This window comes from Aeromonas sp. R7-4 (genome assembly GCF_040908055.1).
Taxonomy (GTDB): domain Bacteria; phylum Pseudomonadota; class Gammaproteobacteria; order Enterobacterales; family Aeromonadaceae; genus Aeromonas; species Aeromonas sanarellii.
On sequence record NZ_JBFODA010000064.1, the window covers coordinates 56,168 to 102,829 of the forward strand.

General features: G+C 62.0%; 54 protein-coding genes (1 of these 54 running past the window's edge). 16 read left to right on the forward strand and 38 right to left on the reverse strand.

What is annotated here, in order from left to right; genetic code table 11:
* A protein-coding gene (gene ptsP / locus AB5Y72_RS17900; RefSeq protein WP_325783228.1) for a phosphoenolpyruvate--protein phosphotransferase crosses the window boundary here: on the reverse strand, positions 1–1,230 show its 5' portion. Its footprint begins 1,050 nt before the window's first position; 1,230 of the gene's 2,280 nt are visible here — the first part of the coding sequence; the start codon lies at positions 1,228–1,230; its stop codon lies off the left edge, out of view.
* Positions 1,231–1,242: 12 nt separating this feature from the next.
* On the reverse strand, positions 1,243–1,770 hold the full coding sequence (gene rppH, locus AB5Y72_RS17905) for an RNA pyrophosphohydrolase (protein WP_082035008.1): 528 nt from the start codon (positions 1,768–1,770) through the stop codon (positions 1,243–1,245).
* Between the two features lie 731 nt (positions 1,771–2,501).
* Here rppH and mutH point away from each other — a divergent pair.
* Both mutH and AB5Y72_RS17915 read left to right on the forward strand, forming a co-directional pair.
* Positions 2,502–3,176 carry a DNA mismatch repair endonuclease MutH gene (gene mutH, locus AB5Y72_RS17910; RefSeq protein WP_042079293.1) on the forward strand — a complete coding sequence of 225 codons (675 nt, stop codon included), beginning with the start codon at positions 2,502–2,504 and terminating at the stop codon, positions 3,174–3,176.
* Between the two features lie 83 nt (positions 3,177–3,259).
* Complete coding sequence (locus tag AB5Y72_RS17915; protein ID WP_042079294.1) at positions 3,260–3,589, forward strand: isoamylase early set domain-containing protein; 330 nt, start codon at positions 3,260–3,262, stop codon at positions 3,587–3,589.
* Positions 3,590–3,694: 105 nt separating this feature from the next.
* Here the strand turns inward: AB5Y72_RS17915 and rplS are convergent, their stop codons facing one another.
* From rplS to ffh, 5 genes are all read right to left on the reverse strand, one after another.
* Positions 3,695–4,042, reverse strand: coding sequence for a 50S ribosomal protein L19 (gene rplS, locus AB5Y72_RS17920; RefSeq protein ID WP_005313505.1), 348 nt, complete (start codon positions 4,040–4,042; stop codon positions 3,695–3,697).
* Between the two features lie 35 nt (positions 4,043–4,077).
* A complete protein-coding gene (trmD, locus tag AB5Y72_RS17925) occupies positions 4,078–4,824 on the reverse strand; it encodes a tRNA (guanosine(37)-N1)-methyltransferase TrmD (protein WP_216991625.1) in 747 nt (248 codons plus the stop codon).
* A 34-nt stretch (positions 4,825–4,858) separates the two neighbouring features.
* Positions 4,859–5,380 (reverse strand): ribosome maturation factor RimM, encoded by a 522-nt coding sequence (gene rimM, locus AB5Y72_RS17930; RefSeq protein WP_040096753.1) that lies wholly within the window; start codon positions 5,378–5,380, stop codon positions 4,859–4,861.
* Positions 5,381–5,404: 24 nt separating this feature from the next.
* Entirely contained in the window at positions 5,405–5,653 is a 249-nt protein-coding gene (gene rpsP, locus AB5Y72_RS17935) for a 30S ribosomal protein S16 (protein ID WP_010673084.1), read from the reverse strand.
* 179 nt (positions 5,654–5,832) lie between these two features.
* A complete protein-coding gene (gene ffh / locus AB5Y72_RS17940; protein ID WP_042079296.1) occupies positions 5,833–7,209 on the reverse strand; it encodes a signal recognition particle protein in 1,377 nt (458 codons plus the stop codon).
* A 364-nt stretch (positions 7,210–7,573) separates the two neighbouring features.
* Here ffh and ccsA point away from each other — a divergent pair, with 364 nt between their 5' ends.
* Both ccsA and AB5Y72_RS17950 read left to right on the forward strand, forming a co-directional pair.
* Complete coding sequence (gene ccsA / locus AB5Y72_RS17945) at positions 7,574–8,365, forward strand: inner membrane protein YpjD (protein WP_042079404.1); 792 nt, start codon at positions 7,574–7,576, stop codon at positions 8,363–8,365.
* 40 nt (positions 8,366–8,405) lie between these two features.
* Positions 8,406–9,686 carry a CNNM domain-containing protein gene (locus tag AB5Y72_RS17950; RefSeq protein WP_325783229.1) on the forward strand — a complete coding sequence of 427 codons (1,281 nt, stop codon included), beginning with the start codon at positions 8,406–8,408 and terminating at the stop codon, positions 9,684–9,686.
* A gap of 30 nt (positions 9,687–9,716) precedes the next feature.
* Here the strand turns inward: AB5Y72_RS17950 and AB5Y72_RS17955 are convergent, their stop codons facing one another.
* Positions 9,717–10,184: an Rrf2 family transcriptional regulator gene (locus AB5Y72_RS17955; protein ID WP_041206413.1), complete on the reverse strand. Its 468-nt coding sequence runs from the start codon at positions 10,182–10,184 to the stop codon at positions 9,717–9,719.
* A gap of 111 nt (positions 10,185–10,295) precedes the next feature.
* Between AB5Y72_RS17955 and hmpA the strand changes: the two genes are divergently transcribed.
* Positions 10,296–11,489, forward strand: coding sequence for an NO-inducible flavohemoprotein (gene hmpA, locus AB5Y72_RS17960; protein WP_318162056.1), 1,194 nt, complete (start codon positions 10,296–10,298; stop codon positions 11,487–11,489).
* A gap of 83 nt (positions 11,490–11,572) precedes the next feature.
* On the opposite strand, the gene AB5Y72_RS17965 is transcribed toward hmpA, so the two are convergent.
* The 7 genes from AB5Y72_RS17965 to AB5Y72_RS17995 form a co-directional block, all read right to left on the reverse strand.
* Complete coding sequence (locus tag AB5Y72_RS17965; protein ID WP_219144409.1) at positions 11,573–12,163, reverse strand: tetratricopeptide repeat protein; 591 nt, start codon at positions 12,161–12,163, stop codon at positions 11,573–11,575.
* 322 nt (positions 12,164–12,485) lie between these two features.
* Positions 12,486–13,421 (reverse strand): malate dehydrogenase, encoded by a 936-nt coding sequence (mdh, locus tag AB5Y72_RS17970; RefSeq protein ID WP_042079301.1) that lies wholly within the window; start codon positions 13,419–13,421, stop codon positions 12,486–12,488.
* 242 nt (positions 13,422–13,663) lie between these two features.
* The gene (gene artM, locus AB5Y72_RS17975) at positions 13,664–14,326 is read right to left on the reverse strand and encodes an arginine ABC transporter permease ArtM (RefSeq protein ID WP_368199366.1); all 663 of its coding nucleotides are present in this window, start codon (positions 14,324–14,326) and stop codon (positions 13,664–13,666) included.
* Between the two features lie 2 nt (positions 14,327–14,328).
* On the reverse strand, positions 14,329–14,454 hold the full coding sequence (locus AB5Y72_RS17980) for a hypothetical protein (RefSeq protein ID WP_302055617.1): 126 nt from the start codon (positions 14,452–14,454) through the stop codon (positions 14,329–14,331).
* 2 nt (positions 14,455–14,456) lie between these two features.
* A complete protein-coding gene (gene artQ / locus AB5Y72_RS17985) occupies positions 14,457–15,107 on the reverse strand; it encodes an arginine ABC transporter permease ArtQ (protein WP_368199368.1) in 651 nt (216 codons plus the stop codon).
* Positions 15,108–15,110: 3 nt separating this feature from the next.
* A complete protein-coding gene (locus AB5Y72_RS17990) occupies positions 15,111–15,848 on the reverse strand; it encodes a lysine/arginine/ornithine ABC transporter substrate-binding protein (protein WP_042079304.1) in 738 nt (245 codons plus the stop codon).
* Between the two features lie 24 nt (positions 15,849–15,872).
* Positions 15,873–16,613: an ATP-binding cassette domain-containing protein gene (locus AB5Y72_RS17995; RefSeq protein WP_042079305.1), complete on the reverse strand. Its 741-nt coding sequence runs from the start codon at positions 16,611–16,613 to the stop codon at positions 15,873–15,875.
* 200 nt (positions 16,614–16,813) lie between these two features.
* Here AB5Y72_RS17995 and argR point away from each other — a divergent pair, with 200 nt between their 5' ends.
* Positions 16,814–17,284, forward strand: a complete 471-nt coding sequence (argR, locus tag AB5Y72_RS18000) for a transcriptional regulator ArgR (RefSeq protein ID WP_005308670.1) — start codon at positions 16,814–16,816, stop codon at positions 17,282–17,284.
* Positions 17,285–17,368: 84 nt separating this feature from the next.
* On the opposite strand, the gene AB5Y72_RS18005 is transcribed toward argR, so the two are convergent.
* The 5 genes from AB5Y72_RS18005 to glnK form a co-directional block, all read right to left on the reverse strand.
* Positions 17,369–18,274, reverse strand: a complete 906-nt coding sequence (locus tag AB5Y72_RS18005; protein ID WP_368199370.1) for a Dyp-type peroxidase — start codon at positions 18,272–18,274, stop codon at positions 17,369–17,371.
* Positions 18,275–18,363: 89 nt separating this feature from the next.
* Positions 18,364–19,398 (reverse strand): ABC transporter ATP-binding protein, encoded by a 1,035-nt coding sequence (locus tag AB5Y72_RS18010; protein WP_368199372.1) that lies wholly within the window; start codon positions 19,396–19,398, stop codon positions 18,364–18,366.
* Positions 19,399–19,442: 44 nt separating this feature from the next.
* A complete protein-coding gene (locus AB5Y72_RS18015; protein WP_368199374.1) occupies positions 19,443–21,068 on the reverse strand; it encodes an ABC transporter permease in 1,626 nt (541 codons plus the stop codon).
* A gap of 39 nt (positions 21,069–21,107) precedes the next feature.
* Positions 21,108–22,112, reverse strand: a complete 1,005-nt coding sequence (locus AB5Y72_RS18020; RefSeq protein ID WP_209793633.1) for a Fe(3+) ABC transporter substrate-binding protein — start codon at positions 22,110–22,112, stop codon at positions 21,108–21,110.
* Between the two features lie 218 nt (positions 22,113–22,330).
* On the reverse strand, positions 22,331–22,669 hold the full coding sequence (glnK, locus tag AB5Y72_RS18025) for a P-II family nitrogen regulator (RefSeq protein ID WP_005332325.1): 339 nt from the start codon (positions 22,667–22,669) through the stop codon (positions 22,331–22,333).
* A gap of 201 nt (positions 22,670–22,870) precedes the next feature.
* Between glnK and arfB the strand changes: the two genes are divergently transcribed.
* Positions 22,871–23,287 carry an alternative ribosome rescue aminoacyl-tRNA hydrolase ArfB gene (gene arfB, locus AB5Y72_RS18030; RefSeq protein ID WP_042079310.1) on the forward strand — a complete coding sequence of 139 codons (417 nt, stop codon included), beginning with the start codon at positions 22,871–22,873 and terminating at the stop codon, positions 23,285–23,287.
* A gap of 31 nt (positions 23,288–23,318) precedes the next feature.
* On the forward strand, positions 23,319–23,813 hold the full coding sequence (locus AB5Y72_RS18035) for a methylated-DNA--[protein]-cysteine S-methyltransferase (RefSeq protein ID WP_042079311.1): 495 nt from the start codon (positions 23,319–23,321) through the stop codon (positions 23,811–23,813).
* A 368-nt stretch (positions 23,814–24,181) separates the two neighbouring features.
* Here the strand turns inward: AB5Y72_RS18035 and AB5Y72_RS18040 are convergent, their stop codons facing one another.
* From AB5Y72_RS18040 to AB5Y72_RS18070, 7 genes are all read right to left on the reverse strand, one after another.
* On the reverse strand, positions 24,182–25,378 hold the full coding sequence (locus AB5Y72_RS18040) for a NupC/NupG family nucleoside CNT transporter (RefSeq protein ID WP_042079312.1): 1,197 nt from the start codon (positions 25,376–25,378) through the stop codon (positions 24,182–24,184).
* A gap of 182 nt (positions 25,379–25,560) precedes the next feature.
* On the reverse strand, positions 25,561–26,496 hold the full coding sequence (locus AB5Y72_RS18045) for a LysR family transcriptional regulator (RefSeq protein WP_325783267.1): 936 nt from the start codon (positions 26,494–26,496) through the stop codon (positions 25,561–25,563).
* Between the two features lie 82 nt (positions 26,497–26,578).
* Positions 26,579–27,115: a glutathione peroxidase gene (locus tag AB5Y72_RS18050; RefSeq protein WP_042079314.1), complete on the reverse strand. Its 537-nt coding sequence runs from the start codon at positions 27,113–27,115 to the stop codon at positions 26,579–26,581.
* Positions 27,116–27,174: 59 nt separating this feature from the next.
* Positions 27,175–27,738 (reverse strand): NnrU family protein, encoded by a 564-nt coding sequence (locus tag AB5Y72_RS18055; RefSeq protein ID WP_325783235.1) that lies wholly within the window; start codon positions 27,736–27,738, stop codon positions 27,175–27,177.
* 212 nt (positions 27,739–27,950) lie between these two features.
* Positions 27,951–29,084 (reverse strand): glycerate kinase, encoded by a 1,134-nt coding sequence (locus AB5Y72_RS18060; RefSeq protein ID WP_325783236.1) that lies wholly within the window; start codon positions 29,082–29,084, stop codon positions 27,951–27,953.
* A gap of 9 nt (positions 29,085–29,093) precedes the next feature.
* The gene (locus AB5Y72_RS18065) at positions 29,094–30,356 is read right to left on the reverse strand and encodes a GntP family permease (RefSeq protein ID WP_318162064.1); all 1,263 of its coding nucleotides are present in this window, start codon (positions 30,354–30,356) and stop codon (positions 29,094–29,096) included.
* A gap of 119 nt (positions 30,357–30,475) precedes the next feature.
* Positions 30,476–31,591 (reverse strand): sugar diacid recognition domain-containing protein, encoded by a 1,116-nt coding sequence (locus AB5Y72_RS18070; protein ID WP_325783238.1) that lies wholly within the window; start codon positions 31,589–31,591, stop codon positions 30,476–30,478.
* A gap of 196 nt (positions 31,592–31,787) precedes the next feature.
* On the opposite strand from AB5Y72_RS18070, the gene AB5Y72_RS18075 reads away from it, so the two are divergent.
* The 3 genes from AB5Y72_RS18075 to AB5Y72_RS18085 all read left to right on the forward strand — a co-directional run bounded on the left by AB5Y72_RS18075 (position 31,788) and on the right by AB5Y72_RS18085 (position 33,518).
* A complete protein-coding gene (locus tag AB5Y72_RS18075; protein WP_325783239.1) occupies positions 31,788–32,162 on the forward strand; it encodes a YacL family protein in 375 nt (124 codons plus the stop codon).
* Between the two features lie 50 nt (positions 32,163–32,212).
* Positions 32,213–32,503, forward strand: a complete 291-nt coding sequence (locus tag AB5Y72_RS18080; RefSeq protein WP_042079320.1) for a hypothetical protein — start codon at positions 32,213–32,215, stop codon at positions 32,501–32,503.
* Between the two features lie 184 nt (positions 32,504–32,687).
* Positions 32,688–33,518 carry a CPBP family intramembrane glutamic endopeptidase gene (locus tag AB5Y72_RS18085; protein ID WP_325783241.1) on the forward strand — a complete coding sequence of 277 codons (831 nt, stop codon included), beginning with the start codon at positions 32,688–32,690 and terminating at the stop codon, positions 33,516–33,518.
* Between the two features lie 77 nt (positions 33,519–33,595).
* On the opposite strand, the gene AB5Y72_RS18090 is transcribed toward AB5Y72_RS18085, so the two are convergent.
* From AB5Y72_RS18090 to AB5Y72_RS18110, 5 genes are all read right to left on the reverse strand, one after another.
* Positions 33,596–34,015, reverse strand: coding sequence for a DUF4426 domain-containing protein (locus tag AB5Y72_RS18090; RefSeq protein ID WP_042079322.1), 420 nt, complete (start codon positions 34,013–34,015; stop codon positions 33,596–33,598).
* Between the two features lie 4 nt (positions 34,016–34,019).
* The gene (gene yggU, locus AB5Y72_RS18095) at positions 34,020–34,328 is read right to left on the reverse strand and encodes a DUF167 family protein YggU (RefSeq protein ID WP_209793642.1); all 309 of its coding nucleotides are present in this window, start codon (positions 34,326–34,328) and stop codon (positions 34,020–34,022) included.
* Positions 34,328–34,879 carry a YggT family protein gene (locus AB5Y72_RS18100; protein ID WP_209793643.1) on the reverse strand — a complete coding sequence of 184 codons (552 nt, stop codon included), beginning with the start codon at positions 34,877–34,879 and terminating at the stop codon, positions 34,328–34,330. Before AB5Y72_RS18100 ends, yggU begins: the two co-directional genes overlap by 1 nt.
* A gap of 24 nt (positions 34,880–34,903) precedes the next feature.
* Positions 34,904–35,728: a pyrroline-5-carboxylate reductase gene (gene proC / locus AB5Y72_RS18105; RefSeq protein WP_209793644.1), complete on the reverse strand. Its 825-nt coding sequence runs from the start codon at positions 35,726–35,728 to the stop codon at positions 34,904–34,906.
* Between the two features lie 200 nt (positions 35,729–35,928).
* Complete coding sequence (locus AB5Y72_RS18110) at positions 35,929–36,630, reverse strand: YggS family pyridoxal phosphate-dependent enzyme (RefSeq protein ID WP_209793645.1); 702 nt, start codon at positions 36,628–36,630, stop codon at positions 35,929–35,931.
* Between the two features lie 39 nt (positions 36,631–36,669).
* On the opposite strand from AB5Y72_RS18110, the gene tapT reads away from it, so the two are divergent.
* The 3 genes from tapT to yaaA are packed head-to-tail and all read left to right on the forward strand — an operon-like array spanning position 36,670 to position 39,642.
* Positions 36,670–37,704 (forward strand): type IVa pilus ATPase TapT, encoded by a 1,035-nt coding sequence (tapT, locus tag AB5Y72_RS18115; RefSeq protein ID WP_042079327.1) that lies wholly within the window; start codon positions 36,670–36,672, stop codon positions 37,702–37,704.
* 23 nt (positions 37,705–37,727) lie between these two features.
* Entirely contained in the window at positions 37,728–38,837 is a 1,110-nt protein-coding gene (locus AB5Y72_RS18120; protein ID WP_209793646.1) for a PilT/PilU family type 4a pilus ATPase, read from the forward strand.
* 31 nt (positions 38,838–38,868) lie between these two features.
* Positions 38,869–39,642 (forward strand): peroxide stress protein YaaA, encoded by a 774-nt coding sequence (gene yaaA, locus AB5Y72_RS18125; protein ID WP_209793647.1) that lies wholly within the window; start codon positions 38,869–38,871, stop codon positions 39,640–39,642.
* 173 nt (positions 39,643–39,815) lie between these two features.
* Here the strand turns inward: yaaA and srmB are convergent, their stop codons facing one another.
* Complete coding sequence (gene srmB, locus AB5Y72_RS18130) at positions 39,816–41,036, reverse strand: ATP-dependent RNA helicase SrmB (RefSeq protein ID WP_325783242.1); 1,221 nt, start codon at positions 41,034–41,036, stop codon at positions 39,816–39,818.
* Positions 41,037–41,163: 127 nt separating this feature from the next.
* Between srmB and AB5Y72_RS18135 the strand changes: the two genes are divergently transcribed.
* Together AB5Y72_RS18135 and brnQ are read left to right on the forward strand one after the other, a co-directional pair.
* Positions 41,164–41,874: a methyltransferase gene (locus tag AB5Y72_RS18135; RefSeq protein WP_325783243.1), complete on the forward strand. Its 711-nt coding sequence runs from the start codon at positions 41,164–41,166 to the stop codon at positions 41,872–41,874.
* Positions 41,875–42,109: 235 nt separating this feature from the next.
* On the forward strand, positions 42,110–43,372 hold the full coding sequence (brnQ, locus tag AB5Y72_RS18140) for a branched-chain amino acid transport system II carrier protein (protein WP_325783268.1): 1,263 nt from the start codon (positions 42,110–42,112) through the stop codon (positions 43,370–43,372).
* 91 nt (positions 43,373–43,463) lie between these two features.
* Here the strand turns inward: brnQ and AB5Y72_RS18145 are convergent, their stop codons facing one another.
* The 5 genes from AB5Y72_RS18145 to AB5Y72_RS18165 all read right to left on the reverse strand — a co-directional run bounded on the left by AB5Y72_RS18145 (position 43,464) and on the right by AB5Y72_RS18165 (position 46,599).
* Positions 43,464–43,691, reverse strand: coding sequence for a hypothetical protein (locus AB5Y72_RS18145; RefSeq protein WP_042079332.1), 228 nt, complete (start codon positions 43,689–43,691; stop codon positions 43,464–43,466).
* A 5-nt stretch (positions 43,692–43,696) separates the two neighbouring features.
* Positions 43,697–44,158: a chemotaxis protein CheX gene (locus AB5Y72_RS18150; RefSeq protein ID WP_042079333.1), complete on the reverse strand. Its 462-nt coding sequence runs from the start codon at positions 44,156–44,158 to the stop codon at positions 43,697–43,699.
* Positions 44,148–44,606: a zinc uptake transcriptional repressor Zur gene (gene zur / locus AB5Y72_RS18155; RefSeq protein ID WP_209793651.1), complete on the reverse strand. Its 459-nt coding sequence runs from the start codon at positions 44,604–44,606 to the stop codon at positions 44,148–44,150. The genes AB5Y72_RS18150 and zur overlap by 11 nt, the downstream gene beginning before the upstream one ends.
* A 580-nt stretch (positions 44,607–45,186) precedes the next feature.
* Positions 45,187–45,456 (reverse strand): pyocin activator PrtN family protein, encoded by a 270-nt coding sequence (locus tag AB5Y72_RS18160; protein WP_368199380.1) that lies wholly within the window; start codon positions 45,454–45,456, stop codon positions 45,187–45,189.
* Positions 45,449–46,599, reverse strand: a protein-coding gene (locus AB5Y72_RS18165) for an IS3 family transposase (RefSeq protein ID WP_325783120.1) whose coding sequence is annotated in 2 segments (ribosomal slippage) — positions 45,449–46,362 and positions 46,362–46,599 — 1,152 coding nt in all. Because the reading frame shifts where the segments join, the coding sequence is not laid out codon by codon here. Before AB5Y72_RS18165 ends, AB5Y72_RS18160 begins: the two co-directional genes overlap by 8 nt.
* Positions 46,600–46,662: the final 63 nt, after the last annotated feature.

The window sequence follows — 46,662 nt, forward strand, 5'->3', positions numbered from 1 at the left end:
CAGTTGTCGGTACTCGGTCAGGATCACCTGGTTGGGTTCGATGAAGAGATCGCCGCTGTAGCCATCGATGACCAGGGTGCGCCCGCCGATGTCGCCGAGGGGCAGATCCACCCCCATGATGGCAGCCACCCCCATGGCACGGGCCAGGATGGCGGCGTGGGAGTTGGTCCCCCCCTTGAGCGACACCACCCCGCTCAGGAATTCCCGCGGGATCTCGGCGAGTATGGTGGCGGTCACCTCGTCGGCCACCAGTACCACGGGCTCCCCTATGGTGAGCTGCTCGGGCTCGTCCTGCACCAGGCGGCTGATGAGCCGCTGGGCGATGTCCTTCACATCGGTGGAGCGCTCTCTCAGGTAGGGATCCTTCATCCCCTTGAACTGTTCGATCAGGCGATCGCTGATGAGCTTGACCGCGGAGATCGCGGTCCAGTGCTCCTTGCTGACCTTGTTGCGGATCGGCTTGATGTAGCCAGGGTCGTCCAGCAGGTGCAGATAGATGTCGAAGATCGCGACCGAGTCCTGGCTGTAACTCTCGCGAAAGCGCAGCGCTAGGCTCTCCAGATCGTGGCGCACCTCCTCCACCGCCAGCTCGAGGCGGGCCAGCTGCTTGCCGTGGTCCTCGTCCTTGCGCGGCGTGATGGTGTTGAGCGCCTTGCGCGGGCGCCACACCCAGGCCTTGGCGATGGCGATGCCGCTGGCCCCGGCGATGCCGCGCAGGGGCTTGCTCCAGTCGGTCTTCTGCAACCACCCCTTGGCCTGGGCCTGGGCGATGCGAGCCGCCAGCTGGGCCGCCAGGGTGACCATGAAGGACTCTTCCCCTTCATCGAACAACCGACTCTCTTTCTGCTGCACCACCAGAATGCCCACCACCTGGCGCTGATGCATGATGGGGGCACCGAGGAAGGAGCGAAACGCCTCCTCGGCCACGTCGGGCAGGAACTTGAAACTGGGGTGGGCCGGGGCATCGGCCAGGTTGATCAGCTCTTCACGCTGACCCACCAGACCGACGATGCCCTGTTCGAAGGGCAGGGTCGCCTTGCCCACAGCCGACTCGGCCAGGCCATCGGTCGCCGCCAGACGGTAGCGGCGCATCTCTGGCTCGGCGACATAGACGGAGCAGCAGTCCACCGTCATGGCGAGCCGGGTCTGGCTCACCAATGCATGCAGGGCTTGTTCGAGGGTGTTGGCCTCGGCCATGCTTTCCACGATGCGTCTGAGTTCCGTCAGCAACTAGTGTGCTCCTTAGCGCGAGCGGTTGCGCCGCCCATCCTTTCGATTAGCCTGCACCACGGGCACTGGCATGGCCAGCGGGGCAAACTCCTTCATCACCCGGCGGTAAACCTCCCGCTTGAAGGAGACGACCTGACGCACCGGGTACCAGAAGCTGACCCAACGCCAATCATCAAATTCCGGGTGACCATGGCAGCCAAACTGGATCCTGGACTCTTTGCCGGGATCGAGCTGCAACAAAAACCACTTCTGCTTCTGGCCAATACAGACCGGTGAACTGTCCCAGCGAACGAGCCGTTTGGGTAAGCGATATTTCAACCAGTTGCGACTGGTCGCCAAGATGGTCACATCGTCCGGCTTGAGGCCTATCTCCTCATACAGCTCACGATACATGGCCTGTTCCGGCGATTCACCATCATCAACCCCCCCCTGCGGAAACTGCCAGGAGTGCTGCCCATAGCGCTTAGCCCACAATACTTGTCCGTCACGGTTACAGATCACGATGCCGACATTGGGACGAAATCCGTCGCCATCTATCACGTGATCACCTTATAAAGGCTGAATCTATAACGAGATTGTTCCACATTCACCCCGTGGCGGCAAACAGGGACTGTCATCTTCCATTCATGAATAACTTGGCTTTTCAAGCAAAGTTATAAACAAATTGGACATTCTAGCTGCCCAAGTTGCCCACCCAGACTGTGCATAAGCCTGTGATCAAGCAGGTATATACAGTAGTTTTATACTGTGGTGTCTCACGGCACCACATCATACCCGATTCACCACTAAATATAATATTCATTTAAATACATAAAGTTACACTTTAAGTGCTGGATCAAGATCCATGTCTTTTGCGCCCAAGGATCCTCACCGTCAATTGTGAACAAGTTCGGCTGTTCAAAGATCCACCAAGGCTTATTTATCCACAGATATGGCGCATTATCTGCACCGAAATGGCGAGAAAAATCGGCGGGCTCTCACATTTATTTCTGATGCGGGGGGCTGCATCACCACTTTATCTCAGTTATCCAAGATTTCTGTGGATAACTATGTGAAACAGCTCGTCCAAACCCTTGGACAACTCGCTTCAGCGGGGATCCTTCTCCTCTCCGGGCTGGAGAAAAACACCAAAACTCTTTAAAATCATTACGATAGATAATAACCGGCAATCTTGCCCCCCCTGTGTATAGCCGGGCAAGGATCGGTTATAAAATCAGCGATCCCTTCGAGGATCCACCATACCCAACCCATTCACTCTCACAGGAGCCCTCATGCCCGCCAATCCCCAGTCAGAACAGGAGCTGCTGACCCGCGCCTATGCCATGGCGGGCCTCACCCTGGCCCAGCTCGCCGCCACCGCCGGGATCCCGGTGCCACGGGATCTCAGGCGTGACAAGGGCTGGACGGGGCAATTGATCGAATGGCATCTGGGGGCCAGCGCCGGCAGCCGGCCCGAGCAGGATTTCCCGGATCTCGGCATCGAGCTCAAGACGATCCCCGTCGATCCTCAAGGCCGACCGCTCGAGACCACCTTCGTCTGCGTGGCCCCCCTCATCGGGATCAGCGGCCAGCGCTGGGAAGAGTCGAACGTGCGCAACAAGCTGTCGCGGGTGCTCTGGATCCCGGTGGAGGGGAGCCGCGATATCCCGGTCGGTGAACGCCGGGTCGGCATGCCGCTGCTGTGGAGCCCGAGTGAGGAGGAGGATGAGCTGCTGCGTCAGGACTGGGAGGAGCTGATGGACATGATAGTGCTGGGGGAAGTGGAGCAGATCAGTGCCCGCCACGGCCAGGTGATGCAACTGCGCCCCAAGGCGGCCAACAGCAAGGCCCTGACCCGCGCCATCGGTCGCAACGGCCAGCCGATCCAGACCCTGCCACGGGGGTTCTACCTCAAGATCCCGTTCACCCACCAGTTGCTGCAGCGCCACTTTGCCCTGCCCCTTTGATCTGTGTTATCAACATCCTTGTCATAGAGTGATATAAAAATGACCAGAAGTGCTTTCTTCGCAGCCAGTGACAAGGAGTCCATATGCCGATCAACAAGCAATTTCTCAAGTCCCGTCCCGAGGTCAAGGTGACCTTTGCAGTGGAAAAGGAGGCCGCCGGCGACGCCGAACAGGTCTTGCTGCTGGGTGAATTCAGCCAGTGGCAACCCATCGAACTGAAAAGGATGAAGAGCGGGGAGTTCAAGGCGACGCTCAACCTTCCCACCGACGGCCCCGCCCATTTCGAGTATTGCTACCAGCTGGTGCAACCGAATGGCGAGACCTTCTACGACAACGACTGGGAAGCGGATGACTATGTGCCCGGTCCCTTCGGGCGGGACAACTCGGTGGTGAGGGTCAGCCAGCCGGGCTGAGTGCCGGCCTGCCGAATCGCGGACACAAAAAAGGCTCGCCATTGGCGAGCCTTTTCACTACCTGTCGAGCTTTTCGCCGACATACCGACACCAATTCGAATCGAATTAGTTGAGCTTCTCTTTGATACGAGCAGCTTTGCCGGACAGGTTGCGCAGGTAGTACAGTTTGGCGCGGCGAACATCACCACGACGCTTCAGTTCTACGCTGTGGATCAGCGGAGAGTGAGTCTGGAATACACGCTCAACACCTTCGCCGTTGGAGATCTTGCGAACGGTGAAAGCAGAGTGCAGACCGCGGTTACGCTTGGCAATCACGATGCCTTCGAAAGCCTGCAGACGCTCTTTACCACCTTCTTTAACACGAACTTGAACACGTACGGTGTCGCCCTGGGCAAAAGCCGGGATGTCGGTACGCAGTTGCTCTTGTTCAAGCTGCTGAATAATCTTGCTCATTGTCTTTCCTTACCTAGGATAAACTGAAAACTCTACTAAACGTTGTCACGCACTTCGCGGACATACTCGGCAAGAAGTGATTCTTGCTCGTCAGTCAGAGCTAGGTTGTTAATAAGTTCCGGCCTTCTCTGCCAGGTTCGTCCGAGCGATTGCTTGAGACGCCAGCGCCGAATCACTTCGTGATTGCCGCTTGTCAGCGCCTCGGGCACCGTCAGCCCATCCAACACCTCCGGCCGAGTATAGTGGGGATGATCCAGCAGGCCATCCGTGAAGGAGTCCTGCTCGGCACTGGCCTGATCGCCCAAAACCCCCGGGACCAGACGCGAAACCGCATCGATCAGGGTCATGGCAGGCAGTTCGCCACCACTTAACACGTAATCCCCGATAGACCACTCTTCGTCGACTTCGGTTTGTATCACGCGTTCATCGATACCTTCGTATCGACCGGCTACCAGAATCAGTTTCTGATTCGTCGCCAGCTCGGTTACGCCCGCTTGAGTCAGCTTGCGTCCCTGAGGGGAGAGATAGATGACTTTCGCCCCGTCTCCCGCCGCTTGCTTGGCTGCATGAATGGCATCACGCAGCGGCTGAACCATCATCAACATGCCGGGCCCACCACCATAAGGACGATCATCGACCGTACGGTGTTTGTCATGGGTAAAGTCCCGGGGGTTCCAGCACTCAATCTGCAGCAGGCCACTCTTGACGGCCCGACCCGTTACCCCGTGCTCGGTAATGGCTCGGAACATTTCAGGGAAGAGGCTGATCACCCCAATCCACATAAGAAACCTCCGGCACCCATATCAGCGCGGGAAACTAGAAACCAGGATCCCAATCAACTTCGATTGTTCGAGCAGTCAGATCAATGTTCTTGATCACCTGCTCTTCCAGGAACGGAATCAACCGCTCCTTTGCACCAAAGGCATCTTTTACATTGGCCTCAACCACCAACACATCGTTGGAGCCGGTTTCCATCAATTCGGTCACCTTGCCCAGGTCGTATCCCTTGGTGGTCACTACGGTGCAACCGATGAGGTCACGCCAGTAGAACTCCCCTTCGGGCAACGCGGGCAACAGATCGGCGGGGACGCCAATCTCGACATTGGTCAATGCCAGGGCATCCTCGCGCACATCGATACCATCGAGTTTGCAGATCAGACCCTTGTTGTGACGCTTCCAGGCCGAAACCCGAATCTCACGCCACGCCCCGTTCTGATTGATCAGCCAGGGGTTGTAATCGAAAATCGCTTCGGCAACATCGGTGAAGGAGTTCACTTTAAGCCAGCCCTTGATCCCGTACACGGTGCCCAGGGTGCCCAGAACTACAGGTTTTTCCACCTTAACTCCCTACCGTTTGGCTGATTAAGCAGCTTTGGCAGCGTCTTTGATCAGCTTGGCAACGCGGTCAGAAACAGCGGCACCAGTAGCAACCCAATGCTCGATACGAGCCAGGTCCAGGTTCAGCTTTTCAGCGTTACCAGCAGCAACCGGGTTGAAGAAACCGACGCGCTCGATGAAACGACCGTCACGGGCGTTACGGCTGTCAGCAACTACTACCTGGTAGAACGGACGCTTTTTCGCGCCACCACGTTGTAAACGAATGGTTACCATATCGTCCTCATTAACATCTAATGAACAAGGCCCGCAAACACGCGGACCCTAGCTTAAAATAAGCCGCGTAATTCTACTTGGATTCGTAATAATTGCAACCAAGCCAGCCATTTTTTGCGCAGAGCGGCAATGAAAAGGGCCTGCCATGGGCAGACCCTCGATCAGCGATCCGGGTCGGATCAGAAGGGGCCGCGGCCGCCACCGAAGCCGGGGGGCAGCATGTTTTTCATCTGGCCCATCATCTTGCGCATGCCGCCCTTGCCGGACATCTTCTTCATCATGCGCTGCATCTCGGTGAACTGCTTGAGCAGCTTGTTCACGTCCTGCACCTGCATGCCTGAGCCCGCGGCGATGCGGCGCTTGCGGGAGCCCTTGATCAGATCGGGGTGGGCGCGCTCCTTGGGCGTCATGGAGCTGATGATGGCCTCCATCCGCACGGTGAGTTTGTCATCCATCTGATCCTTGATGTTGTCCGGTAGGCCGGACATGCCTGGCAGCTTGTCGAGCATGCCCATCATGCCGCCCATGTTGCGCATCTGGGCCAGCTGCTCGCGGAAGTCTTCCAGATCGAAGCCCTTGCCGCTCTTGACCTTGCTGGCCAGCTTGGCCGCCTTCTCCTTGTCGACGTTGCGCTCCACCTCTTCGATGAGCGACAGCACGTCACCCATGCCGAGGATGCGGGAGGCGAGGCGATCCGGATGGAAGGGCTCCAGCGCGTCTGTCTTCTCGCCCATGCCGATGAACTTGACCGGCTTGCCGGTGATGTGGCGCACCGACAGGGCGGCACCACCGCGGGCATCGCCATCCGCCTTAGTGAGGATCACGCCGGTGAGCGGCAGCGCCTCGTTGAACGCCTTGGCGGTGTTGGCGGCATCCTGACCCGTCATGGCATCCACCACGAACAGGGTCTCCACCGGCTTGATGGTGGCATGCAGATCCTGGATCTCCGCCATCATCTCGCCATCGACGTGCAGACGACCGGCGGTATCGACGATCACCACGTCATAGAACTTTTTGCGCGCCTGATCGATGGCCGCGGTGGCGATGGCGACGGGTTTCTGGCTGGCATCGCTCGGGAAGAAGTCGACGCCGATGTCGCCGGCCAGGGTCTCAAGCTGTTTGATGGCCGCCGGACGATAGACGTCGGCACTGACTACCAGCACCTTCTTCTTGCTTCGCTCCTTGAGCAGCTTGGCCAGCTTGCCGACCGTGGTGGTCTTACCGGCCCCCTGCAGACCCGCCATCAGGATGATGGCCGGCGGCTGGGCCGCCAGGTTGAGCTGCTCGTTGGCCTCCCCCATCACGGTGACCAGTTCGCCGTGCACTATCTTGATGAAGGCCTGGCCCGGGCTCAGGGACTTGGCCACTTCCTGGCCCACCGCCCGCTCCTTGACGCGGGCAACGAAATCGCGCACCACCGGCAGGGCGACGTCCGCCTCGAGCAGCGCCATGCGCACTTCGCGCAGGGTATCCTTGATGTTCTCTTCCGTCAGGCGACCGCGGCCGCTGACGTTGCGCAGGGTGCGCGAGAGTCGTTCAGTCAAATTCTCAAACATGACGCTTTCCGGTTCTTGGCGTGACAATGGGGACATTATACCCCGGTCAGCACTGTGGGGACGATTACTCGCCGCTTGTGGCGGCAGCCAGCCTTCGAAGGGGCAGGCTAACAAATGAGGGGCATTATACCCCAGTCCGCACTGCAGGGACGATGACTCGCCGCTTGCGGCAGCCTGCCATGAACGGGCAGGTCAACAAATGGCGGGCAGTATACCCCAGTCAACGCAGGAGGACGATTATTCGCCGCATGGAGCGCTTCTACTTATATGTGGGCAGTTGGCCCCTGGCACAACTGGCGAGCATATCTTGTGCAAGGTATACTGCCCCTCTTATCCCTAAAGCTTGTTTGACAACGACCTGGTTATGATCGTGATCTCTGTTCTGGCCCTGGCGTTTTACCTGCTGGCCATCATCGCCTCACTGCACCTGCTGCTCAGCGCCAAGCCTGTCGGGCAAGCGTCGCTGTTTGCCTGCATCGGCCTTGCCCTGACCGCCCATGGGGTGGCCGTGGGCAGCGAGGTGCTGGCCACCCACTCCGGCCAGAACCTCAGCATGCTGAACGTGGCCTCCCTGGTCAGCCTGATCATCAGCAGCTTCATGACCTGCGTCACCCGCCGCTTCAACGGCTGGATCCTGCTGCCCGTCGTCTACAGCTTCTCGGCCCTGCTGCTGGCGGCCAGCGCCCTCATTCCCGGGCGCTACATCACCCATCTGGAGGCCCATCCTCAGCTGTTGCTGCACATCGGGCTCGCCTTGCTGGCCTATTCGGTGCTGATGATAGCCTGCCTGTTTGCCCTCCAGCTTGCCTGTCTGGACAGGCAGCTGAAATCGAGAAAAATCAGTCATCTGCCTGCCATGCCGCCCCTGATGACGGTGGAGAAGCGCCTGTTCCAGCTGATCTCGGCGGGGCTGCTGTTGCTGACCCTCTCCATCGCCTCCGGCCTGTTCTTCCTGGAAGACATGTTCGCCCAGGGCAAGTCCCACAAGGCCATCCTCTCGATCCTGGCCTGGTGCGTCTACGCCCTGCTGCTGTGGGGCCATCACACCCGTGGCTGGCGGGGTCGCAAAGTCATCATGCTGAGCCTGGTCGGCAGCATCATCCTGACCCTGGCCTACTTTGGCAGTCGCTTCGTCAAGGAAGTGCTGCTGAGCTGACGACCCGCCCGCCCCTCAACCACAGACACAGGAGCCCTGCTTGGACAGTATCTCAACGAGTACATTGCTGATTGTGCTCGTTATCTTGATCCTCTTGTCAGCCTTCTTCTCCAGTTCCGAAACCGGTCTGATGTCCCTCAACCGCTACAAGTTACGGCATCTGGCCCAGACCAAGCACAAGGCCGCCCGCCGGGTCGAAAAACTGCTGGCCCGGCCGGACAGGCTGCTCGGCCTCATTCTCATCGGCAACAACCTGGTCAACATCCTGGCTTCCGCCATCGCCACTATCGTCTGCATCCGGCTGTTCGGGGATCTCGGCGTCGCCATCGCCACCTTCGGCCTCACCCTGGTGGTGCTGGTGTTCGGGGAGGTCACCCCCAAGACCCTGGCCGCCATGTTCCCCGAGCGCATTGCCTACCCCGCCTCCTGGGTCCTCAAGGGTTTGATGGTGCCCTTCTCGCCCCTGGTCTGGCTCATCAACAGCATCACCAACCTGCTGCTCAGGCTCTTGCGCCTCGAACACCGCAAGGATGACGCCCTCAACACCGAGGAGCTGCGCACCATAGTCAACGAGGCGGGCAGCCTGATTCCCCAGCGCCATCAGGAGATGCTGATCAGCATCCTGGATCTGGACAAGATGACGGTGGAGAACATTATGGTGCCGCGCAGCGAGATCTCCGCCATCGACATCAACGACGACTGGAAGATCATCCTGCGCCAGCTGGCCCACTGCGCCCACACCAAGATCCTGCTCTATCGCGACAACATCGACGATGTGGTTGGCTTCCTGCACGCACGCGACGCCCTGAGGCTGGTCGCACGGGATCAGTTCAGCAAGTCCAGTCTGCTGCGGGAGGTAGACCCCATCTACTTCATCCCCCAGGGGACGCCGCTCAATGTGCAGCTGGCCAAGTTCCAGCGCAACAAGGAGCGGATCGGGCTGATTGTCGACGAATATGGCGACATTCAGGGGTTGATCACCCTGGACGACATCCTGGAAGAGATAGTCGGCGACTTCACCACCTCCATGACGCCGACCCCGAGCGACGAGATCCACCCCCAGCCGGACGGCTCCTTCCTGGTCGAGGGCTCCGCCAGCATCCGCGAGCTGAACAAGGAGATGGACTGGCACCTCCCCACCGATGGCCCGCGCACCCTCAACGGCGTGATCCTGGAGTATCTGGAGGAGATCCCCCAGCCCAACATCAGCGTCAGGCTGGCGGGCTACCCCATCGAGATCCTCGAGGTGGAGAACAACATGGTGAAGATGGCGAGGATCATGCCACACCTGTACCGTAACGATTCAGGGTACGAAGATTGAAAAAAGGCTGCCGATGGCAGCCTTTTCGTGTCACTCGCTCTCGTCATCCGGCTCCAGCACCAGGGTCGGGATCAACTCGCCGAACACCTGCTGCAGCTCGTCACGGTTGGCCAGCAGATCTTGCAGCGTATAGCCGTCCATCACCGCCAGGAAGGCGTTCATCGCCTCCTTCAACGCGCTCTTGAGCAGGCAGACAGAGACGATATGGCAGACGGGGGAACCGCAGTCTATGCCGTCCAGATTGCCTTCCAGCGCCCGGATCACCTGGCCTATGTTTACGCTCTCGGGGGAGCAGGCCATGCGGATCCCGCCATTCTTGCCGCGCTGGGATTGCAGGTAGCCCAGCTTCACCAGCTGGTTTACCACCTTCACCATGTGGTTGCGGGAGACGTCGTACAGGGCGGACACCTTGGCCACGCTCGACAGTTCGCCCTCCGGCAGGGTGGCCAGATAGAGCAGGGCTCTCAATCCAAAATCGGTATAGCTAGTCAGTCTCATAGTGCCTGCGGCGCATAGCGCAAAGAATTGATGATTGATCCAGATCAATTAAACATTTAGGATGCAACTTATTAAGTGACATTTCAGATGTTCAATTAGAAAGGACCTCCTATGTTAGACCAAGCCACCATCGCCGTCATCAAGAGCACCATTCCTTTGCTCGAATCGGCGGGGCCAGCCCTCACCCAGCACTTCTACCAGCGCCTATTCAGCCACCATCCGGAATTGAAGGATGTATTCAATCTGGCTCACCAGCGCAGCGGCGGTCAGCCACTGGCACTGTTCAGTGCGGTGGCGGCCTATGCCAGGAACATCGACAACCTGGGCGCCCTGGCAGGGGCCGTGGAACGCATCGCCCACAAGCACACGGGTTTCCTGATCCAGCCGGAACAATATCACATTGTAGGTAGTCATCTCTTGGCCACGCTCAAAGAAATGGGTGGTAATGCGGTGACAGAGGAGGTGCTGGCGGCCTGGGGCAAGGCATATGGCGTGCTGGCCGACATCTTCATCGGCCGGGAGGGCGAGCTCTACCGGGAGCAGGCAAGCCAGGAGGGGGGCTGGCAGGGTACCCGTTCCTTCATCATCAGGGAGAAGCGCCAGGAGAGCGAACTCGTCACCTCCTTCGTGCTGGCCCCCGTCGACGGCAAGCCCGTGCTGCGCTTCAAGCCGGGTCAATATCTCAGCATCAAGCTGGTTCATCCCGAGCTCGAACACCAGGAGATCCGCCAGTACTCTCTCTCCGATGCGCCCAATGGCCGCGACTACCGCATCAGCGTCAAGCGCGAGCCCCAGGGTCAGGCTTCCAACCTGCTGCACGACAAGCTGCACGTCGGTGACGAGGTGGCAGTGATGCCACCGGCAGGCGACTTCTTCCTGCAAGAGGAGACAGCCACCCCAGTGGTGCTGCTCTCCGCCGGGGTGGGACTCACCCCCGTGCTGAGCATGCTCAACCACTTGCTGGCGAGCGGCCAGGATACCGAGATCCGCTGGCTGCACGCCTGCGAGCGCGGTGCCCAGCACGCGTTCAGAGAGGAGATCCGGGAGAAAAGCCGGCAGCACCCCAGATTGCAGAGCCGCACCTGGTATCGAGAGCCGGGAGAGCAGGATGTCCAGGGTGAGGATTACGACTTCGTCGGCCCCCTGGCGCTGGAGCAGGTCACCGACCTCATCCCGGCCAACGCCCACTACTATTTCTGCGGCCCCCTTGGCTTTATGAAGGCGGTGAAGGGTCAACTGGTCGGTTTGGGCGTGCCTGCCGACCGCATGCACTACGAGATCTTCGGCCCCCATCAGGAGATCTGATCCCGCCTCACCGCCGCGCACAGCTGACAAGGCCCGGACACCCAGGTGTCCGGGCCTTCTTCATGGTGTCTGGCCGCCAGTGATCAGCGCATCGCCTTGGCGCGGGCGATGGCGTTGGCGGGCATGCGGTTGCCGAGCCGGCTGAGCAGGCTCGCCGCCTTCTGGTGGATGGCCTTGTCGCCGATGACGGCGCCGTGCAGCCAGTGATAGGCCTCCTCGTAATCCAGCGGGCTCCCCATGCCCTGCAACAGCATCTCGACCCACTCCATCTGGGCCCGCAGGAAGCCGAGGCTGGCGGCCTCCCGCATCAGGGTCTCAGCCCGCACCAGATCCTTCTGGACCAGGATGCCCTTCCAGTAATAGCGGCCGAGCTGCTCCAGTGCGGGTGCCAGCCCCTGGTTCGCCGCCTCCCACATGTATTGCACCCCCATCTGGGCGTCCGGCTTGATGCAGACGCCCCAGGCGAGCATGTCTCCCCAGAGGAACTGATAAGCGGGGATCTTCATCACCGAGGCCCGCGCCTCTATGTCCTGAGTCAACTGGCATCGATCCTGCTTCACCCTGGCCAGATGGCGCCCCTGCTCTATCCAGTTGAGCAGCTCGTCCTGCCGATAGAGCGGCACCGCCTGCAGTTCCCCCGCCGCCGCTGAGACTGCGCTTGCCGCCTTGGGCAAGGGTGCCGCCGCCGGGGCTGTCGAGGCCGCAGCGGATGCGGCAGGCGCGGCAATGGTCGAACGTTCAGGTGACGACGCAACGGTGGTCGGGGGAGACGCGGTCGCCGCAGTCTGGGTTGGTATGGCGGCCGATGCCGGCTCGGCCCCCTGCAAGGGGAGGCTGCACAAACCGACGAGGCCGATGAGGATACTGGGTTTCATCATTAGGGATCTCCTGCTGCCCTCTGTTATCGGCAGCCGGGACCATCTCCTTAGCCCGCCACACCAACCCCCGAAAATGACAAAGGGGAGCCTGGGCTCCCCTTGCGATCGACGCGGCGACTTATTTGACGAAGTCGACACCCAGCTGGATGTCGGCCTTCAGGGTGGCCAGCATGCTGTCCATCGCCTCTTGCTCGAAGGCGCTCAGCTTGCCGTAGTCCAGCACGGACTCGACACCGTTCTTGCCGAGCAGTACCGGCTGCGCGAAGAAGGTGGCGTGCTCGCCGTTGCCTTCCACATAGGCGCACTCGATGACGTTGGCTTCCCCTTGCAGACCCTTGATGAGAGACAGACCGAAGCGGCAGGCTGCCTGGCCCATGGAGAGGGTGGCGGAACCGCCACCGGCCTTGGCTTCCACAACCTCGGTACCGGCATTCTGGATGCGCTTGGTCATGGCGGCGACTTCTTCAGCAGTGAAAGACGCGCCTTCAACCTGGGAGAGCAGCGGCAGAATGGTCACGCCACTGTGGCCGCCGATGACGTTGACACGCACCTTGTCGACGTTCAGCCCCTTGGCTTCGGCCACGAAGGTCTCGCCACGGATCACGTCCAGGGTGGTGACACCGAACAGGCGGCGCTTGTCATAGACACCGGCCTTCTTCAGCACTTCGGCGGCGATGGCGACCGTGGTGTTGACCGGGTTGGTGATGATGCCGATCAGCGCTTTCGGGCAGGAGGCGGCACACTTCTCCACCAGATTCTTGACGATGCCGGCATTGATGTTGAACAGGTCGGAACGATCCATGCCGGGCTTGCGGGCCACGCCGGCGGAGATCAGCACGACATCGGCGCCGACCAGAGCCGGGCTCGGATCTTCACCGCAGAAACCTTTTACTTTCACGTCAGTCGGGATATGGCTCAGGTCCGCCGCCACGCCCGGGGTGACCGGTGCGATGTCATACAGGCTCAGTTCGGAACCGGCAGGAAGGCGATTTTTCAACAGCAGAGCGAGGGCTTGGCCGATGCCACCGGCGGCACCCAGAACGGCAACTTTCATGATCAACTCCATGTCTAAGCGTAGGTTTAAGGTTGTTTCTAGTTGGGTTAACGCTGATTCTTATTGTGCGCCTCACCTTAAAGGATCCCCTCCCAAAAAACAATCTGATAACAGTTGTAATCACGGGTTCTGTGAGCCAGGGAACAAGCGGCGACGAAAGCGGAGAGGAATATGCGATAAATGGGAGGAAAAGCACAGATTTCCTGTGCCTCCCTCACCATTAAGAGGTAAATCAGACTGCTTCAGGACTGGAATGCCAGCGCTCTGCGCTCACACCAGCGGAAACCAATTGTTAACAATCCATTCATGGTCAGGTAGAGGGCCCCGGCCACGGTGAACACCGCCAGGGTGTCATAGGTCTGGGCGTTGAGGCGCTGGGCCAGCCCCATGATGTCCATGATGGTGATGGTACTGGCGAGCGAACTCCCCTTGAGCACCAGGATCACCTCGTTGGAATAGGCGGGCACCAGCCGGCGGGCGGCGTGGCGGGTCTTCATCCAGAGGGTCTGGCCGGCCGAGAAGCCGAGCGCCCGACAGGCCTCCACCTCGCCGGCGGGGATGGCGTCGAGGGCCCCCTTGAACAGCCGGGTGGAGTAGGCGGCGGTGTTGAAGCCGAGCGCCAGCACGGCGCAGAACCAGGGCTGTTTGAGCAGCGGCCAGAGCGGGCTCGCCTTGAGCCAATCGAACTGGCCAGGCCCGTAGTAGATGAGGAAGATCTGGATGAGCAGCGGCGTGCCGGTGAAGATCAGCACCCAGAGCTGCACCAGCTGGGTCGTCACCGGTATGCGGCGCTCCAGCACCCAGGTCATGCCGATCGCCAGCAACACCCCGAGCAGCAGGCTGAACGCGGTGAGCTGCAAGGTAATGGCCAGTCCCCCCAGCAGGGTCATCAGGTAATCCTGCATGATCAGCCTCCGTAACGGCGGGTAGAAGGAGCAGCCTGCTTGAACCCGCAGTCACTCAGCTGACTGAAGACGGTCGGTTGCAGGGTGATAACAAATCCCCCCAGCAGGGTCATGAGATAGTCCTGCATGCTCAGCCTCCGTAGCGTCGGGTGTAACGAGCCGCCTGCTTGAGGCCGAACTCGCTCACCAGGCTGATGGCCAGGTAGATGAGGGCCGCGGCGGCGTACCAGGTGAAGGGTTCATAGGTGCTGGCCGACGCCATCTGCGCCTGGCGCATCATCTCGTTCACCCCGATGAGGGAGACCAGGGCGGTGTCTTTCAGCAGCACCAGCCACTGGTTGCCCAGCCCCGGCAGGGCGTGGCGCCAGGCCTGGGGCAACACGATGCGAAAGAAGGTGTGCCCCTTGCCCAGGCCGAGCGCCAGTGCGGCCAGCCGCTGCCCGGCAGGCACCGCATTGAGCGCGGCCCGCAGGGTCTGGGTGGCATAGCTCGCGAACAGCAGGGAGAGCGCCAGCACACCGCAGGCGAACGGGCTGAACTCCACGTACTCCCCGGTGATGAGGAACAGCACCTGGGTCGAGCCGAAGTAGATGAAGAGCACCACCAGCAGCTCGGGCAGACCGCGGATCAGGGTGGTCAGGGTGGCCACGGGCCACACCAACCAGCTGCGCTTGCTGAGCTCGGCAGCGCTGAACGCCAGCGCCAGCACCATGCCCCCGACCAGGGATGCCAGGGCCAGCCCGAGGGTCATCCAGGCTGCATCCAACAACAGGCTCAGCATGGCTTACTGCGCGAAGTACTTGTCATAGATCTTCTGATAGGTGCCGTTGGCCTTGATCTCGGCCAGCCCCTTGTTCAGCTGGGTCAGCAGCTCCTGGTTGCCCTTGGCCACCGCGATGCCGAAGCCGGTACCGAAGTACTTGGCGTCGGTCACTGGCGTCCCCACCACCGCATACTCCTTGTGCTGCTTGAGCCAGTCGGCGGCCACCGCGGTATCGGCAAACACGCCGTCGGTGCGGCCGTTCATCATGTCGAGGAAGGCGCTCTGGTAGCTGGCATAGGGCACGGTCAGCAGACCCTTGCTCACCCAGTTGTCCACCAGATAGGACTGGTGGGAGGTGCCGTTCTGCACGCCGACGGTCTTGTCCACCAGATCTTCCGGTCCCTTGAAGGCGTCCTTCTTGGCGACGAAGACGGCGGAGTTCTCGTAATAGATGTCGGAGAAGTCGACCTGGGCGGCCCGCTCCGGCGTCACGTCCATGGCGGCGATGGCGGCGTCATAGCGACGGAATTTCAGGCTGGGGATCAGGCTGTCGAAGGCCTGGTTGTGGAAGCTGCACTCCAGCTTGACCTGGGCGCAGACGGCGCGGGCCAGATCGATGTCAAAGCCCTGGAACTCGTTCTTGTCGTCCAGGTATTCGAACGGCGCATAGGTGGCCTCGGTGGCGAACTTGATCTCTTTCGCCAGCACCGAGGTGCTCAGCAGGCCCATGGCGGCGACCAGCAACAGACTCTTTTTCATGACAGCTTCCTTATCGACTCAATATCAATGCATCAAGAATTCGGCAAACCGGCTGGTTTGCGGGGCCTGGAAGATGGCGGCGGTGCCGGATTCGATGATCCGCCCCTTCTCCAGATAGATCACCTGACTGGCCACCTTGCGGGCGAACTCCACCTCGTGGGTCACCACCACCTGGGTGATGCCGGTCTGGCTCAGGGTGCGGATGATCTCCGCCACCTCTTTGGTAATTTCGGGGTCCAGGGCCGCCGTCGGCTCGTCAAACAGCAGCACCTGGGGATCCATCATCAGGGTACGGGCGATGGCCACCCGCTGCTGCTGGCCACCGGAGAGGCGTGCCGGCCAGGCATCGCGCTTGTCGGCCAGCTGCAACTGGGCCAGCAGGTAGGCTCCCTTGTCGATGGCCGCCTCTCGGCTCATGCCGAGGACCTTGACCGGGGCTTCGATCAGGTTCTCCATCACGGTGAGGTGGGGCCACAGATTGTACTGCTGGAACACCATGCCCACCTTGCGGCGCAAGGCCTGAGCCTGACGGTTGAACTCGGCGGCGGAGAGGCTGGACGGGAAAGAAAATTCACTGCCCGCGATGCGCAGCACACCGGCGTCCGGGGTGTCCAGCAGGTTCATCATGCGCAGCAGGGAGCTCTTGCCCGCACCGCTCGGGCCCAGCAATACCAAGGTCTCGCCGGGAGCGGTCCGAAAGCTCACCTGTTGCAGTACCGGCACCTTGTGCCAGGATTTTTCGACGCCGATTAATTCGATACCCATACAGCCCAATTGAATAAGTTTTCAAAATTTCGTCCTGATTCTAGCGCCGGCATACATTGATGCAAGCTATATTTGAATCAATATGCAGAACAAGCGCCGCTTCCTTGCCAAAAGAGGCATATGAATGCAAAATAGCAGCGCTGTTCGTATCTGCCGCCTGAGCGTGACAGGCGGTCACCCCCCTCATTCGTGAGTCCAAGATGAAACATAACGACAAGCAAGAAAAACTGGCCAAGGCCTTTAAAGCCTTGCTGAAAGAGGAGCGGTTCGGCTCCCAGGCAGAGATAGTGACTGCCCTGCAAGAGATGGGCTTCGAGAACATCAACCAGTCCAAGGTCTCGCGCATGCTGAGTCGCTTCGGCGCCGTCCGCACCCGCAACGCCAAGATGGAGATGGTGTACTGCCTGCCGGTGGAGCTGGGTGTCCCCACCACCTCCAGTCCCCTCAAGAATCTGGTCCTTGACGTCGACCACAACGGCGCCCTGGTGGTGATCCACACCAGCCCGGGGGCAGCCCAGCTCATCGCCCGCCTGCTCGACTCCCTCGGCAAGGCCGAAGGGATCCTCGGCACCATCGCCGGTGACGACACCATCTTCATCACGCCGACCAGCGACACCGACATCGAGGAGCTCTACCTCTCCGCCCTCGAACTGTTCGAGCAGACCCCCTGATCGGGTGGCCGTCGTCGAGACGGCATCCCAAACGAAAAATCCCGGCCAAGGCCGGGATTTTTGTTATCTGCGAGTAAGACAGGCTTAATTGCCCTGGGCCACCAGGAAGTCGACGGACGGGGCGAAGAAGGCCGCGCCGGTCACCGCCCGGGTGAAGCGCAGCAGGTGATCGAAGTGACTGCCCTCCCCCTTGTACATGCTGGCCAGCATGGCGTTGAAGTGCAGCGGCGTGCGGCAGCAGGAGATGAAGTAGAGCCCCTGCTCGCTCATGGTGCCCCAGGGCATGCTCTGGCGCAGGATCTCCATGGACTCCCCCTTCGGGGTCTTGAGGTTGACCCGCTTGATGTGGGAAGTGAGCGGCTTGTCGGCGGACTCGTATTCGATGTTGTCCACCTTGGTGCGGCCTATGATGTCTTCCTGCTCCTTCAGGGCCAGCTTCTCCCAGTCGCTCATGGCGTGGACCCAGCGCTGCACGTGGAGATAGGAGCCGCCGGCGAACTCGCCGCCGTCCAGCAGCGCCACTTCGGCCCTGTGCTCATCCTGCGGGTTCTCGGTGCCGTCGACGAAGCCGGTCAGATCCCGGCAGTCGAGGTTGCGAAAACCGCGCACCTCTTCGGCCAGCACCACCAGTCCGGCCAGCAGGGCCATCACCCGCTGACCGGCGTGGTGCAGCACGTCGACCCGGTCGGCCCTCAGCTGCACGAACAGATCGAACGGAGTGTTCGGCGCCTTGTTGCCATTGGCCTCCTGCGCCATAAAGCCGCGGAACTGGGGTGGACGGGCCACCGGATAGATGGCATCCCAGCCCTCGGCACCCACGGCCACCAGGCCGCTGAAGGCGGCATCGGGGAAGTCGGCGCTCACCGCGTCCCACAGCGCCGGCAGGCTGGCCAGGCGGGCCGCCAGGGCGGCACCGTCGCCGGTGCGATTGAACATCAGATAGAGGGCATGCAGATTCGGCTCTGCGCAGATCCCGGCTTGGGCTTTCATTTCTCTCTCCAAAGACATTGGCTAAAGGCGTGGCGCGATTATAAACCAGTGCAACCCCAGTTCATTGATTTCACGACGATATCACGCCATCAGGGCAAAGGGTCAAACAACACCAGGGCATGGGGGGCCACGGTCACCCGCGCCCTCTTCCCTTCCAGGGGCTCGCCGATGCTGGCCTCCAGCGACTGGCCGGCACAATCCACCAGCACCCGGCAGTGATGACCCAGGAAGTGCTGCTCCCGCACCTCGAGTTCGCCGTCAGCCGCCGCCGTCAGCACCAGCTGCTGGGGCCTGAGCATGAGTTGCAGCCGCTCCCCGACCGCACGGCCATGGGGCTCCTGGCCACAGATGGTGCCCAGGATGGTCTTCACGCAGTGGCTGTCCACCACCTCGGCCGCCAGATAGTTGACCCCGCCGAGAAATTCCGCCACGAAGCGGTTCTGTGGGCGGCGATAGAGCTGCTCAGGCTGCCCCGCCTGCTCGATGTGACCGGCCCGAAACAGCGCCAGCCGGTCGGCGAAGGCGAACGCCTCCTCCTTGCTGTGGCTGACGAAGATGGCCCCTATGCCCTGCTGCTTGAGCAGAGTACGGATCTCGAGGATCAGCTTCATCCGCACCTGGGTGTCGATGTTGGAGAAGGGCTCGTCCAGCAGCATCAGCCTCGGCTTGCAGACCAGGGCGCGGGCGATGGCCACCCGCTGCTGCTGGCCGCCGGAGAGCTGATGGGGATAGCGCTCCCCCAGGCCCTGCAGATTGACCAGCGCCAGCGCCTCTTCCACCTGCTGCTGGCGGCTGCCGCGATCGAGCCGGATCAGCCCGAAGCCGACATTCTGTGCCACCGTCAGATGGGGGAAGAGGGCGTAATCCTGGAAGATCATGCCGATGTGGCGCGCCTCCGGCGGCACGCTCTGACCCTCTCCGTCCAGCAGCATATCGCCGAGACGGATCTCTCCTTCGGCCAGCGGCAACAGGCCGGCGACGGCCTTGAGCAAGGTGGTCTTGCCACAGCCGCTCGCCCCCAGCAGGCAGACGATCTCGTTGTCGGCCACCGTCAGGGATAGCTGTTCCAGCACATTGCGACCGTTGTAGCGGCAGCTGACCTTCTCGATATTCAGGCAGGACAAGGTACTTTTCCTCTCGCGTGTTGACGCCGGGCGGGACGACGCGCTCAGTGGCCCGGGCCGTCCAGACTGCGGTTGATCCAGACCAGGGGGACCAGCCCCACCAGCACGATGACGATGGCGCCGAGCGCTCCCCGCTCCAGCATCTCGTCCGAGACGAACTGGTAGACGTGGGTCGCCAGGGTCTCGAAGTTGAACGGCCGCAGCAACAGGGCGGCAGGCAGCTCCTTCATGGATTCGATGAATACCAGCATGGCGCCGGCAAAGAGGCCGCGTCGCACCAGCGGCAGGTGGATACGCCGCAGCATGCCGCCCGCCCCCTGCCCCAGGGAGCGGGCCGCCATGTCGAGACTGGGGGAAACCTTGTTCATGCTGCTCTCCACCGAGCCGATGGCGATGGCCACGAAGCGCACCAGGTAGCCGAACACGATGGCGGTGAGGGTGCCGGTCAAGAGCAGACCCGGCCCCTGTATCCCGAGCCAGTCGGCCAGATCGTTGATGCCAAAGTCCAGCGCCGTCAGCGGTACCAGCACCCCGATGGCGAGCACTGTGCCCGGCATGGCGTAGCCCATGGCGGCGATGCGCAGGGGCAGCAGGCTGCGGGTGCCCCCGTCAAGACGGCGGAAGAAGCCGAGCAGCAGGGCGATGGCCATGGCGAGCAATGCGGTCAACGCCGAGACCGTCAGGCTGTTGCCGGCGAAGCGAACGAACTCCGGCGTCCACGACAGCGCGAAATAGCGCACCCCGTAGTCCAGCAGGATCGCGAACGGCAGGACGAAGCCCGCCAGCACCAGGCCCCAGCACCAGATCGCGGCCAGCACGCGGCGCCCTCCCTTGAGGGGATAGCGCATCGGCTGCTCGAACCCCATGGATTTCTGGAACACCTGCTGGCGCTGGCGGGAGCGGCGCTCAATGGCGATGAGCAGCACCACCGCCAGCAGCATCAGGCAGGAGAGCTTGGCGGCGGTGGCCAGGCTGCCGTAACCGAGCCAGGTGTCATAGACCGCCGTGGTCAGGGTGTTGATGGCGAAGAAGTGGACGGTGGCGAAGTCGGCCAGGGTTTCCATCGCCACCAGGGATACCCCCACCATGATGGCGGGGCGGGCCAGCGGCAGGCTGAGACGGCGAAAGCTCTGCCAGGGGGTGCAGCCGAGCAGCCGGCTGGAGTGAATGAGGCTGACCGACTGCTCCAGGAAGGAGGCGCGCGCCAGCAGATAGACATAGGGGAAGAGCACCAGGGCCAGCACCCAGGCGGCACCGCCGAGGGAGCGAATGGCCGGGAACCAGTAGTCGGCCGGGCTCTGCCAGTCAAACAGGGTGCGCAGCCCCGCCTGCAACGGGCCCGAGTAGTCGAGCAGATCCGTATAGACGTAGGCCACTATGTAGGAGGGCATGGCCATGGGCAGCATCAGCGCCCACTGCAGGGCGCGGCGCCCCGGCACCTGGCACATGGCCACCAGCCAGGCGGTAGGCACCCCGAACAACAGGCTGAGCGCCGCCACCCCCAGCACCAGGCCCGAGGTGTTGCGAAGGTAATCGGTCAGTACCGTATCGGCGAGGTGGGCAAACAGATCCCCGTCGGCCGAGAAGGCGGAGAAGACGAGGGCAAGTACCGGCAAACCCAGCAGCAGGGCGGTGGCCCAGCTGCCGGCAATCCATCCAAAATGTTTCATGAGTCCACAGATGTTGATGGGGCCATCGGCCCCATCTGATTACAAGTCGAATTTCACTTCATCAAGCAGTTGCAAGGCGTCCTTGCGATGCTTGGCATAGTCGCTGACCGGCAGGGAGTCAGACTTGAAACTGCCCCAGGACTTGACCATGGCGGAGGGTTCCACCCCGGCCTTGACCGGGTACTCGGCATTCACGTCCGCATACATGTGCTGGGCGGTGTCGCCGGAGAGGAACTCCATCAGCTTCTGGGCCGCCTCCTTGTTCTTGGCGTACTTGGTCATGGCCACGCCGCTCACGTTCACGTGGGCACCGCGATCCCCCTGGTTCGGGAAGTTGATCTCGACCGCCTCGGCCCAGGACTTCTGCGCCGGATCCTTCAGCATGGCGCCCAGGTAGTAGCTGTTGCCCAGGGAGACATCGCAGATGCCGTCCTTGATCGCCTTGACCTGATCCCGGTCGTTGCCCTGCGGCTTGCGTGCCAGGTTGGCCTTGACCCCTTCCAGCCAGGTTTTGGCATCCGCCATGCCGTGATGGGCGATCATGGAGGAAACCAGCGCCACATTGTACTCGTGCTTGCCGCTGCGGGTACAAATTTTTCCTTTGAATTCAGGCTTGGCCAGATCTTCGTAGCTGATGGTGGCGAGCTTGCCGAGGCGCTCCTTGCTGGAGTAGATGGCGCGCACCCGGGTGGTCAGGGCGAACCAGCGGTTCTCCGGATCCCGATAGATGGAGGGGATATTCTCCTGCAGGGTCTTGCTGTCCACCGGCTGCACCAGATCCTTGTCCACCAGGTCGGTCAGGCGGCTGATGTCGACGGTCAGCATCAAATCCGCCGGGGAGAGCTTGCCTTCCCGCTCCAGACGCTCGTTCAACCCCTCTTTGGCGAACACCACGTTGACCTTGATCCCGGTCTCCTTCTCGAACTGCTGGATGATGGGCTTGATCAGCTCATCCTGACGGGTGGAGTAGACGTTCACTTCAGCGGCGAATGCCGACTGGGCGGCCAGGGTGGAGAGAGCCAGCGCCAGCATCTTCATTTTCATTGTCCGTTCCTTGTGTGCGTATCGATTGATAACCATTTTTGTTTGCATTCTGCACGAGTCACGGCCTCAGGATCAAGGCGCTTCAGGGAGGTAGGATCACATATTTAACCATTGAACAAATGAAAGGGACCGGATGATGTCTCATCCGGTCCCTTGATGACGGCCTCTCCCCGCTGAGGCGTCGCAGCCTGACCTTCACGGCCCCGCGGCGCGGGGTATCAGAGCGCCTCGTCGTCGCTCTCGCCGGTGCGGATCCGCACCGCCTGCAACAGGTCATAGACGAAGATCTTGCCGTCACCTATCTTGCCGGTGTAGGCCGCCTTGCAGATGGCCTCGATCACCCCTTCCACGTTCTCGTCGGCGGTGGCGATCTCCAGCTTTACCTTCGGCAGGAAGTCGACCTGGTACTCGGCCCCCCGGTATAATTCGGTGTGCCCCTTCTGGCGACCGAAGCCCTTGACCTCGGAGACGGTCAGGCCTTCCACCCCCAGGTTGGCGATGGCCTCGCGCACGTCGTCCAACTTGAAGGGTTTGATAATCGCAGTAATCAGCTTCATCTGGTTGCTCCCAATCCATGGTATGTCACGAATGGGTCATCAATTCTTGTGCCAAGTATTTTTATTGTTTATTTTCATTAAGATAGCCATCAACCCTTGAGCCATTACGGCTCAGGATCACCAAGGAAGCGCATCTCGCCCCATAATGAGGCACCAAGCTGCACCAGACTCCCTTGATGCACCAAATGAGAGCATCGCCCCATGTTAGTCATCTCCCAGAGCGTGATCATTCCCTGGCATGAGCTGCAGTTCCAGACCATGCGAGCCCAGGGGGCCGGGGGGCAGCACGTCAACAAGACCGACTCCGCCGTCTGGCTGCGTTTCGACTACAGAGACTCCCCCAGCCTGCCCCCCCTCTACAAGGAGGGGCTGGAGAGGCTCGCCGACAGCCGGGTCCACGACGGCTTCATCCAGATCAGGGTCGAGACCCACCGCAGTCAGGACATGAACCGTAAGGAGGCCATGAGCCGCCTGACCGAGCTGCTGAAAAAAGCCGCCTGGCGTCCCAAGGCGCGTCACGCCACCAAGCCGACCCGCAGTGCCCAGCGCAAGCGGGTCGAGGCCAAGAAGCGCAAGGGCGAGATCAAGTCCGCCCGCGGCAAACCCGGGCTGGAGTGACCAGCCTTGCAGCCCTCCGGAGGAGAAGAGGATGCAATACAGTTTTTGCGAGAGTCGTCACGGCCCCCTGCTCGTCGCCATCGATCGGCATGGCCTGCGTTATGTGGAGTTCGTCCGGGGAGAGCAGCCGGTCACCCCGACGGCGGAATGGCAACGGGATGATCAGGCCCTGGCCCCCTTCGTCGAGCAGTTCGCCGCCTACTTCGCCGGCCGGCTGCGCCAGTTTGATCTGCCCCTCGCCGCCCGGGGAACGCCGTTCCAGCAGTCGGTGTGGCACGCCCTGTGCGACATCCCCTATGGCGAGACCGTCAGCTACCTCGAGATTGCCCAGGCCATCGGCAACCCCAAGGCGGTGCGCGCCGTGGGCGCCGCCAACGGCCGCAACCCCTTGAGCATCATAGTGCCCTGCCACCGGGTGATCGGTCGCAGCGGCGCACTGACCGGTTATGCCGGCGGCATCCCCATCAAACGCTGGCTGCTGGCGCTGGAGCAACAGACTGCCGACAACTTCACGCTGACCCCCTGACCATCAGACGGCACCCCATCAAGCGTTGGTTGCTGGCGCAGCAAGCTGCCGGGGATAAGCCCCTTGCGAGGAGGCAAGATAAAACTCTAGTCATTTTAATGAATGCAGCATGAGTCCTGCACCACACAGGCATCAGGCAGCATTTCCAAAATGAACAGAGTATGAAGAATCGCCTCAGAAGGGCTTCAGACACCGTCAGGCATCATGGCGTCACACTTGGATGGCACGGCTCATCCCTCATCCAGGTGGCACCCATGTGACGCTTCCAATCTGTCTTTTTCCCCGCGCCTCCCCAGAGGCGCTTTTTTTGTCCGTCGTCCGGCCACAAAAAAGCCCGCCGAAGCGGGCTCCTGTCCGATGCGGTGGCCTCAGAGCGCGAGGAACAACCCCGCCAGGGAGGCGCTCATCAGGTTCGCCAGCACCCCCGCCAGGATGGCGCGCATGCCGTAGCGGGCGATGAAGGACTTGCGCTCCGGCACCATGGCCCCCAGGCCGCCGATGAGGATCGCCATGGAGGAGATGTTGGCAAAACCGCACAGGGCGAAGGTGACGATGGCCTTGCTCGACTCGTTCAATGTCTGATCCTGTACCAGGGCGATGAAGGCGACGAACTCGTTGATGACGATCTTGGTGCCGATAAGCGCACCAGCCGCCTGGGCCTGCTCCCAGGGCACCCCGATCAGCCAGGAGACGGGGGCAAACAGCCAGCCCAGGATGATCTGGAAGCTCAGCTCCAGCCCCACCAGGTCACCGGCCCAGCCCAGCAGGCCGTTGAGCAGGGCGATCACCCCGACGAAGGCCAGCAGGGTGGCCCCCACGGCAACCGCGATGTTGAGACCCGCCATGGCGCCATCGGCGGCCGCTTCAATGACGTTGGTGGCGCGGGGGATCTCCACGTCCTCGTGATGATCCACCTCTTCGGCAGCGGGCGGCACCAGGATCTTGGCCATGGCGAGCCCCGCAGGCGCGGACATGAAGGCGGCGGCGATCAGATACTTCAGCTCGACCCCGATGCTGGCGTACCCCACCAGGGTGCCACCGGCCACCGAGGCCAGGCCGCAACTCATCACGGCGAAGAACTGGGAGTCGGACATCCTGGAGAGATAGGGCTTGACCACCAGGGGCGCCTCCACCATGCCGACGAAGATGTTGGCGGTGGCGGAGAGGCTCTCGGCGCGGCCGGTACCCAGCAATTTCTGCAGGCCGCCGCCAAGCAGGGCGATGACTTTGGGCATCAGGCCGATGTGGTAGAGGATGGCGATCACGGCAGAGAAGAAGATGATCACCGGCAGCACGTTGAAGGCGAAGATGAAGCCCAGCTTGAACTTGGCCAGATCCCCGAACAGGAAGGCGATCCCCTCCTGGCCGTAACCGATCACGCTGCTGACGCTTTCGCTGACGCCGTTGAGCGCCTGCTGGCCGGCGGGCAGCCAGAGCACCAGGGCGGCGAAGAGCACTTGCAGGCAGAGGGCGAAGCCTACTGTTCGCAACGGGATACGACGACGATTATCGGAGCAGAGTGCGGCCAGGGCCAGGATGCTCAGGATACCAAGCAGGGCGATCATGGGGATTCCATCCAGTGGGGCAAAAGATGGGCGCGGATTCTGCTCCCCTGCCCTCGCCACTGCAAGCCCGCCTGGTTACAACCCTGTTAGCAAAAACGTTTGCACGATATCGGTTGCGTCAACTGATTGATTTGACTCGACTTTGAAGCCGGACTCAAGCCAGCGTTCTTGCATGGAAACGATCATTCCTCCAGGCCGGACAATTTGCCCCCGAGCCAGGGGGCCAGCCGCTGCGCCCAGTAGGGCTCGGGTCCGAAGCACTCCTTGAGGAAGTCGATGAAGAGGCGGATCTTGGGGTCCAGATGCTCTCGCCTGGCATAGACAGCGTGCACCGCCATCTTCTGGTTCGGTTGCCACTGGGGAAGCAGGGGGATGAGCTGGCCGGACTGCAACTCCTTGTCCAGCAGGTAGTTGGCCACATAGGCGATGCCGAGCCCGGCCAGGGCGGCGTCCCGCACCGCCTCCGCCAGATCCACCCGGTAGTTGCCCGCCACCTGCACCGTCTGCCGCTCCTTGCCCTGGCGAAACGACCACTCGTGGTAGCGCCGCTCCCGGCTCTGGTAGGTGATGCAGTTGTGGCGGGCCAGATCCCTGGGATGCAGCGGCGTGCCGTGACTCAGCAGATAGTCCGGCGAGGCCACCAGCACGAAGCCGATGTCCGCCAGCCGCTGCCCCACCAGGGCCTCAGGCTTGTCCTCGTAGGTGGTGATCCAGAGATCCAGCCCCTCGTCCACCAGGTTGGTGCGGTGATCGAACAGGGACACCTCCAGCTCCAGATCCGGGTAGCGCGCCTGAAACGCCTTGAGCCGCGGGATCACGTGCAGTCGGCCGAAGGACTGGCCCACCCCCAGGTGGAGCACGCCGCTCACCTTGCCGCGGCGCTCCGCTACCATGGATTCCGCCTCCAGCGCCACCGCCACCAGGGCGCGGCAGTGGCGGGCATACTCCTGACCCAGTTCGGTGAGCACGAAGCGGCGGGTGGTGCGCTGCACCAGCTGGGCCCCGAGCGCGGTTTCCAGCAGGGCGAGCTGCTTGCTGATGTGGGACTTGGAGACCCCGAGCCGGCGTGCGGCCGCCGAGATACCCTGCTCGCGGACCAGGGCGTCGAAGATCACCATTTGGGGAAGACGTTGCAGCACGGCATAACCTGGGTGGATGGCGGGCCCCCATTATTCCAGAGCCGCCCGCCGTGGGATAGGGTCAGCGCCCGAGCGCCTCGAGGATCTGCCGCTTGAGAGGGTCGTCGGCCGGATTCTGGTTGGCGCCATAGCTCGCAATCAGCTTGCCATCGCGGCCCACCAGGTATTTGTGGAAGTTCCAGTTGGGGGCGTCACCGTCGGCGGCGGCCGCCAGCCCCTTGAACAGGGGCACCGCATCCGAGCCCCGCACCGCCACCCGGTTGAACATGGGGAAGGTCACCCCGTAGTCGCGCCGGCACACCTCGGCGGTCTTGTTCTCGTTGCCCGCCTCCTGCCAGAAGTCGTTGGAGGGGAAGCCCAGCACCATCAGCCCCTTCTCCTTGTAACCCTGGTAGAGGGCTTCCAGATCCCGGAACTGGCCGCTGTACCCGCAGTAGGAGGCGGTGTTGACCACCAGCACCACCTTGCCCTCGGTCAGCCGGCAGAGGTTGTGGCGCTGGGTGCTGTTGAGCTCCCGCATCTCCACGTTGAAGTAGTCGGGGCAGGCGGCGGACGCCGCGCCCGAGCCGAGCAACAACAGCAGGGTGAACCATTTCATCGACGTGACTCCTCGCGTTTTCTCCATCATACGCAAGATCCCCGAACCTGGTTCAGGGATCAGTGCAGCGGGATCCCGGTCAGCCAGCCGTGGCCCCAGAAGATGAGCAGGGCCGTGAGCGCCAGCCCGGCCCCCAGGCTGATCCCGGTCCCCTGCCAGCTCGCCTCGGGCCGCGGCTTCTGCTGCCAGTCCCGCACCGAAATCCAGACGATGCTGACCAGCGCCCAGAGGCCGATGCCGCCGAACAGCACCAGGGAGCGGGCCGCGCTGTTGACCGTCAGATGGGCCCCCGACCAGAGCAGCACCCCGAGCAGTTGGGGATGCACCAGCCAGCGCCGGAAATGGTTCGCGCCCTGGCCTGCGCACAGCAGGATCAGCGAGACGGGCATGGCCACCATCACCAGAGTCGGCCCCCAGGGAGGCAGGAAATAGAGCGGCAACGGGCTGGCGCTGCGCCAGCCGGCGAGGATGCAGCCGATGGCGACGAACACCAGCAGCGAGAAGAGCCCCTTGTAGCGGTTCTCCCCCAGCCGCTCACGCAGACGGGCGCGATGGGTCGCGGCGAAACAGGGATAGAGGTGCGTCAGGGCAAACAACACTACCCCCAGGGTCAGCAGGATCATGGGTTGTTCCTCAAAGATGGCTCCTCGCAATAAGGAGATCACTATGCCGCAAAGCCCCTCGCCAGAATACAAAAACCATATAAAAGACAGCGGGATAATAAAAAAGCCGATCCTGGGATCGGCAAGGTGCGTCAGAAGGTCTGCCGCGAGGCAGCCACATCCGCTACACGGGGCTGGGTGTGGCCGGCGCGTCGCGCCGGCCAGGAGAGGGGCTATTTGCGCAATAGATAGAGGGCGGCCACGTTGCGGGCCGTGAGCTGCAGGTTGGTGGTGGCGGTGGCCAGCGCCTCCTGCAGGGACATGGCGCGGTTGACCACGGCGAACACCGCATCGAGCCCGTGCTCATGCACCACGCCGCAATCATCGGTGAGGCAGCCGGCGATGCCGATCACCGGTTTGCCGAACCGCTTGGCACAGCGGGCCACCCCGATGGGCGTCTTGCCGTGGATGCTCTGGCTGTCGATGCGCCCCTCGCCGGTGATGACGAGATCCGCGTCGGCCACTGCCTCGGCCAGTTTCAGGGCTTCGATGACGATCTGGATGCCGGGCTTGAGCTCGGCGCCGAGCAGGCCCACCAGGGCGGCGCCCATGCCACCGGCGGCCCCCGCCCCCGGGATCTCCCTGACCTGCTTGCCGAGCGCCTGCTCGATGCAATCGGCGTAGCGGGCCAGGTTGGCGTCCAGCTGCGCCACCATCCCGGGGGTCGCCCCCTTCTGCGGGCCAAACACCGCAGAGGCCCCTTTCGGACCGCAGAGCGGATTGTCCACGTCGCAGGCCACCTCGATGTGGAGCCCGGCCAGGCGAGGATCCAGTCCGCTCAGGTCTATGGTCGCCAGCTCGGCCAGACCGGCGCCACCCAACTCGATGGCAGAGCCATCGTCCTTGAGCAACTTGCCGCCGAGGGCCTGGATCATGCCGGCGCCGCCGTCGTTGGTGGCACTGCCGCCGATGCCGAGGATAAGGTGAGTCACCCCCATCTCCAGCGCCGCCAGGATGAGCTCGCCGGTGCCAAAGCTCGAGGTATGCAGGGGATTGCGCCGCTCGGGTTCCACCAGATGCAGGCCGGAGGCGGCCGCCATCTCGATGACGGCCCGCTCGCCATCCCCCAGCAGACCGACGAAGCCCTGCACCCGGTTGCCGAGGGGGGCGGTCACCTCCACCGGCAGGATGCGGCCGCCGGTGGCGTCCACCAGGGACTGCACCGTCCCCTCGCCGCCATCCGCCATGGGCAGCTTGACGTAGGTGGCATCCGGCAGCACCTGCTTGAAACCGGCCTCGATGGCATCGGCCACCGCCATGGCGCTCAGGCTCTCCTTGAATGAATCCGGGGCGATCACAATTTTCATATCAGTTCCTTAGGCGAGACCGAACACGCCAAACATCAGGGTGGAGACGGCGGCTATGGTCAGGCCGACGGCGGTTTCGTAGGGGATGAGCTTGAGCCGCTCGCTCACGCCCATGTGGACGCTGCCCCCGGTGGCGTGGAAGAAGGAGCCGTGGGGCATGTGGTCGAACACGGTGGCACCGGCGTGGATCATGGCGGCCCCCGCCAGGCTGCTGATGCCGAGCTCGATCAGGGTGGAGCTGAACACGTTGGAGGCGACGACGGTACCGGCGGTGGTCGAGGCGGTCGCCAGCGACATCAGGGCACCGGAGATGGGGGCCAGCAGGTAGGAAGGCAGACCGGAGGCGGTCAGGCCGCTGATCAGCACATCCTTGAGACCGGAGTTGGCGATGATGCCCGCCAGGGTACCGGTACCCAGCAGCATGATGGCCACCGGCGCCATGCGGGCCAGGCCCGAGACCGCAAACTGGTTCACCTTGCCGAACTTGCCCATCATCAGGGCGCCCACCAGACCGCCGAGGGGCAGCGCGATCAGCGGATCCACGACGATACCGGCCACAGGACGCAGGGCCAGCAGCAGTATGGCCACCAGGGGCGCGCTGATGGCGGCGGCAAAGCCGGGCAGCTTGCTGCCATCGAAGCTCACCACCTCGTCGGCCGCGACCTTGCTGCCCCGGTTGTTGAGGCGCTTGGCGAGCCAGTAGGCCATCACCAGACCGAACAGACCCGGGATGATGCCGGCCGCCATCACAGAAGTGAGTGGCAGGTGGAAGGCGTCGGACGCGGCGATGGCGTTGGGGTTGGGCGACATGACGTTGCCCGCCTTGCCGCCGCCTATCATGGCCAGCAGTATGGCCGCCTTGGAGAGATCGGCGCGGCGGGCGATGGCGAGCGCTATGGGGGCGACCGTGATGACGGCCACGTCCACGAAGACGCCGACCGCGGTCAGGATCAGGGTGGCTAGGGCCAGGGCCAGCAGGGCCCGGGTTTCGCCGAGCTTCTTGACTATGGTCTCGGCGATGGTGGTCGCCGCACCCGACTCGATGAGCACGCCGGCCAGCACACCGGCCGCCAGGATCCGCATCACCGCCGTGGTGATCCCCTGGGCGCCGCCGATCATCAGGGCAACGGTCTGGGTCAGGTCGGCACCGCCGATCAGGCCGCCGGCCAGGGCGCCGACTATCATGCCGTAGGCGGGCGGCACCTTCTTCAGGATGAGGAAGATGGCGATGGAGAGCGCGGCGAGAGCGCCGAGCGCGGATACAGGGATCATGACGGGCACCTTTTGTTGTAATGAGTGGCCGCCATTATGGAGATCCCTGGCCGGAATGCTTTGGTCAGAAAGCCAAAATTTTCGCTGCCATCCAGACTGTTTTTGTTCAATCGAACAAATCAGCCGTCGAGATTCAGGCCGAGATAGAGCAGGAATTTGTCGTCTAACTTGTTGAAACTCAAGCCTGTTATCTGCTCTATCCGGGTCAGCCGGTAGCGCAGGGTGTTGGGATGGATGAACAGGGCTTCGGCACAGGGATGCAGATCACAATCCTGCAAGAAATACTGGCGCAGCGTCTTCTGCAGTACCCCCTTGGCGTCCTCCCTTGCCAGCCTGAGCAGGGGGGCGCGCAGCTGATCCGCCTGCCAGGAGTCCGCCAGGCTGCCGAGCAGCACCGGCAGCCGGTAATCCTCGAAGAAGTAGACCTGCTTGCGCGGCGCCTGGCGCATGCCCCGGCGCAAGGTGTCCCGCGCCGTCTGGTAGGAGAGCGCCAGCCCTTCGATCCCGGCGAAGTAATCACCCACCCCGATGCGCACCCGAAAGTGGGGGATACGGGTCAGCAGCTGCTTGATGCGGCTGCGCTCCTGCGCCGACTGCCAGACGCCGTCACTGAGTTGGGCCGGTTTGAGCACCACTATCTCGTCCAGGCCGTTGATGGCCACCAGGTTGTCCCGCTCCGGGTTTTCCAGCAGATGCACCAGTTCCCGCAGACGGGCGGGCTCCGCCTCCTCCAGCGCCAGCACGGCCACCACCCTAGGCTGGGCCAGATCCAGCTCGAGGAAGCGGGCCGCCTGCTGCAACTGATCGGCCCGCCCCTCGCCGCGAATGAGCTGCAGCACCAGCTCCTCCTTGTGGCGCTTGTCCCACTGCAACTGCTCGGTGAGCGCCGCCTGCTCCAGGATAAGCTCGGCGGTCATGCGCACCAGCTCGGCGTAAGCACGAACGATGTCCGGATCCCCCGAGATGCCGATGACCCCGAGCAGCTCCCCCTGATAGGCGATGGGCAGGTTGATGCCGGGCCTCACCCCCTTGAGCTGGCGGGCGGTGGCGTCGCTGATCTCCACCACCCGGTTCTCGGTCAGGGCCAGCACGGCCCCCTCATGGCGCTGGTGCAGCCGCTCCGGGTTGCCGGACGCTATGATCAGGCCCCGCTCGTCCATCACGTTGACCGAGAACGATAGTATCTTCATCGCCCTGCTCACTATCTGCCGGGCCAGGGTCTCGTTTAGCTGCATAACATCTCCAACACGGGGACCGGGCTGGCTGTAAAGTGCCGGCGCCGGGGCAAAGATCCCACATCTTCAAGACAAGTGCGGGGGGGATCGCTAGAATAGGCCACTTTACGCCATCTGTGCCCCGCCCTGGATCAGGGATCCGGCGTCATGCCGCACCGTGGCAGGGTGGCTCCCCCCATCCGGTATGGACTCCGCTATGGATTATGAATTTCGCCGCGACCCGTTCGGTGGCTATCGCGCCCGGTTCTCCATGTGCCACGAGGCCATCGGCCAGTGGCTGATCGACGAAGTGGGCAAGGACGAGGAGAAGCTCGACGAGCTGTTCGCCATCATCGACCAGCTATCCGGCCGGACCCGCACCGAATATCGGCTGCTCGGCGGCGACTACTCCCTGCTGCTGACCCACGAGGAGGCCGAGGTGAAGGCCAATGTCCTCAATATCGAGCAGGACGAAGATCTCGACGATCTCGCCTACTACGATGATGAACAGCTGGCCATGTGCGGGCTGGAAGACTTTGCCCAGGTGCTTGTCTCCTGGCGCGCCTTTATCCGCAACGAGGATATGGGCTGATCTCTCATATTTCGGGCGAGCATGCCCATTGCAACCCAACAGGATTGACTATGTCTATTTACGATTTTGATGACGAACTGCCGGAAGACGAACAGGATCAACCGAAGAAAGCCGCCCAGCCCAAGAAGAAGGGCAAGCAGGTGCTGAACACCCAGGTCAACCTGAGCCCCCGAGACGCCAGCCGCCTGAACGGCATGCACGTGGAGGCCATCACCACCCTGGACGACGTCAGCCTGCCAAAGAACGTGATCTTCAAGGCCGGCCTCATCGCCCTGGGCGAGCTGGAAGCGAGCAAGCGTGCCGACATCATCGCCCGGGTCATCGCCGAATCCGGTCGTTAATCTGGCTTGGGCCCCGTCAGCCTAGCCACCACCTCTCCCCAAAGCCGGAGCCTCAGCTCCGGCTTTTTTATTGTCAGAACCATCGGCAAGATGGTGCATCCAGGGCTCCGACCAGTCCATTGCGCCTTGTGCAAGAGGAAGCAGCTCGTTAAGGTGCGCCCCTTGGAACCAACAAGGAGACTCAATGCTGCCACTTCCCGATGCCCTGATCTGGGCCGCCCTGGCCCTGGCCGTGCTGCTCTGCCTCGCCCGCCAACGCACACCCGGCCTGATCCTGCTGGGCATCACCCTGCTCGGCGCCCTTGCCCTTGGCCGCATCACGCCTCCGGCCCTGCTAATCAGCCTCGCCGGACTGCTGCTGGCCTGGCAGACTCCCAGCCTGCCACCACCCTGGCGCCCGATGGCCCTCGCCCTGGTGCTGCTCTGGGCCGTCGCCCTGACACTGCATCTCGTCCCGGGGTTCAGCAATCTGAAGGTGCTGGACCAGGTGCGGGCCGGCCCCGCCAGCGTGCCGTTCAACATGTACCTCAATCTCGACAAGCCGCTGCTCTTCTTCGGCCTGTTGCTGGCCTGGCCCGCGCTGCTGGGTCCGGGTGGCCCCCTGCGCTGGCGCCCGCTGGCCCTGCTGCTGTTGCCGCTGTCGGCCCTGCTGATCACCGCCTGGCAACTGGGGGCCCTGAGACCCGAGGTGGGGCTGCCTCACTGGTGGTGGCTGTTCGCCCTCAACAACCTGCTGTTCACCTGCGTGGCGGAGGAGGCGCTGTTCCGGGGCTTTCTCCAGCAGGCCATCACCCGGCGCACCCGGGTCTGGCTGGGCATTCTCATCGCCAGCCTGCTGTTCGGGGTGGCACACCTGGCCGGCGGCCCGCTGCTGGTGTTGTTCGCCACCCTGGCGGGCGCCTGCTACGGCCTGGCGTTCCACCTGAGCGGGCGCCTCGGCGTCGTCATCCTGCTGCACTTCCTGTTCAACTTCGCCCACCTGGCCCTGTTCACCTACCCGCTGGCCAGCCGCTAAGCCCGGGGGAACGGCTCCCAGCGGGCAAAAAAATGCCCCGAACCTACCGGTTCGGGGCATCCCATCTCACAGAGCGCCTAGTCGACGTAGAAGGTCTGCTGGAAGCTCAGCGTCTGCTGCTGCCCCTCCCCCATGATCGTCAGGGTGAACTGGTAGGTGTCCTCGTTGCGGTAGGGCAACACCGCCAGGTAGTAGATGGAATCCCCCTCCTTCACCTCCTGGAAGCTCAGGGTACGGATGGTGCCGGTGAGGTTCTTGGCCTCCCCGCTGATCCCCACTGCCTGCGCCACCCCCTGCTTGTTCTGCACCGCGATGTTGACGATGCCGTTGTAACGGCTGCGCTCCAGGCCATAGGCCTTGGCCACCTCGGGGGTGAGGAAGCTGGAGTTGAAGGCGCTGTAGTGCACCTGCCAGGGGCCCAGCTCCTTCATCTGTTCGGCCCGCAGTGGCAACGTCATCAAGAGCGCCAGCAGGCAGCTCATCCAGACTGTTTTCATGATGTCATCCTTCTCGTGTTCCACTCTCCAGCAGGGCGGCGATCTCGGCGGGGATCTGCCTCGGCGCCTCGATGGCAACCGTCTTGTGGCGACCCAGCTCTCCCCGCACGATGCGAACCTGCCCCTTGGCCACCTTGCACTGCTTGGCCAGATACCTGATCAGGTGACTGTTGGCCTGGCCATCCACCGGCGGCGCCGTGATGGCCACTTTCAACTCGTCCCCGTGCAAACCGACGATCTGATCCCGGCTCGCCTTGGGCTGGATCATCAGATGCAACACCAGCTCGTCCCCTTCCAGCAGGACGGCGGGCATCAGATCATCCACCACAGCTGACCGAACAGATCCCCCAACAGATAGTTTATGGCCTGCAGCGCGATGAAGGCGACCAGCACGGAGAGATCCAGCCCTCCCAGGGCGGGCAGGATGCGGCGGATCGGTGCCAGGAAAGGCTCGGTCAGCTGGTGCATCACGTATTCGATGGGGTTGCGACCCTGGCTGACCCAGCTCAGGATGGCGCGGATCAGCAGGATCCAGAAGATCATGGAGCCCGCCTTCTTCAGCACGGTGAGCAGTGCAAACAGGCTGAGGGTCAGCCAGTCTGTCAGCAGCACGTTCATGCTCTTGAGCAGCGCCAGCTTGGCGAAGGCGATGAGCAGCGCCAGCAGCACCGAGGCCATGTCCAGCCCGCCAAAGCCGGGAATGACGCGACGCAGGGGCACCACCAGGGGATTGGTCAGCTTGACCACCATCTGGCTCATGGGGTTGTAGAAGTCGGCGCGGGCCCACTGCAGCCAGACCCGCAGCAGTACCACCATGAGGTAGAGATCAAAAACCGTGTTAATCAAAAAGTAAGCCGTGTTCATCCGGGTTCCTTGCTAAAAGAGGGTTCAAAAAAGGGTTTCCATCTCGCCGGCCCGGGTAACGGCCGCCTGCATGGCTCGCGCGGTCAGCGCCATCAGCCCCTGCTCCTGGAAGGTCTTGACGGCCTCGGCCGTGGTCCCCCCCTTGCTGGTCACCTGCTCCCGCAGGGTCTGCAGGGAGAGGTCCGGGTTCTGCTCCACCATGGCGGCGGCGCCCAGCGCCGTCTGCTGCACCAGCAGCCTGGCCTGTTCGGGGGAGAAGCCCATGGCCTCCGCCTCTTCGGCAATCGCCTGCATGAACAGGAAGAAGTAGGCCGGGGCACTGCCCGCCGCCGCGATGACGCCGTTGATGCCGGACTCCTGCTCCACCCAGAGGGTCTTGCCCACCGCCTGCATCATCTGCTCGGCGAAGTCGCGATCGGCCTGCTCGATGCCGGGCGGCGCGTAGAGCCCCGTCATCCCCAGCCCCAGCAGGGAGGGGGTGTTGGGCATGGTGCGGATGATGCGGCCATGGCCTCCCGCCATCTCCTGCAAACGCGCCACCCTGATGCCGGCGGCGATGGAGACGAGCAGCTTGCCCGCCAGCGACCCGAGTTCGGCCACCAGCGTCGTCAGCATGCCCGCCATCAGCTGGGGCTTGACCGCCAGCACGATCACCTCGGCCTCACGGGCCGCCTCGGCATTGTCCTGGGTGACGCGAATGCCAAACCGGCTGGCCAGCTCGTCCAGCTTGGGACGGCTGGGGTTGGCGGCGATGATACGATCGGCCGGGTAGCCGGCCTGGACGAGGCCGGCAATGATACTGCGGCTCATGTTGCCTGCGCCGATGAAGGCGAGAATTCTATGCTGCATCCTGGACTCCTGCTGATGAAATGGCTGCGGAGCCCCGCATGCCCGCCCCGATAAGGACGAGGGTTCTCTGCTGCATCAAACACTCCTGTTGCTGACAGCGCTGCGGATGCCCGTTCTGACCGCCCTGGGCCGGCAATGGCATCAAACGCTCCTGTTGCCTGAAAAAAGCGCAAGCCCCGCCTGACATCGCGGGGGCCTGCTCATGAATAGTCGCGGGCACCGAAGATGGCGGTACCGACCCGCACCATGGTGCTGCCATGGGCGATGGCGGGCTCGAGATCCTCGGTCATGCCCATCGAGAGGGTATCGACACTCGGGTATTGTTGCGCAAGCTCGGTGAACAGAGCCTGCATGCGTGCCATCTGGGCGGCCAGCACCGCCTCGTCACGGGTGTGCTCGGGGATCGCCATCAGGCCGCGCAGCACCAGGCGTTCACTCCGGGCCACCAGAGCGGCCAGGCGGAAAATCTCTTGCTCCGACGTACCGGATTTGCTGCTCTCTCCGCTAATATTGATTTGCAGACAGATATTTAGCGGCGCCAACCCGGCAGGACGCAGGTTGTTGAGACGCTCGATGAGCTTGTCGCGATCGACGCTTTGCACCCAGTCGAACCGCTCCGCCACCAGTTTGGACTTGTTCGATTGCAGCGGGCCGATAAAGTGCCACTCTATGTCTGTGCAGGCGGCCTGCTCACGCAGGGCATCTATCTTGAGGGCCGCCTCCTGGGCGTAGGATTCGCCGAAGCGCCGCTGACCGGCGGCATAGGCGGCCTGGATGTCCACCAGCGGCTTGGTCTTGCTGACCGCCAGCAACTGGATATGATCGGCGCCACGGCCGACGCGTCGTGCAGCCTCTACAATACGTTCCTTTACCTGAAGCAGGTGCTGGGCAATCTGGCTCATATTTCGTTCGTGATCTTGTGATGGGAGAATAACAAATCTATGGATATCACAGAGTTATTGGCATTCAGTGTAAAGCATAAGGCCTCGGATCTACACCTCTCCGCCGGGGTCCCTCCGATGATCAGGGTTGACGGGGAGGTTCGCAAGATCAATTTGCCCGCCCTGGATCACCGGGAAGTCCATGCCCTCATCTACGACATCATGAACGACCACCAGCGCAAGGAGCTGGAGGAGAACTTCGAGGTGGACTTCTCCTTCGAGGTGCCCGGCATGGCGCGCTTCCGGGTCAACGCCTTCCAGCAGGCGCGGGGCTCGGGCGCCGTGTTCCGTACCATTCCGAGCACAGTCCTGACCCTGGACGATCTGGCGGCACCCGAGATATTTCGCAAGATAGCGGAGTTTCCCCGCGGCCTGGTGCTGGTGACAGGACCGACCGGTTCGGGCAAGTCCACCACCCTGGCGGCCATGGTTGACTACATCAACGACAACTTCCACCACCACATCCTCACCATCGAGGATCCCATCGAATTCGTGCACGAGAACAAGCGCTGCCTGGTCAACCAGCGGGAGGTGCACCGCGACACCAAGAGCTTCAGCAACGCCCTGCGCTCGGCCCTGCGGGAAGACCCGGACATCATACTGGTGGGGGAGATGCGCGACCTCGAGACCATCCGCCTCGCCATGACGGCGGCCGAGACCGGCCACCTGGTGTTTGGCACCCTGCACACCTCGTCGGCGGCCAAGACCATAGACCGTATCATCGACGTCTTCCCCGGCTCGGAGAAGGACATGGTGCGTTCCATGCTGTCCGAATCCCTGCGCGCGGTCATCTCCCAGACCCTGCTCAAGCGGATCGGGGGTGGCCGGGTGGCGGCCCACGAGATCATGATGGGCATTCCCGCCGTGCGCAACCTCATCCGGGAGGACAAGGTGGCCCAGCTCTACTCCGTCATCCAGACCGGGATGACCCACGGCATGCAGACCATGGACCAGAGCCTCAAGCAGCTGGTCAACCGGGGGATCGTCGCCGCCCTCGACGCTAAGGCCAAGGCGGTCGACCCCAACACCATTTAAGCTCGCACACCCAAGGAGATGCCATGGACATGGATGTTCTGCTCGCAGCACTGGTTGAACAAAAGGGCTCGGACCTCTTCATCACGGTCGATGCCCCCCCCACTCTCAAGGTCAACGGGCGCCTGGTGCCGCTCGGAGAAGCCCCGCTGGACAGACAGACCGCGCTGGCCCTGGTCAAGAGCAGCCTGGATGCCGAGCATTTCGAACGCTACCAGCACACCCGGGAGGCCAACTACGCCATCCATCGTGAGGGGCTTGGGCGCTTTCGGGTCAGCGCCTTCTGGCAACAGGACCTGCCGGGCATGGTGCTGCGCCGCATCGAGACCCGTATTCCCACCTTCGACGAGCTGGTGCTGCCCCCGATATTGCAGGACGTCGCCATGGCCAAGCGCGGCCTGGTGCTGTTCGTCGGCGCCACGGGCGCCGGCAAATCCACCACCCAGGCGGCCATGCTCGGCTATCGCAACCAGCATGGCGACGGCCACATCCTGACGGTGGAAGACCCGGTGGAGTTCGTCCACCAGCACGGTCGCTGCCTGGTGACCCAGCGGGAGGTCGGCATCGACACCGGCTCCTTCGACGTGGCGCTCAGAAACTCCCTGCGCCAGGCACCGGACGTCATCCTGATCGGCGAGATCCGCAACCAGGAGACCATGGAGTTCGCCATCCAGTTTGCCGAGACGGGCCACCTCTGCCTCGCCACCCTGCACGCCAACAATGCCAACCAGGCGCTGGATCGCATCCTCCACCTGGTTCCCCAGGAGAAGCACCGCCAGTTCCTGTTCGATCTCTCCTTCAACCTGCGCGCCATCGTCGCACAACAACTGCTGCCGAGCATCGACGGGAGTCGCCGCTTCGCCGCCTTCGAAATCCTGCTCAACACCCCCCTCATCACCGACATCGTCCGCAAGGGGGAGATGCATCGGCTCAAGGAGGTGATGACCAAATCCACCGAGCTCGGCATGCAGACCTTCGATCAGGCGCTGTTCACCCTGTTCTGCGCCGGCCAAATTGGCTACAGTGAGGCCCTTGCCCATGCCGACTCCGCCAACGACCTGCGACTGCTGATCAAGCTGTCGGGGCGCGAGCAGCTGGGTGCAGGTACTCTCGACAACGTCACCCTGGATGAATGAGGGGCGTGCGTCACCGCTATAAAGGATCGTTATGCTGATTGTGGTTTCCCCGGCCAAGACGCTGGATTACGAGTCGCCCCTGGTGACGTCCCGTTTCACCCAACCCGAGCTGCTGGACCACTCCGCCGAGCTGATCGGCCGGGCCCGCCAGCTGAGCCCGGATCAGATCGCCAGCCTGATGAAGATCAGCGACAAGCTGGCCGGCCTCAACGCCGCCCGCTTTGCCCAGTGGCAACCCGACTTCAGCCCGGCCAACGCCCGCCAGGCCTTGCTGGCGTTCAAGGGGGACGTCTACACGGGGCTGGCGGTGGACGACTTCGACGACGGGGATCTCGACTTCGCCCAGGAGCACCTGCGCATGCTCTCCGGCCTCTACGGGGTGCTGCGCCCGCTCGACCTGATGATGCCCTACCGGCTGGAGATGGGCATTCGCCTGGACAACGCGCGCGGCAAGGATCTCTACCAGTTCTGGGGCGACATCATCACGGAACACCTGAACCAGGCGCTGGCCGCCCAGGGGGACGAGGTGCTGATCAACCTGGCTTCCGACGAATATTTCAAGTCGGTGCGCCCCAAGGCCCTGCGGGGGCGCATCGTCACGCCGGTGTTCAAGGACGAGAAGAACGGCCAGTTCAAGATCATCAGCTTCTACGCCAAGAAGGCGCGCGGCATGATGGCCCGCCACATCATCAAGCACCGCCTCACCAGGGTGGAACAGCTGACCGGCTTCAACGCCGACGGCTACTACTTCGTACCGGAAGAGTCCGATGCCAACACCCTGATGTTCAAGCGCGCTGAAAATTAATTACACCCAGCAGGGAACCAAGTCAGGGATCCTCGGGTCTGACTCTGTGAATCCTCTGTTGTAAGCACTTTTTGTTGGCCGACGTTCATGCGTCGGCTTTTTTCTTTTCCACCCATCGGCAGGCGCCGGACAGCAGAACGGCCATCCGGGGATGGCCGTTCTGGCGGGCAGGCTTACTTCTTTTTCTTCTTGGCCGACTTCTTGGCATCCTTCGGCTTTTTCTTCTTCACCGGCACCCGCGCCTCCTTGTGCCTGGGGCGCAGCTCGTCGATCACCCGGCGCTTGAGGCGTTCCTCGGTGTAACGCTCGATCTTGGCCACCATGGCCATGTCGTGGGCCTCCACCAGGCTGATGGCACAGCCACGGTTGCCGGCGCGACCGGTGCGGCCGATGCGGTGCACGTAGACATCCGCGCCGTAGGGCATGTCGTAGTTGATGACATGGCTGACGTTCGGCAGGTCGATGCCGCGGGCGGCCACGTCGGTGGCAATCAGGAAGGGCACCTCCCCTTCGTGGAACTTGCGGATCGACTCGATGCGCTTGCTCTGCTCCATCTCGCCACGGATCCAGGCACAGGGCACGCCTGCCGCCTGCAACTGGCCGGAGAGCTCCGCCAGCCGCTCCCGGGTCTTGACGAAGATGATCGCCTTCTGGGTCTCCGGGTTTTTCAGTATATGCACCAGCAGGGCCAGCTTGTGGGCGGCGTCGTCCGCCAGGTGGACCCACTGGGTGATGGGGCGGCGCTCGCTGCGGGGCGGCTCGGCGTGCAGCTCCACCGGATCTTTCAGGATCTCGCTCGCAAACTTCTCCAGGCCGGCCCCTTCCAGGGTGGCGGAGAAGAGCATGGTGTGCTTGCGGTAGCGCGCCTCTTCCACGATGCGGTTCACGTCCTTGATGAAGCCCATGTCCAGCATGCGGTCCGCCTCATCCAGCACCAGCACCTCGATGTCGTGGCTCTCGAACTCCTCTTTCTCGATGTACTCGAGCAGACGGCCCGGGGTGGCGACCACGATGTCGGTAGTCTTGGTCAGGGCGGGCAGTTGCTCCTCGTGGCTCACGCCGCCGATGATGGTCTCGATGCTCAGATGGGTGTGCACCGCCAGCGCCTTGGCATGGGCGCTGACCTGCAGGGCCAGCTCGCGGGTCGGAGTCAGGATCAGCATGCGGCAAGGCCCCGGCTTGCGGCGCGGGAAATCCAGCAGGTGCTGCATGGCCGGCAACAGGAAGGCGGCTGTCTTGCCGGTGCCTGTCGGGGCGGATGCCAGAATATCGCGGCCGTCCAGGGCTGGCTCCAGCACCATCTGCTGAATGGTGGTGGGGCGGGTGAATCCCATCTCGGCCAAGGCCCGGCTGAGGGCTGGATTCAGGTCGAAATCATCAAAGGACTGGCTCATGGCAATACTCGGTCATTAAGGAAACGGCAGATTATAGGCGATTATGCCGCCGGCTCCTATGGTGACTGTGGCTTAGCCGCTATAATCGCCGACCATTTTCAACGGGCAGGTACAGGACGGGAGCCGGATGGGACGAAGCAGCGGTTTTACCTTCAAGCAATTTCACGTCGACCACGACCGTTGCGCCATGAAAGTCGGCACGGACGGCATCCTGCTGGGGGCCTGGGCACCGGTCACCGGCGCCCGCCGGGTGCTGGACATCGGCACCGGCAGCGGTCTCATCGCCCTCATGCTGGCCCAGCGCAGCACGAACGACTGCCGGATCGACGGGGTGGAGCTGGATAAGGATGCAGCCGATCAGGCCAGGGAGAATGTCGCCGCCTCCCCCTGGCACAGCCGGGTCACCGTCATAGAGAGCGCCATTCAGGATTATCACGCCGAACCCTATGATCTGATCGTCTCCAACCCTCCCTACTTCGTGGCAGGCCAGCCATTTCGCGATCCGGCCAGGGCCCTGGCCCGTCACACGGGAGCGCTCGATCCCCACGGATTGCTGGCCGCAAGCAACCGTCTGCTGAACCGGCATGGACAGCTGGCCCTGGTGCTGCCGACGGCGATGGCGGATGAAATTTTATGCATTTCGTCGAGTTATGATCTGCATGCGAGTTGTTATCTGGCTGTTATCACCAGGGAGGGGAAAGAGGCAAATCGTGTTTTATTGCTACTTGGCAGAGGATTAAACAAGTGCAACAGGGGTGAAATTGTCATCCATTCTGCTACCGGCGGCTATTCCGACAGATATATCCAACTCACCAGCCCCTTCTATTTGAAGATGTAAATTTTGTCTTGAACTATTTTTTCACATCATTATGCTGACTGCTAAATGAGCGCCCGCTCCAGACCAGTTCAAACCACTGGTCGCGATGAAAAAATCAGCGGGGCTCTTTTTTTTACCCCTGAACAACGCCGGTCACCGACCAATAAAAAACTATAACAAGCAATAGTTTACAAGACAGACGAGGTTGAACTTGACGAAATCACTCACATTGTCCGACGTACTCGGATTGGGCTTCATGACCTTCGCCTTCTATCTGGGCGCAGGCAACATCATCTTCCCGCCCCTGGCCGGCTTCATGGCGGGCGAGCACCTCTCCCTGGCCATGCTGGGCTTCCTGGTCACCGCCGTGGGTCTGCCCCTGATCACCATCATCGCCGTCGCCAAGGCGGGCAACGGCTGGGCCGGCATGACCAAGCTGCTGCCAGCTGGCGTGGCCACCGCCCTGGCCGTCGCCATCTACATCATCATCGGCCCGGCCTTCGCCGCTCCCCGTACCGGCCTGGTAGCCTACGAGATGGGCCTCAAGCCCTTTATCGGTGATATGGGTCAGGCCGGGCTGATCGCCTACACTGTCGTCTTCTTTGGCATCTCCATCTTGGTCTCCATGAATCAGGGCAAGCTGATGGACGCCATCGGCAAGTACCTGACCCCTGTGCTGATGCTGCTGCTGCTGACCCTGGCCGTCGGTGTCTTCGTCGCGCCCCAGGGCACCATGCCTGCCGCTTCCGGTGACTACCAGAACACCCCCTTTGTGAAAGGGATCCTGGAGGGCTACAACACCATGGACACCCTGGCGTCCCTGATGTTTGGCGCCCTGATCGTCGATCTGCTGCGCCAGAAGGGCATCAACGACTACCAGAGCCAGTTCAAGTACTTGGCCATCGCGGGCATCATCTCCGCCATCGGCCTGTCCGTGGTCTATGTCTCCCTGTTCCAGCTCGGCAACACCGCGGCCGGCGTCGCCACCGACGTCAGCAACGGCGGTGCCATCGTCAACGCCTATGTGCTGAGCCTGTTCGGCCAGCCGGGTCAGTTCATCCTGGCGGCCATCATCACCCTGGCCTGCTTCACCACCGCAGTGGGTCTGATCTCCGCCTGCTCCGACTTCTTCCACAACCTCACCGGCATGAGCTACAAGAAGCTGGTGGTGCTGCTGGGCGTCATCTGCGCCGTGGTGGCCAACGTGGGTCTGAGCCAGCTCATCAGCCTCTCCATCCCTGTCCTGGTCGCCATCTACCCGGTGGCCGTGGCGCTGGTGCTGGTCACCTTCCTGAAGGGTTACTTCGGTCGCCCCCGCCTGGTGTTCCGCTCCGTGCTGCTGGTCGCCTTCCTGTTCGGCTGCCTGGACGGCCTGGGCGCCGCCGGCATGAAGATGGATGCGTTCGCCTTCCTGCCGCTGTTCGACAAGGGCCTGGCCTGGTTGCTGCCGACCCTGCTGGCCTGCGGCCTGGGCATCATGGTACGCGGTGCCGACAAGCTGGCTGCCGAAGCCGCCTGACCGTCACCCCGGCGCCATCGCTAGATAAAAAAGAGGCCAGCATCTGCTGGCCTCTTTCATTGGTGTTAGTGGGTGGGAAATGGTCACTCGCTCAGAGCACGGGAGCAGGCTTGGGCTTGCCTGCCAGGCCGTACCAGTGATGTTCGAGCCGGCCGGCGTGCCAGCGCAGGGTGCCCCAGGGCTGTTCGGCCTGCCAGCGCGGGAAACTGATCTGCACGCTGTTGTCCTCGTACTTGTAGAGGGAGGTGCGGATCTCGATATCCGACAGGATGAGCAGCACAACCCCTCCGATGACACTCCATTTCAGCATCTTCCACATGGCGATTACTCGAAGCAGATCTCTATGGTGGCGCGGCCATATTCAGAATCGAACGGCATCATGATCTTGGCGCCGTCGGCCCTGTGGGTAATGGTGTGATTGGGGCCGGAGACGATGATGGGGGTCGCCATGTCGAACTCATAGCCCTTCTCTCCCAGCATGCGCTTGGCGCCACCGGTCACCATGTTGGTGATCTCGCCCACCATGTCGGTCACCTCCTCGTTGAGGGTAGCCGGTGCCTCCCCCAGCATGCGGCGCATGATCTCAAGGGCCAGCCCTTTCTCGAAGCTGATGGAGAGGGAGCCCCGGGTCTGCGGACCCACCATGCCGATGAGGCCGGAGACGTCTCCCCGTGCCAGCTCGTCCGTCTTGCGCTTGGGGGCGCCAGGTTTGAGCTCCAGCTGCGCCATGGTGGAGAGCACGTTGAGCAGGGAGAGCAGGAACGGGTTTACAAAATCAGCCTTCATCTTGACTTCCTAGGATGGCAGAGCAGCTAGCGCATTGGCCATGAGCTTCTATGGTCTTGTTGGTAATAGTAAAACCATGCTGGCGAGCCTGCTCGGAAAAGGCGCCGTCGATGGCCGGATCGTGCAGCTCCACCACCTCCTTGCAGCGGTCGCAGATCAACAATTGCATCGGATGGGCATGGTCGAAATGGCAACAGAAGATGAAGGCGTTGAGCGACTCCACCTTGTGGGCAAACCCCTGCTCGAGCAGGAAGTCGAGCGCCCGGTAGACGGTGGGGGGCTTGGCATGGGCCTCGGTCCGCTGCAACTGAGCCAGCAGATCGTAGGCGCTGATGGCATTGCCATGAGCGGCAAGCAGCCGGAACACCTGGCGCCGGGTGGGGGTGAAGCGGATCCCGCGCTGCTCGCAGAGGCGCTCCGCTCGTTGTAGAAGTTGGTCTTGATTCATGATCACGCAGATACCCTGTCAATTAGCCGGATACTATCACAGGGCCTCCCCGGCGCGGCGACAAAATTCATTTTCGGAGCCTGTCTCACGTTGTGGTAGAATCCGCCCCCTTGTTTGGCCAACCCGGATGATTTTTATGCAGGCGCAGCGCTTTTCCATCGCCCCCATGCTGGATTGGTGAGATTTTTTCTCTAGCCCTTATCAGGCGTGGCCTTCAATTTCCATGGGGCAGATATGGGGCAGGTGGCGGCCAAAACGGCTTTAATCAGGAGTTTTCTCAAGCCTTTCAGCTTTTCTTGTCTACTCTGCGAATATGTCCCAACAACTTTGTTCGTTAAATACAAAAATCAACATCATCAACAGGTTATGTTGATGTTGGTGACCATTTGATTATACCCACTCCAGATCTTAAGAGCGAATAGGAGGGAACATGGGTAGTAGCATCGTCGTACGGTTCTGCCTATGTGCCTTCCTTGAGCTGTTTGCTGTGCTAGCAGGAACGTCTACCACCTGACCTAGGCCACTGACAAAGACCAAAAATGAAAAAGCCCGCGATTCGCGGGCTTGCCCTTCCAGAAGATTATCTTCGAGCCTCCATCTTCGTGATCGCAGTTAGCCTACGCACTTCTTTCTCTCTCTGCTGATCTATATAGCTGGCCAGGTCAGTCAGGTGCACCAGATAGTCGCTCTTTTGGCTGGTTCTGAACGTCGGGATGGGTAACATCCCTGCGTTTGCCCGCTGTCTGGCTGTTTGATATGACAGACCAAAATAGTCACTACAAATGTCTTTAAGCGGCACGACTGGTTTCTCGTATTGCGCCAAGTGAATCGCCCCTGGTTTTCTAGACACTTTGTTGCTGAAAAATAAACTGCCTTTCAAACTCTACCGGCGACAGCCCATCATTGGAACCATGACGCCTGATTGGGTTGTAAAACATCTCGATATAATCAAACACATCGCTGCGGGCTTCGTCTCTTGTCGCGTAAATCCTGCGCTTGATCCGCTCCCGTTTGAGCAACTGAAAGAAACTCTCGGCGACCGCGTTGTCGTGACAGTTACCCCGTCGGCTCATACTGCAACTCAGGTTGTGGGCCTTCAGAAAGTCTTGCCATTCACCACCGGTAAACTGGCTGCCCTGATCCGAATGCACCAGTACCGGCTGCTTGGGTTTGCGCCGCCAGACGGCCATCAATAACGCATCAACCGCCAAGTCTGCCGTCATGCGTGACTTCATCGCCCAGCCGACGATCTGGCGAGAGAACAGGTCGAGCACCACCGCCAGGTACAGCCACCCTTCTTGAGTGCGAATGTAGGTAATGTCAGTCACCCAGATGATGTTGGGGGCTGGCACCTTAAACTGACGTGCCAGCGTGTTTGGGGCAGCTTGCGTGCTCTTGCCTCCATAATGCCCCTTGCGGCGTTGATAGCCCGTTTGCGAACGCAGTCCCTCCCGCTTCATTAATTTGGCCACACGGTGCTTGCCGCAGGCTTCCCCTGCGTCACGAAGGTCGCGATGGATCTTGCGATAACCGTAGACAGCACCACTTTCCAGCCAGGATTGCTTGACCAATCCGGTCAGTCGTTCGTCCTCCTGCTGTCGTGGCGATGTGGGCTGTTTCAACCACGCGTAGAAGCCACTTCGGTGAACCCCCAGGGTCTGGCACAGGGTAACGACACTGTACCGGTCGAGTCGGGAGGTTATGAACGCGTACCTTTCCTTGACTCGCTGGCAAAGTACGCGGCGGCCTCCTTTAGAATATTGCGCTCCTCGGTGACCTGGCGCAGTTCAGTTTTCAGGCGGCGGATCTCGGCTTGCAAGGCAGACTCTTCTATCTGCTGGTCAGCAGGCTTACCGTACTGCTTGAGCCATGCATACAGGCTGTGGCTGGATACCCCGATGGCACGTGCAACGTCAGCCACCGGCCGCCCGCGCTCGGTGATTTGTTTAACGGCTTCGATTTTGAATGTTTCTGGATAACGCTGACGGGTCATAACACCTCCAATAGTTGCCTCATTTTAAGGCTGTGAGGTGTCTAGGGAACTGGGGGCGATTCA

What these genes read in the sequence shown, in the direction of transcription:
- tapT (WP_042079327.1), top strand. Translation starts at nt 36,670, where the DNA reads ATGGATATCACAGAGTTATTGGCATTCAGTGTAAAGCATAAGGCCTCG.
- AB5Y72_RS18020 (WP_209793633.1), bottom strand. Translation starts at nt 22,112, where the DNA reads ATGAAAATGAAGATGCTGGCGCTGGCTCTCTCCACCCTGGCCGCCCAG.
- AB5Y72_RS18055 (WP_325783235.1), bottom strand. Translation starts at nt 27,738, where the DNA reads ATGATCCTGCTGACCCTGGGGGTAGTGTTGTTTGCCCTGACGCACCTC.
- AB5Y72_RS17980 (WP_302055617.1), bottom strand. Translation starts at nt 14,454, where the DNA reads ATGCAGGACTATCTCATGACCCTGCTGGGGGGATTTGTTATCACCCTG.
- ccsA (WP_042079404.1), top strand. Translation starts at nt 7,574, where the DNA reads ATGATCGTGATCTCTGTTCTGGCCCTGGCGTTTTACCTGCTGGCCATC.
- AB5Y72_RS18005 (WP_368199370.1), bottom strand. Translation starts at nt 18,274, where the DNA reads ATGAAAGCCCAAGCCGGGATCTGCGCAGAGCCGAATCTGCATGCCCTC.
- AB5Y72_RS18015 (WP_368199374.1), bottom strand. Translation starts at nt 21,068, where the DNA reads ATGAAACATTTTGGATGGATTGCCGGCAGCTGGGCCACCGCCCTGCTG.
- AB5Y72_RS18050 (WP_042079314.1), bottom strand. Translation starts at nt 27,115, where the DNA reads ATGAAATGGTTCACCCTGCTGTTGTTGCTCGGCTCGGGCGCGGCGTCC.
- AB5Y72_RS18065 (WP_318162064.1), bottom strand. Translation starts at nt 30,356, where the DNA reads ATGATCCCTGTATCCGCGCTCGGCGCTCTCGCCGCGCTCTCCATCGCC.
- ffh (WP_042079296.1), bottom strand. Translation starts at nt 7,209, where the DNA reads ATGTTTGAGAATTTGACTGAACGACTCTCGCGCACCCTGCGCAACGTC.
- argR (WP_005308670.1), top strand. Translation starts at nt 16,814, where the DNA reads ATGAAACATAACGACAAGCAAGAAAAACTGGCCAAGGCCTTTAAAGCC.
- trmD (WP_216991625.1), bottom strand. Translation starts at nt 4,824, where the DNA reads ATGTGGATTGGGGTGATCAGCCTCTTCCCTGAAATGTTCCGAGCCATT.
- AB5Y72_RS18145 (WP_042079332.1), bottom strand. Translation starts at nt 43,691, where the DNA reads ATGTGGAAGATGCTGAAATGGAGTGTCATCGGAGGGGTTGTGCTGCTC.
- AB5Y72_RS18150 (WP_042079333.1), bottom strand. Translation starts at nt 44,158, where the DNA reads ATGAAGGCTGATTTTGTAAACCCGTTCCTGCTCTCCCTGCTCAACGTG.
- AB5Y72_RS18040 (WP_042079312.1), bottom strand. Translation starts at nt 25,378, where the DNA reads ATGATCGCCCTGCTTGGTATCCTGAGCATCCTGGCCCTGGCCGCACTC.
- arfB (WP_042079310.1), top strand. Translation starts at nt 22,871, where the DNA reads ATGTTAGTCATCTCCCAGAGCGTGATCATTCCCTGGCATGAGCTGCAG.
- glnK (WP_005332325.1), bottom strand. Translation starts at nt 22,669, where the DNA reads ATGAAGCTGATTACTGCGATTATCAAACCCTTCAAGTTGGACGACGTG.
- rpsP (WP_010673084.1), bottom strand. Translation starts at nt 5,653, where the DNA reads ATGGTAACCATTCGTTTACAACGTGGTGGCGCGAAAAAGCGTCCGTTC.
- hmpA (WP_318162056.1), top strand. Translation starts at nt 10,296, where the DNA reads ATGTTAGACCAAGCCACCATCGCCGTCATCAAGAGCACCATTCCTTTG.
- AB5Y72_RS17995 (WP_042079305.1), bottom strand. Translation starts at nt 16,613, where the DNA reads ATGGGTATCGAATTAATCGGCGTCGAAAAATCCTGGCACAAGGTGCCG.
- AB5Y72_RS18085 (WP_325783241.1), top strand. Translation starts at nt 32,688, where the DNA reads ATGCTGCCACTTCCCGATGCCCTGATCTGGGCCGCCCTGGCCCTGGCC.
- srmB (WP_325783242.1), bottom strand. Translation starts at nt 41,036, where the DNA reads ATGAGCCAGTCCTTTGATGATTTCGACCTGAATCCAGCCCTCAGCCGG.
- proC (WP_209793644.1), bottom strand. Translation starts at nt 35,728, where the DNA reads ATGCAGCATAGAATTCTCGCCTTCATCGGCGCAGGCAACATGAGCCGC.
- zur (WP_209793651.1), bottom strand. Translation starts at nt 44,606, where the DNA reads ATGAATCAAGACCAACTTCTACAACGAGCGGAGCGCCTCTGCGAGCAG.
- AB5Y72_RS18035 (WP_042079311.1), top strand. Translation starts at nt 23,319, where the DNA reads ATGCAATACAGTTTTTGCGAGAGTCGTCACGGCCCCCTGCTCGTCGCC.
- yggU (WP_209793642.1), bottom strand. Translation starts at nt 34,328, where the DNA reads ATGCCCGCCGTCCTGCTGGAAGGGGACGAGCTGGTGTTGCATCTGATG.
- AB5Y72_RS18120 (WP_209793646.1), top strand. Translation starts at nt 37,728, where the DNA reads ATGGACATGGATGTTCTGCTCGCAGCACTGGTTGAACAAAAGGGCTCG.
- AB5Y72_RS18070 (WP_325783238.1), bottom strand. Translation starts at nt 31,591, where the DNA reads ATGCAGCTAAACGAGACCCTGGCCCGGCAGATAGTGAGCAGGGCGATG.
- AB5Y72_RS18060 (WP_325783236.1), bottom strand. Translation starts at nt 29,084, where the DNA reads ATGAAAATTGTGATCGCCCCGGATTCATTCAAGGAGAGCCTGAGCGCC.
- artQ (WP_368199368.1), bottom strand. Translation starts at nt 15,107, where the DNA reads ATGCTGAGCCTGTTGTTGGATGCAGCCTGGATGACCCTCGGGCTGGCC.
- artM (WP_368199366.1), bottom strand. Translation starts at nt 14,326, where the DNA reads ATGCAGGATTACCTGATGACCCTGCTGGGGGGACTGGCCATTACCTTG.
- AB5Y72_RS18045 (WP_325783267.1), bottom strand. Translation starts at nt 26,496, where the DNA reads ATGGTGATCTTCGACGCCCTGGTCCGCGAGCAGGGTATCTCGGCGGCC.
- AB5Y72_RS18100 (WP_209793643.1), bottom strand. Translation starts at nt 34,879, where the DNA reads ATGAACACGGCTTACTTTTTGATTAACACGGTTTTTGATCTCTACCTC.
- AB5Y72_RS17915 (WP_042079294.1), top strand. Translation starts at nt 3,260, where the DNA reads ATGCCGATCAACAAGCAATTTCTCAAGTCCCGTCCCGAGGTCAAGGTG.
- yaaA (WP_209793647.1), top strand. Translation starts at nt 38,869, where the DNA reads ATGCTGATTGTGGTTTCCCCGGCCAAGACGCTGGATTACGAGTCGCCC.
- AB5Y72_RS18090 (WP_042079322.1), bottom strand. Translation starts at nt 34,015, where the DNA reads ATGAAAACAGTCTGGATGAGCTGCCTGCTGGCGCTCTTGATGACGTTG.
- AB5Y72_RS18075 (WP_325783239.1), top strand. Translation starts at nt 31,788, where the DNA reads ATGGATTATGAATTTCGCCGCGACCCGTTCGGTGGCTATCGCGCCCGG.
- brnQ (WP_325783268.1), top strand. Translation starts at nt 42,110, where the DNA reads ATGACCTTCGCCTTCTATCTGGGCGCAGGCAACATCATCTTCCCGCCC.
- AB5Y72_RS18135 (WP_325783243.1), top strand. Translation starts at nt 41,164, where the DNA reads ATGGGACGAAGCAGCGGTTTTACCTTCAAGCAATTTCACGTCGACCAC.
- AB5Y72_RS17955 (WP_041206413.1), bottom strand. Translation starts at nt 10,184, where the DNA reads ATGAGACTGACTAGCTATACCGATTTTGGATTGAGAGCCCTGCTCTAT.
- mdh (WP_042079301.1), bottom strand. Translation starts at nt 13,421, where the DNA reads ATGAAAGTTGCCGTTCTGGGTGCCGCCGGTGGCATCGGCCAAGCCCTC.
- AB5Y72_RS17990 (WP_042079304.1), bottom strand. Translation starts at nt 15,848, where the DNA reads ATGAAAAAGAGTCTGTTGCTGGTCGCCGCCATGGGCCTGCTGAGCACC.
- mutH (WP_042079293.1), top strand. Translation starts at nt 2,502, where the DNA reads ATGCCCGCCAATCCCCAGTCAGAACAGGAGCTGCTGACCCGCGCCTAT.
- rplS (WP_005313505.1), bottom strand. Translation starts at nt 4,042, where the DNA reads ATGAGCAAGATTATTCAGCAGCTTGAACAAGAGCAACTGCGTACCGAC.
- AB5Y72_RS18080 (WP_042079320.1), top strand. Translation starts at nt 32,213, where the DNA reads ATGTCTATTTACGATTTTGATGACGAACTGCCGGAAGACGAACAGGAT.
- AB5Y72_RS18110 (WP_209793645.1), bottom strand. Translation starts at nt 36,630, where the DNA reads ATGAGCCAGATTGCCCAGCACCTGCTTCAGGTAAAGGAACGTATTGTA.